55 protein-coding genes (2 of these 55 only partly in view) are annotated in these 57,671 nt (G+C 44.2%); 33 read left to right on the top strand and 22 right to left on the bottom strand.

Annotated elements, in window-relative coordinates; translation table 11 throughout:
- Positions 1 to 124, bottom strand: the beginning of a protein-coding gene (locus tag R8G66_33030; protein MDW3197249.1) for a hypothetical protein. It extends 1,853 nt beyond the left edge of the window; 124 of the gene's 1,977 nt are visible here — the first part of the coding sequence; it begins with the start codon at positions 122 to 124; its stop codon lies beyond the left edge, outside the window.
- A 167-nt stretch (positions 125 to 291) separates the two neighbouring features.
- Here R8G66_33030 and R8G66_33025 point away from each other — a divergent pair, with 167 nt between their 5' ends.
- A complete protein-coding gene (locus R8G66_33025; protein ID MDW3197248.1) occupies positions 292 to 1,815 on the top strand; it encodes a M20/M25/M40 family metallo-hydrolase in 1,524 nt (507 codons plus the stop codon).
- Between the two features lie 51 nt (positions 1,816 to 1,866).
- Here the strand turns inward: R8G66_33025 and R8G66_33020 are convergent, their stop codons facing one another.
- A complete protein-coding gene (locus tag R8G66_33020; protein MDW3197247.1) occupies positions 1,867 to 2,052 on the bottom strand; it encodes a hypothetical protein in 186 nt (61 codons plus the stop codon).
- On the opposite strand from R8G66_33020, the gene R8G66_33015 reads away from it, so the two are divergent.
- The 6 genes from R8G66_33015 to R8G66_32990 all read left to right on the top strand — a co-directional run bounded on the left by R8G66_33015 (position 2,051) and on the right by R8G66_32990 (position 6,569).
- Positions 2,051 to 3,034 carry a hypothetical protein gene (locus R8G66_33015; protein MDW3197246.1) on the top strand — a complete coding sequence of 328 codons (984 nt, stop codon included), beginning with the start codon at positions 2,051 to 2,053 and terminating at the stop codon, positions 3,032 to 3,034. The two genes, R8G66_33020 and R8G66_33015, sit on opposite strands and share 2 nt — an antisense overlap.
- Positions 3,035 to 3,222: 188 nt before the next feature.
- Positions 3,223 to 3,780 carry a sigma-70 family RNA polymerase sigma factor gene (locus R8G66_33010; GenBank protein ID MDW3197245.1) on the top strand — a complete coding sequence of 186 codons (558 nt, stop codon included), beginning with the start codon at positions 3,223 to 3,225 and terminating at the stop codon, positions 3,778 to 3,780.
- Positions 3,773 to 4,276, top strand: coding sequence for a hypothetical protein (locus R8G66_33005; GenBank protein MDW3197244.1), 504 nt, complete (start codon positions 3,773 to 3,775; stop codon positions 4,274 to 4,276). The genes R8G66_33010 and R8G66_33005 overlap by 8 nt, the downstream gene beginning before the upstream one ends.
- A complete protein-coding gene (locus R8G66_33000; protein MDW3197243.1) occupies positions 4,248 to 5,372 on the top strand; it encodes a hypothetical protein in 1,125 nt (374 codons plus the stop codon). Before R8G66_33005 ends, R8G66_33000 begins: the two co-directional genes overlap by 29 nt.
- Before the next feature lie 33 nt (positions 5,373 to 5,405).
- Positions 5,406 to 5,888, top strand: a complete 483-nt coding sequence (locus R8G66_32995) for a hypothetical protein (GenBank protein ID MDW3197242.1) — start codon at positions 5,406 to 5,408, stop codon at positions 5,886 to 5,888.
- A 33-nt stretch (positions 5,889 to 5,921) separates the two neighbouring features.
- Positions 5,922 to 6,569 (top strand): hypothetical protein, encoded by a 648-nt coding sequence (locus R8G66_32990; GenBank protein MDW3197241.1) that lies wholly within the window; start codon positions 5,922 to 5,924, stop codon positions 6,567 to 6,569.
- Positions 6,570 to 6,677: 108 nt separating this feature from the next.
- On the opposite strand, the gene R8G66_32985 is transcribed toward R8G66_32990, so the two are convergent.
- Positions 6,678 to 7,901 carry a class I SAM-dependent methyltransferase gene (locus R8G66_32985; GenBank protein MDW3197240.1) on the bottom strand — a complete coding sequence of 408 codons (1,224 nt, stop codon included), beginning with the start codon at positions 7,899 to 7,901 and terminating at the stop codon, positions 6,678 to 6,680.
- Between the two features lie 353 nt (positions 7,902 to 8,254).
- Here R8G66_32985 and R8G66_32980 point away from each other — a divergent pair, with 353 nt between their 5' ends.
- The 8 genes from R8G66_32980 (at position 8,255) to R8G66_32945 (ending at position 18,988) form a co-directional block, all read left to right on the top strand.
- Positions 8,255 to 8,593, top strand: coding sequence for a helix-turn-helix transcriptional regulator (locus R8G66_32980; GenBank protein MDW3197239.1), 339 nt, complete (start codon positions 8,255 to 8,257; stop codon positions 8,591 to 8,593).
- On the top strand, positions 8,529 to 11,294 hold the full coding sequence (locus R8G66_32975) for an FtsX-like permease family protein (GenBank protein ID MDW3197238.1): 2,766 nt from the start codon (positions 8,529 to 8,531) through the stop codon (positions 11,292 to 11,294). The genes R8G66_32980 and R8G66_32975 overlap by 65 nt, the downstream gene beginning before the upstream one ends.
- 455 nt (positions 11,295 to 11,749) lie before the next feature.
- Complete coding sequence (locus tag R8G66_32970; GenBank protein MDW3197237.1) at positions 11,750 to 13,867, top strand: BatD family protein; 2,118 nt, start codon at positions 11,750 to 11,752, stop codon at positions 13,865 to 13,867.
- Complete coding sequence (gene aroC / locus R8G66_32965; GenBank protein MDW3197236.1) at positions 13,857 to 14,939, top strand: chorismate synthase; 1,083 nt, start codon at positions 13,857 to 13,859, stop codon at positions 14,937 to 14,939. The genes R8G66_32970 and aroC overlap by 11 nt, the downstream gene beginning before the upstream one ends.
- Before the next feature lie 12 nt (positions 14,940 to 14,951).
- The gene (locus R8G66_32960) at positions 14,952 to 16,361 is read left to right on the top strand and encodes a dicarboxylate/amino acid:cation symporter (protein ID MDW3197235.1); all 1,410 of its coding nucleotides are present in this window, start codon (positions 14,952 to 14,954) and stop codon (positions 16,359 to 16,361) included.
- A 75-nt stretch (positions 16,362 to 16,436) separates the two neighbouring features.
- Positions 16,437 to 17,033, top strand: a complete 597-nt coding sequence (locus R8G66_32955; GenBank protein MDW3197234.1) for a NifU family protein — start codon at positions 16,437 to 16,439, stop codon at positions 17,031 to 17,033.
- Between the two features lie 49 nt (positions 17,034 to 17,082).
- The gene (locus tag R8G66_32950) at positions 17,083 to 17,385 is read left to right on the top strand and encodes a hypothetical protein (GenBank protein ID MDW3197233.1); all 303 of its coding nucleotides are present in this window, start codon (positions 17,083 to 17,085) and stop codon (positions 17,383 to 17,385) included.
- A gap of 37 nt (positions 17,386 to 17,422) precedes the next feature.
- Positions 17,423 to 18,988: an FAD-binding protein gene (locus tag R8G66_32945; protein MDW3197232.1), complete on the top strand. Its 1,566-nt coding sequence runs from the start codon at positions 17,423 to 17,425 to the stop codon at positions 18,986 to 18,988.
- Between the two features lies 1 nt (position 18,989).
- Here the strand turns inward: R8G66_32945 and R8G66_32940 are convergent, their stop codons facing one another.
- From R8G66_32940 to R8G66_32900, 9 genes are all read right to left on the bottom strand, one after another.
- Positions 18,990 to 19,379 carry an SRPBCC domain-containing protein gene (locus R8G66_32940; GenBank protein MDW3197231.1) on the bottom strand — a complete coding sequence of 130 codons (390 nt, stop codon included), beginning with the start codon at positions 19,377 to 19,379 and terminating at the stop codon, positions 18,990 to 18,992.
- Positions 19,380 to 19,419: 40 nt separating this feature from the next.
- Entirely contained in the window at positions 19,420 to 20,076 is a 657-nt protein-coding gene (locus tag R8G66_32935; GenBank protein MDW3197230.1) for a hypothetical protein, read from the bottom strand.
- A 154-nt stretch (positions 20,077 to 20,230) separates the two neighbouring features.
- Positions 20,231 to 23,221 carry a protein translocase subunit SecDF gene (gene secDF, locus R8G66_32930; protein MDW3197229.1) on the bottom strand — a complete coding sequence of 997 codons (2,991 nt, stop codon included), beginning with the start codon at positions 23,219 to 23,221 and terminating at the stop codon, positions 20,231 to 20,233.
- Positions 23,222 to 23,299: 78 nt separating this feature from the next.
- The gene (locus tag R8G66_32925) at positions 23,300 to 23,626 is read right to left on the bottom strand and encodes a hypothetical protein (GenBank protein ID MDW3197228.1); all 327 of its coding nucleotides are present in this window, start codon (positions 23,624 to 23,626) and stop codon (positions 23,300 to 23,302) included.
- 99 nt (positions 23,627 to 23,725) lie between these two features.
- Positions 23,726 to 24,349 (bottom strand): uridine kinase, encoded by a 624-nt coding sequence (locus tag R8G66_32920; GenBank protein MDW3197227.1) that lies wholly within the window; start codon positions 24,347 to 24,349, stop codon positions 23,726 to 23,728.
- 31 nt (positions 24,350 to 24,380) lie between these two features.
- Positions 24,381 to 24,962 (bottom strand): RdgB/HAM1 family non-canonical purine NTP pyrophosphatase, encoded by a 582-nt coding sequence (rdgB, locus tag R8G66_32915; GenBank protein ID MDW3197226.1) that lies wholly within the window; start codon positions 24,960 to 24,962, stop codon positions 24,381 to 24,383.
- A gap of 8 nt (positions 24,963 to 24,970) precedes the next feature.
- Positions 24,971 to 25,576, bottom strand: coding sequence for a hypothetical protein (locus R8G66_32910; GenBank protein MDW3197225.1), 606 nt, complete (start codon positions 25,574 to 25,576; stop codon positions 24,971 to 24,973).
- Positions 25,577 to 25,584: 8 nt separating this feature from the next.
- Entirely contained in the window at positions 25,585 to 26,433 is an 849-nt protein-coding gene (locus R8G66_32905) for an FKBP-type peptidyl-prolyl cis-trans isomerase (protein MDW3197224.1), read from the bottom strand.
- A gap of 57 nt (positions 26,434 to 26,490) precedes the next feature.
- Positions 26,491 to 27,513 (bottom strand): bifunctional oligoribonuclease/PAP phosphatase NrnA, encoded by a 1,023-nt coding sequence (locus R8G66_32900; GenBank protein ID MDW3197223.1) that lies wholly within the window; start codon positions 27,511 to 27,513, stop codon positions 26,491 to 26,493.
- Positions 27,514 to 27,676: 163 nt separating this feature from the next.
- Between R8G66_32900 and R8G66_32895 the strand changes: the two genes are divergently transcribed.
- Complete coding sequence (locus R8G66_32895; protein ID MDW3197222.1) at positions 27,677 to 28,096, top strand: nucleoside-diphosphate kinase; 420 nt, start codon at positions 27,677 to 27,679, stop codon at positions 28,094 to 28,096.
- Positions 28,097 to 28,149: 53 nt separating this feature from the next.
- Here R8G66_32895 and R8G66_32890 read toward each other — a convergent pair whose 3' ends face one another.
- On the bottom strand, positions 28,150 to 28,929 hold the full coding sequence (locus tag R8G66_32890) for a segregation/condensation protein A (protein ID MDW3197221.1): 780 nt from the start codon (positions 28,927 to 28,929) through the stop codon (positions 28,150 to 28,152).
- A gap of 146 nt (positions 28,930 to 29,075) precedes the next feature.
- On the opposite strand from R8G66_32890, the gene dxs reads away from it, so the two are divergent.
- Both dxs and R8G66_32880 read left to right on the top strand, forming a co-directional pair.
- Complete coding sequence (dxs, locus tag R8G66_32885) at positions 29,076 to 30,983, top strand: 1-deoxy-D-xylulose-5-phosphate synthase (protein MDW3197220.1); 1,908 nt, start codon at positions 29,076 to 29,078, stop codon at positions 30,981 to 30,983.
- A 54-nt stretch (positions 30,984 to 31,037) separates the two neighbouring features.
- Positions 31,038 to 32,531 carry a transporter substrate-binding domain-containing protein gene (locus R8G66_32880; protein ID MDW3197219.1) on the top strand — a complete coding sequence of 498 codons (1,494 nt, stop codon included), beginning with the start codon at positions 31,038 to 31,040 and terminating at the stop codon, positions 32,529 to 32,531.
- Here the strand turns inward: R8G66_32880 and crtD are convergent.
- Positions 32,503 to 33,963: a 1-hydroxycarotenoid 3,4-desaturase CrtD gene (gene crtD / locus R8G66_32875; GenBank protein ID MDW3197218.1), complete on the bottom strand. Its 1,461-nt coding sequence runs from the start codon at positions 33,961 to 33,963 to the stop codon at positions 32,503 to 32,505. The genes R8G66_32880 and crtD overlap by 29 nt on opposite strands.
- A gap of 122 nt (positions 33,964 to 34,085) precedes the next feature.
- Here crtD and R8G66_32870 point away from each other — a divergent pair, with 122 nt between their 5' ends.
- Positions 34,086 to 34,523 (top strand): hypothetical protein, encoded by a 438-nt coding sequence (locus R8G66_32870; protein ID MDW3197217.1) that lies wholly within the window; start codon positions 34,086 to 34,088, stop codon positions 34,521 to 34,523.
- Here the strand turns inward: R8G66_32870 and R8G66_32865 are convergent.
- From R8G66_32865 to R8G66_32850, 4 genes are all read right to left on the bottom strand, one after another.
- The gene (locus tag R8G66_32865) at positions 34,483 to 35,829 is read right to left on the bottom strand and encodes an NAD(P)/FAD-dependent oxidoreductase (GenBank protein ID MDW3197216.1); all 1,347 of its coding nucleotides are present in this window, start codon (positions 35,827 to 35,829) and stop codon (positions 34,483 to 34,485) included. The two genes, R8G66_32870 and R8G66_32865, sit on opposite strands and share 41 nt — an antisense overlap.
- Entirely contained in the window at positions 35,826 to 37,058 is a 1,233-nt protein-coding gene (gene kynU, locus R8G66_32860) for a kynureninase (protein MDW3197215.1), read from the bottom strand. The genes R8G66_32865 and kynU overlap by 4 nt, the downstream gene beginning before the upstream one ends.
- Before the next feature lie 53 nt (positions 37,059 to 37,111).
- Positions 37,112 to 37,639: a 3-hydroxyanthranilate 3,4-dioxygenase gene (locus R8G66_32855; GenBank protein ID MDW3197214.1), complete on the bottom strand. Its 528-nt coding sequence runs from the start codon at positions 37,637 to 37,639 to the stop codon at positions 37,112 to 37,114.
- Between the two features lie 207 nt (positions 37,640 to 37,846).
- Positions 37,847 to 38,020, bottom strand: coding sequence for a GIY-YIG nuclease family protein (locus tag R8G66_32850; GenBank protein MDW3197213.1), 174 nt, complete (start codon positions 38,018 to 38,020; stop codon positions 37,847 to 37,849).
- A 298-nt stretch (positions 38,021 to 38,318) separates the two neighbouring features.
- Between R8G66_32850 and R8G66_32845 the strand changes: the two genes are divergently transcribed.
- Complete coding sequence (locus R8G66_32845; GenBank protein ID MDW3197212.1) at positions 38,319 to 39,092, top strand: SDR family oxidoreductase; 774 nt, start codon at positions 38,319 to 38,321, stop codon at positions 39,090 to 39,092.
- Positions 39,093 to 39,339: 247 nt separating this feature from the next.
- Here R8G66_32845 and R8G66_32840 read toward each other — a convergent pair whose 3' ends face one another.
- A complete protein-coding gene (locus tag R8G66_32840; GenBank protein ID MDW3197211.1) occupies positions 39,340 to 40,074 on the bottom strand; it encodes a hypothetical protein in 735 nt (244 codons plus the stop codon).
- Positions 40,075 to 40,577: 503 nt separating this feature from the next.
- Here R8G66_32840 and trxA point away from each other — a divergent pair.
- Together trxA and R8G66_32830 are read left to right on the top strand one after the other, a co-directional pair.
- The gene (gene trxA, locus R8G66_32835) at positions 40,578 to 40,886 is read left to right on the top strand and encodes a thioredoxin (GenBank protein MDW3197210.1); all 309 of its coding nucleotides are present in this window, start codon (positions 40,578 to 40,580) and stop codon (positions 40,884 to 40,886) included.
- Positions 40,887 to 40,908: 22 nt separating this feature from the next.
- Entirely contained in the window at positions 40,909 to 41,865 is a 957-nt protein-coding gene (locus tag R8G66_32830; GenBank protein MDW3197209.1) for a hypothetical protein, read from the top strand.
- Positions 41,866 to 42,056: 191 nt separating this feature from the next.
- Here R8G66_32830 and R8G66_32825 read toward each other — a convergent pair whose 3' ends face one another.
- Positions 42,057 to 43,595, bottom strand: coding sequence for a hypothetical protein (locus R8G66_32825; GenBank protein ID MDW3197208.1), 1,539 nt, complete (start codon positions 43,593 to 43,595; stop codon positions 42,057 to 42,059).
- A 408-nt stretch (positions 43,596 to 44,003) separates the two neighbouring features.
- Here R8G66_32825 and leuC point away from each other — a divergent pair, with 408 nt between their 5' ends.
- From leuC to R8G66_32795, 6 genes are all read left to right on the top strand, one after another.
- Entirely contained in the window at positions 44,004 to 45,389 is a 1,386-nt protein-coding gene (gene leuC / locus R8G66_32820; protein MDW3197207.1) for a 3-isopropylmalate dehydratase large subunit, read from the top strand.
- Entirely contained in the window at positions 45,390 to 45,977 is a 588-nt protein-coding gene (gene leuD / locus R8G66_32815; GenBank protein MDW3197206.1) for a 3-isopropylmalate dehydratase small subunit, read from the top strand.
- A gap of 4 nt (positions 45,978 to 45,981) precedes the next feature.
- Positions 45,982 to 47,076 carry a 3-isopropylmalate dehydrogenase gene (leuB, locus tag R8G66_32810; protein MDW3197205.1) on the top strand — a complete coding sequence of 365 codons (1,095 nt, stop codon included), beginning with the start codon at positions 45,982 to 45,984 and terminating at the stop codon, positions 47,074 to 47,076.
- A gap of 20 nt (positions 47,077 to 47,096) precedes the next feature.
- The gene (locus R8G66_32805; protein ID MDW3197204.1) at positions 47,097 to 48,614 is read left to right on the top strand and encodes a 2-isopropylmalate synthase; all 1,518 of its coding nucleotides are present in this window, start codon (positions 47,097 to 47,099) and stop codon (positions 48,612 to 48,614) included.
- Positions 48,615 to 48,744: 130 nt separating this feature from the next.
- Positions 48,745 to 49,323, top strand: coding sequence for a methyltransferase domain-containing protein (locus R8G66_32800; protein MDW3197203.1), 579 nt, complete (start codon positions 48,745 to 48,747; stop codon positions 49,321 to 49,323).
- Complete coding sequence (locus tag R8G66_32795; protein MDW3197202.1) at positions 49,320 to 49,793, top strand: GNAT family N-acetyltransferase; 474 nt, start codon at positions 49,320 to 49,322, stop codon at positions 49,791 to 49,793. The genes R8G66_32800 and R8G66_32795 overlap by 4 nt, the downstream gene beginning before the upstream one ends.
- Positions 49,794 to 49,833: 40 nt before the next feature.
- Here the strand turns inward: R8G66_32795 and R8G66_32790 are convergent, their stop codons facing one another.
- Positions 49,834 to 51,228 (bottom strand): hypothetical protein, encoded by a 1,395-nt coding sequence (locus R8G66_32790; GenBank protein MDW3197201.1) that lies wholly within the window; start codon positions 51,226 to 51,228, stop codon positions 49,834 to 49,836.
- A gap of 8 nt (positions 51,229 to 51,236) precedes the next feature.
- Positions 51,237 to 51,863 (bottom strand): hypothetical protein, encoded by a 627-nt coding sequence (locus R8G66_32785; GenBank protein ID MDW3197200.1) that lies wholly within the window; start codon positions 51,861 to 51,863, stop codon positions 51,237 to 51,239.
- Positions 51,864 to 51,995: 132 nt separating this feature from the next.
- On the opposite strand from R8G66_32785, the gene R8G66_32780 reads away from it, so the two are divergent.
- From R8G66_32780 to R8G66_32760, 5 genes are all read left to right on the top strand, one after another.
- On the top strand, positions 51,996 to 52,130 hold the full coding sequence (locus R8G66_32780) for a hypothetical protein (protein MDW3197199.1): 135 nt from the start codon (positions 51,996 to 51,998) through the stop codon (positions 52,128 to 52,130).
- A gap of 786 nt (positions 52,131 to 52,916) precedes the next feature.
- A complete protein-coding gene (locus R8G66_32775; GenBank protein ID MDW3197198.1) occupies positions 52,917 to 54,803 on the top strand; it encodes a sensor histidine kinase in 1,887 nt (628 codons plus the stop codon).
- Between the two features lie 6 nt (positions 54,804 to 54,809).
- Positions 54,810 to 55,619 carry a response regulator transcription factor gene (locus R8G66_32770; protein ID MDW3197197.1) on the top strand — a complete coding sequence of 270 codons (810 nt, stop codon included), beginning with the start codon at positions 54,810 to 54,812 and terminating at the stop codon, positions 55,617 to 55,619.
- Positions 55,620 to 55,799: 180 nt separating this feature from the next.
- Positions 55,800 to 56,504 (top strand): hypothetical protein, encoded by a 705-nt coding sequence (locus R8G66_32765; GenBank protein ID MDW3197196.1) that lies wholly within the window; start codon positions 55,800 to 55,802, stop codon positions 56,502 to 56,504.
- Between the two features lie 6 nt (positions 56,505 to 56,510).
- Positions 56,511 to 57,671 carry the 5' portion of a caspase family protein gene (locus R8G66_32760; GenBank protein MDW3197195.1) on the top strand. 69 nt of this gene lie beyond the right edge of the window, so only the first 1,161 of its 1,230 coding nucleotides appear in the window; its start codon is at positions 56,511 to 56,513; the stop codon falls past the right edge of the window.

Below are 57,671 nucleotides of genomic sequence, written 5' to 3'. Positions count from 1 at the left end.
AAATGTAGCATGGACCTTGTAACAGTTGATCCGATGCATGATCGGAATAGGGTACTTTTTGCGCCAATAGTTGTAGGTTCATTAGCATCAATAACCCTACGCTGTAAAGTAGTTTGTTTTTCATGTTGTGTCATTTTTAGGTTATGGAGAAAGATAGATGTTTTTACACCAAAAGCGGGCACCGTTGTTATTTAGAAAAACAGAATATAGTTTGGACGACAGATTTCACTTTCTCTACCTCTCCAAGTCCTTGCAACTATTTATCTTGACAGCTATTAACCTGGTTTATTCATGAAAAGACATCATAAGGTCGTCTTGATCACATTCTTGCTTTCCACAGTAGCAACAACGCTTTCTATTGGCCAAACCAATCCATTCAAAACACATATTCAGGAAAATGGCCATCAGATCGTTGCAGATTTTGCTAAACTCTTAGCGATTCCCAATGTGGCCTATGATCTGCCAAACATCAATAAGAATGCAACTTTCATTGTCCAACAGCTGGAAGCAAGAGGCATAGAAGCCAAGCTTTTGCGCACCGTGAGTACACCTCCGATTGTATTCGGTTATCTACCGGTAAAAGGAGCCACCAGAACATTAGCTTTTTATGTGCATTATGACGGGCAGCCTGTCAACAAGGCAAACTGGACCAATGATCCGTGGGAGCCGATTTTGTATGATAAGGCCCTTTTTGATGATGGAAAACCCATTCCCTTTCCTAAAAAAGGTGACAAGATTGACCCGGAAAACCGAATTTATGCCCGATCCGCAGGTGATGACAAAGGGCCGATCATCTCGATTCTGAATGCCCTGGATGTGATCCGAAAAGAAGAGATGAACATCACTTCCAACCTGATTTTCTTCTTTGAAGGCCAGGAAGAAGCAGGATCTAAAAATTTACGCAGATACCTGGAAGACAACCGCGAACTCATCGATGAAATTGATCTGTGGATGTTTTGCGATGGTCCGGTTCATCAATCACGAAGGCCACAGTTAGTCTTTGGGGTGCGGGGCGTTACCGGACTGGAAGTTACCGTGTACGGACCCAACAGATCGTTGCACAGCGGTCACTATGGCAACTGGGCGCCAGTCCCCGGCCAAATGATCTCGTCATTGATCTCCAGCATGAAAGATGCTGATGGCAATGTGATCATAGAAGGATTTTATGATGATGTGGCTCCATTGACTTCAAGAGAAATAGAGGCGCTGGCCAGTGCCCCGGATGTGGATGCCGCCTTGAAAATGGAACTGGGCATCAATGATACCGAAGGCAGTGAATCCTTGTATGAAAGGTTACTATATCCTTCCCTGACCATCAAAGGCATCAGCACAGGAAATGTAGGCCAGGAGGCCAGAAATGTCATTCCTTCAACAGCAACAGCCTCTTTAGGCATTCGGCTGGTGAAAGGTTGCGATCCTGAAAAAATGGTGGATCTGGTAGAGGCACATATCAAAAAACAAGGGTATCACATCGTGACCGAAGACCCGGATCAGGAAACTCGCCTAAAATATCCGAAAATTGCCAAAGTCACGCGTGGAGGTGGTTATCCCGCAGCACGTACTTCGATGGACGTACCTATCACACAAGAAATAGTAGCTGCCACCCAAAATGTTGCCGGAGATGATTTGGTCTTGCTCCCCACTTTGGGAGGGTCCTTGCCCCTTTATCTTTTTACAGATGTGCTGAAAAAACCTGCAATCATCGTCCCCATTGCCAATCATGATAATAACCAGCATGCTGCAGATGAAAATCTTCGGCTGGCCAATCTTTGGTACGGAATTGAATTGATGGGTGCAATTATGACGATGGAGTGATCTAAGTACTTACTTCCATTTGGCATTTCAGATACCATTCTTAAACCATAATCATAGATAAATCATGTCTAATTCTATTTCTTTGGCTCCGACAAGTACGTTGACGACCAACACCAACCAGTTTGTTCTATTTACTGAAGATTGGTTAAGTATCCAGGCTTTGGCAGTGAAGGTCCAAAAACTACCTGCTACCAACTCTGATTTCACCGCTAAGTATGGCACTTTTAATACGGACATGGAAACGGAAATCACTAATTGCGTATCTGGATTTTCAAGTTTGCAACAGGCAGCAGTTACCCTGGGCAGTCCTGATCAAATGCAGGATGCACTCCGCAATTTCCCAGGAGGAACAGAACCCACCGAATTATTACCAATAATGGTTTGGATTGCAAATCACATAAAAGTAAATGCCTCGAAGGTTGCTGCAGCGATTTCTCATACGGCAGAGATTTACAGTACCTTACAAACGACCCAGGATAAAGCAAATGCTCTGCAGAAGCTCCTGCACGGAGATCCGGGAATTGTGGCACTGGCCTCGGCCATCAATTTAAAAATTGCTTCTCTTATTTCCTCACTTGAAGGCTGGCATACCGATCAATTGAGCCCGGCAATTGATAAAACCCTTCCGTACGTGAGTGACAAGTCAAAGATCATGGCTCACTTAAATAAGGATATGAATCTATTGCAAACATTGCAAATCGAAGTAAACCAGGCTCATAATTTATGGAGCCAATATACCGCTGCGGCAACTTCATCATCAATATTAGTGACTGTTATTTCTTTCGGCATTTTGTTGCCTGTCAGTGCTGTGTTAGGAGGTGCTCTTGGAGCTCAAGCAGTAAAGTACAGGAAGGCTTATGATTCATATATAACGCAATACAATAGTGAAGAAAAGGATTTTCAGAAAAAATCGAAACTTAAAATCGACCTTATAGCATTGAATTCGGAACTTACCGGATATAGCCAGATGGTTACTAATATCCATTCTGCATTGCAGGAGATTCAACAAACCTGGGGTGATTTTGAGGCAACGCTTAGTCCGCTTGTTAATATGAGTGTATCTCAATTGGAGAATGAAGCTAGCCATATAGTTGCAAAAGATCTGCACCACGCGGCAAAAAGCTGGAACGACATAAGTACAAGTGCCTCAGAATTTCTAGTCCAAAGCATGCCAACCTGGGATACTTCTTTATCGCTGGGAGACCCGTTGCCTTCCTGAGAGTGTCCATCCAACGCTGGCTTGGTTCCCGCTGAGTAAGGAATATTTCAGAGACTGCAACATCAGGAGAGCTGTCTTCCATTAATCTGATTACTGGAGTAACCAGATTACTACTATCTTCGAAAAACTTTTTTTCAAATTCCGGGAAACCTTCCGTTTTTTCTCCTGTCTTTGTTGTGTTTACTGAGGTGAAAAGCGAATACCAACATATCCACCGACACCTAATTGTGCTGAGTCAGCAGGGCGATCAGACCGCCCAGGCGGAGCTGTATAAGCTCTATGCTAAGGCCATGTACAATATTTGTCGACGTATGCTTGGGGATGACGAGGAAGCGCGGGACATCCTGCAGGAATCGTTCATTGATGCTTTTCAAAAACTGCCTTCCTTGCGGGAGGTGAATACTTTTAGTCTGTGGATCAAGCGCATTGTGACCAATAATTGCATCAATGCTATCCGGAAACGCCGGATTATGACCACTGAACTGAAGGAGGGTATCGACCCGATGGACGATGATGACGATAATTTTGATTACACCGAATTCAAAGCGGGTAGAATAATGGAGGCCGTGGACACGTTACCAGATGGGTGCCGCACGGTCCTCAATCTCTATTTGTTTGAGGGGTATGATCACAAAGAGATCGCTCAGATCTTGTCCATTACCGAATCAGCGAGCAAGGCGCAATATTGCAAAGCCAAAGCTCGCATCAGGAATCAATTAGCAGATCAACAGCAACAATATGTCTGATCCATTAAAAAGACACGTCGACGCCAATCGCTCTGAATTCGAGGTATTTCCTTTCGATGAAGAAGCAGCTTGGGATGAGATCGCTTCCAAAATTCAACCGATCAAAACGAAATCACAGCGGCTGAAGCCATGGCTTTATGTCGCCGCTTCTGTTTTGCTGGTGGCGATGTTTGGAGTATCAGTGATCCAACCCAATCAAGTGGAGACGGCTTACTCTTCCGAGATCATGGAAGCCAAAAACTACTACCAGCAAATGGTAGATGGCAAGATCTCTTTGGTGAAGTCTTTGGTAGATGACGAGGAGTTGTTTGCTGACCTGGAAGCCATGGATGTGGCCTTCGAAGAGTTAGAAAAGGATCTGAAGGACGATGTGGACAATGAAGAAGTGGTAGCAGCGATGATCGACAACTATCGCCTGAAATTGAAGATCCTGGAAAAAATATTGGAAGAATTAGATCAAGATGAGCATGAGCAAGTGGAGCCGACAAATCTATAGTACGATCATTCTGGTACTCGTTGCTTTCTGCGCAACCTGCCAGGTGCGTGTAGACAAGGAATATGACCAGTTGTTTGCCTTGAATCCGGGTGACAAAGTAGAAGTGACCAATAAATATGGTGAAGTGATCATCCAAACCTGGTACAAGGACTCAGTTCGCATCAAAGTAAATGTTGAGGCCCGCGGCAAGAACGAATATGCGGTGAATAAGGCCATGCGGCGCGTAGATATTGACCTCCGAAAAATCGGCAATCTGGTTGCTGCGGAAACGGAAATTGAGAAAAAAGGCGGCATGCTAAGTGAATTAGTTGGGGAAGTAAGTGACGTGTCTAATTCTCTTTTCAGCAATCAGAAATTCACGGTGGATTATGAGATCTGGATGCCGGCAGATGTGGCCCTTTCCATTGATAACCGTTATGGAAATGTGTACCTGGCACAAATGGAAGGTGTGGTAGATCTGACGCTGGCCCATGGTGACATCAGAGGCAATCGCATCAACAATCAAATTGACTTGAAACACAGCTTTGGCAAAGTGACCTTTGACTACATCAAAGAAGGTGAGATCAGCTTAAGAGGATCAGAATTCAAGCTCGATGAAGCGGATGAATTGTTTTTCGAATCGAGCTCGTCTGAGATTTCCGTCAAAAAAGGCAACACCTTGAAGTTCAATTCCCGCAACGATAAATTCTATCTGGATAAGGTGAAAAATATCCATGGGGATGGCTCCTTTACGGACCTCAACCTGGCTACCCTGGCCATCACCGCTCGGCTGGACTTCAGCTACGGGGATATTTATCTCAATGGTATTGCTAATGATTTTGACGAAGTGACGATCACTGGAAAATCAACAGACATTAATTTGGTGATTGATCAATCTTCTTATATCCAGGCGAAAATTTCGGGTCCTGAAGAAAGCATGTTTTTACCCAATAGCATGCTGACATTGCAACGAGAAGAACTGGAAGATGAGCAAGTAACGCTCAGTGGAACCGTAGGAAATACCAACACAGACATCAGTACCATGAATGTGAAAGCCAACAATGGCAAAATTATTGTAGCCATTAGTGAGGTACCCATATTCACCAGCCGCGATTAAAGGATGCTAGCCCGTATTTGCCTTATTTCATTGATGCTGTGGTCGTCAACGGCCATGGCACAGTCCATGTATGAACAGTCTGCCGGTGTTCGGTTAGGACATACCGCCGGATTAACCTTCAAAAAATTCATGATTGAAGAGGAAGCCATCGAGGTGATGTTGAGTGGTCGAAAAGATGGATTACAGCTGACTACCCTCTACACCTTCCATAAGCCCATGGAGTTTTCTTTCAATGAAAATTTCTTCGTGTATTACGGTGTAGGAGCGCACGTGGGCTATGAAAATTACGATCGATTCAGCAAGGCATTGGTTTCATTCGATCCGCCAGAATTTGTCTTTAGGGAACGGACCTTCTTTGTCATGGGCGCAGATGCGCTGTTAGGAATCGAGTACCGTTGGTTAAGTGTACCAATCACTATTTCCTTTGATTTGAAACCTTATTTCAGTTTTATCGGTATGCGATATACAAATGGCAGGTTCTGGGATTCTGCTATTTCGTTTAAATACATTTTTTAGACCAGATCATCCCAACGCATCAAACCAATCTAAATGAGACAAATAATTACGGGAATTGTCTGCTTCTTGGCTGTGGCGCATGTACAGGCCCAACGCTACGAAGACGTCAATGATCCAAAGGAGGTCAAATCCCTGCTTAGTAAAAACAATCAAATCGAAGGTTTTGGTGGGATCGACCTAAAAGTTGCTGACATCATCAGCGAACGTACCTTACTCGTAGGCGGATCTGGCGGGGTGATCATCAACCGTTCTTATTTCCTGGGCATTGCTGCCTACGGACTTGCCACGCAGCCTTCTATGGACGGCATTGTTCCCGGACCTAATACGGAAAAACGTCTGACTTTGTATGGAGGCTATGGCGGTGTAGTGGTAGGTGGGACCATTCTGGGAAAAGAAGTGGTGCACATCAGTCTGCCCATCACTTTTGGAGCAGGAAATCTGGATGTCTCTGACGATGACTTTTTTGATCAGGGCCTGAACGACAATCAGTTTACCGTGGAGAGTTCCACCTTCTTTGTCATCGAACCCGCAGCTCAATTGGAATTTAACATTACCTCTTACTTGCGCGTGGCTACTGGAGTCAGCTATCGTTGGGTAACAGGATTGGAATTGGTGAATGTCTCCAATGATGACATGACAGGATTGACCGGCGTGCTCTCGATCAGGGTAGGAAGGTTCTGAAATACAAAAAAAAACATCCTTAGCGCTTTAAGCTAAATCACATAAATCCATTACTCACAAGCGCTGCGAGATTCCCAATAAAATGCTCTTCGTTAATAAACTTAAAGTTCATTTTTCGAGAATGACGTTTTTTTCAATTTGCTTACAAAGAAGAAGCAAAGGTTTGCCTAACGATCGCATACCAATCACGAAGTACTCACCACCATCTTTCAGTTTATATTTCTTCTTGAGCTGATCCGGAGTTAACGGATAATTACGTGTGATGATATTCGCTTTTTGATCCGGCAATAGCTTTTTCAAATTGCTTTTCGTCATTTCCTCAATCACTTCAAATATTCTTCCCGGAAATCCTGGAACCAGTTCCTTAGAAGTGTAGAGATGACTATTGACGTCCAGCTTTGTCAATCCAAATTGCTGTCCAATCAACTTATAAGCACCAGCTTTCATGACGGCCACATTTGGTTCATAAAGCCAATTTTGGACTGATCCTATGGTTGAATCAGCATTCGCTTCCTCCGACTTCCGAAAATTGAATTCTTGCTTATCCCTTGCCAGATTTACAGCTATCATGCTTGGCTCCTCCTCCCAATCTGGTTGGATCAAATAGAGCACTTCTTTCAACTCATTTTTGACTGCCACCAAATGCACTTCCTTCACGTTGGTAAGTTCAGACAATGCCAGGTCCACATCCAACATGGGTGAAGTTTTGATCAACGATGTAGCTCCTTTCTCTAGGATTCTCGGGACCAGTTGTGAAGCATCTGGTTCACAATCGGTCAGTTTGAATACTTTGCTGTTGTTCTCTCCTCTTCTTGCAGGATCGAAGTAAAAACAAGTGCCTGCTTGAGCTTTCCTTCGAGCAAGGAAGTCCGATGCTTCTGTATGATTAACATGAATGGCTTCTTTTCCCAATTGTTTAGCATTGTGGATAAACACTGCACAGAGATCAGGATTCTTTTCTACATAATGAGTTTCCTCAAAATTCTCAGAAAGCGCCATGCAATCAATCCCCATACCTCCGGTCAAGTCGACCAGGGTTTTCCCCCGGATCAGTTCCTTTTTGTACGTAGCAGTTTCCTCAGATGAGGATTGCTCTAACGAAAGTGGTGGCGGATAAACAAGTCCGGGAGTAGCCTTCCAGGAAGGTAATTTCTTGACCGCCTTTTTTTGACTGATCAATTGATCAACAAAGAGCCGGATATTTTTCGAAACCTCTGGATAATCTTTTTTAGGTGGGTTTAGGACCAGTTGATTGGGGTCAGAATGCTCATGGGCTTGTAGAAATGCCTGGCCTTCTTCGGAAGTGATCAACTCAAAATCGCTGGTGTCCATAAGTGCAAGTTTAGTGCACACTGCAATCTTACATCAAAGAAAGAGCTGACCAATTAAGCCAATCGTCATCCCTACAGTTCCCCAATGCCATTAAACTAAGATTCGTCATTGCGAAGAATTGAAGCAGTCTATTTCGTGCTGCTGCTTTGAAACCGTATCTGAGATTGCTTCACATGCACGCAATGACGGTCCTTTTTTTAGTATAATGGCCTTTGGGCACCAATCCGGGTACGACGGGATTGACGGCTCCGATTGGAGATTTTGTGTAGTTGAAAAGCGAGCACCCTAGTCATAATATTTACATTTAGGTTTTTTATATTAAATTTACATTTAGGTATTTAATAGTAGTGGTTATGAAACCTTACCAATTAGGTGAATTTGAAGAGATCGTTTTGCTGACCGTAGCTATCCTTCAGGATGACGCATACGGAGTGACGATCCGGCATGAAATAGAGCAGCGAGCACAACGAAAAGTAAGCGTGAGTGCACTCCAAACGGCTTTGCGACGCATGGAGAAAAAGGGCTATCTGGAGTCCGCATTTGGAGAGGCTACGGCTGTCCGGGGTGGAAAGCGCAAGCGATATTTCAAAGTAACGCGCATGGGTGTAAAAGCACTGGAACATACGCGTGATATTCGCTCAGAATTATGGAGTGCGGTTCCAAAAATGTCCTTCGACTTTTCCTGGACTTAAACATCGAGTGCTGAAACCCTCAAGGTCAAATACACCAAAATATACCACACGCTTTTTGAAGTGGTTTCTTCATCCGGATTACCTGGAAGACATCCAGGGCGATCTCGCGGAGGAATTCGAATTACAGAAAAATCAAAGGTCAATCACATGGGCGAACCAATGGTATCGGTATCAGGTGCTGCGGCTATTCAGGCCGGCAATGATGAAAAAACCCGATCCGGTAAAGCCCGTCGAAAACTCAACTACCATGTTTAGAAACTATCTCAAAATCGGTCTGAGAAACTTGTGGAAATACAAGTCAAGCACGGCCATCAATGTCATCGGTCTCACTACGGGCCTAACGGCATTCCTGCTCATTAGCATTTTTGTCAAAGACGAATTCTCTTATGATCGCAATCATGAGAAAGGCGAGCAGATCTATCGGGTCACGGTAAAAAACTTTGATAACAGTGGCTCGATTTCACGGCACTGGGCCTTCGCATCTGCAGGACATGCGGAACGATTGAAAGAAGACTATGCCGCCATTACTCACGCTACCAGATTCTATTGCTGGGCATTTCCGGATCTCACCATTGATAATCGTAAGCTGCCTTCACAACAGGTCGTTTTCGCGGATGATGATGTATTCGACATGTTCACTTTCCCATTCATTATCGGTGATCCCAACACCGCTTTTGAGGACATCTTTTCTCTGGTCCTTAGCGAAGAAATGGCCATAAAAATGTTTGGTAGCGACTGGCGGGATCAGGACATCCTGGGGAAAACCATCGAATTATCAGGCAGGGGCCAAAAAGCACCTTTTACCATCACGGGGGTCATGGAGACCATGCCAGAGCAACAGCATTTTCATTTCGACTATCTGGCGCCTCTTCGCTTCCTGGAACAAATGTTCGGACAAGATGCGATGAACAATGTCGGGGGAAATTATAACTGGCTGACTTATGTTTTGCTCGACCCTAACGTCCAACTTCCTGAGATGGAAAGCCTGACCGTGGAATTTTTTGATAAATACATTGGAAAGATGAGCAACGGCCGGGAGGCTCGTGACTTTTTCGCCTTTGAATTCCAGCCGCTGTTCGATATCCACTTACATTCCAATTTGGAAGGAGAGTATGAAACCAACGGAGACATTCAGCAAGTTTTTATCTTCTCTGTGGTGGGCATCTTATTGTTACTGGTCGCTTGCATCAATTATATGAACCTGGCTACTTCACATTATTCCAGACGCATGAAGGAAGTTGGCGTTCGAAAAGCCATTGGAGCCCGTAAGGCAACTTTAATCAAGCAATTTCTAACCGAGTCTTCTTTGATCACTTTGATCTCATTGCCTATCGCCTTAGCCCTTGCTTACTTGTGCCTGCCGTATGTCAATGACTTTCTGGTGAAAAAGATGTCATTTGATCTGCTATTTGAGGGAGAATTGCTACTCATAGTTGTAGCTGTAGTCATCGGTATTGGATTCATCGCTGGTTCTTATCCTGCAGCCTTTCTGGCAAAGATCAACCTCATCCAGGCATTGAAAGGAGAACAATCACTCAATGCAAAAAAATGGAATTTCCGTTCCTGGCTGGTGACCTTTCAATTTGCTGTGACCATTTCTTTGATCTTCGCCATACTGGTAATTGAATCTCAGATGCGATTCATCAACAGCAATGATCCTGGTTTTCGTCGGGAACAAATCCTTGAAGTTTTCTTATCCAGGAACATCAATGATCTGGAGGTCTTCAAAAATGAATTGCTGCGTTTACCTGCAGTGGAGAGTGCCACATATTCGTCTAGAATCCCTACAGGTCGACTTTCCGATAGTATGGGTGCACGAGTCTTCAAAGGTGATTCTGCTGTAAGCACAGGCTTTAGATTGCCATTCATCAGAGTAGATGAAGACTTCAATAAGACATTTGAAATCGACCTGATTGCCGGAGAAGACTTTCGAAAAGACCAAAGCATGGACCGTGATAGCATCGGCTACTACATCATTAATCGAACTGCCGCAGAAAGACTAGGATACCTGAAACCAGAAGAAGCAATAGGTAAACGACTTAGTTATGGGCCATACAATGGACAAAGATTCAAGGTCGGTCGTATCCAGGGAGTGGTCGAAGATTTCAATTTTGAATCGATCAAAAGCCCGATTGTTCCCATGGTGATGCTGAAAGCCGCCAATCCAAGAAGAATTTCACTCAAAATGAATACGCAGGACTTACAAAGTACGCTTAGATCCATTGAAGACATCTGGACACAATTTGAGCCGGAGAGATCCGTGAGATATCAATTTGTAGATGAATCTTTCAAAGATCAATACGAACAAGAACAGAAATTGAGCAACATGCTGAAGGTCTTTACCTTTATCGCGATTCTGATTGCCTGTCTGGGTCTCATTGGTATGGTGGGATTCATTATCGAGACGAAAATAAAGGAAATCGGGATCAGAAAAGTATTGGGTGCCGATACAGGAAAGATCATGTATCTGATCGGCAATCGATTCATTGTCTTGATTCTGTTAGCCTTTGTTATTTCTTTACCAATCGCGTATTTTCTGATGTCAGATTGGCTCGAAGTGTTTGCTTATCGGATCAATATCTCGGTTTGGGTCATCGTGGCACCTTTGTTCCTTACGTTGCTGCTTACTTTAGTTGCGATTTCTTACCAGACATTTAAGGCTTCCACGGTTAATCCTGTGCTTTGTTTGAAGGATGAGTAGGAATTATTTGATTTAAGAATTGATGGGTTGTAAATCCCCCGGTCTTCGACCACCCCCTTAAAAGGGGGATTTTGCCAAAAATGATTGAGAGTTAAAAAAGGAAAGGCCCTATTCAGGGCCTTATTCTTTTAGTTTTAGAGTAAAACATTGATTTAAAATACCTTGGTACAAGTGCCCGAAAGTTTCGTAGCACCAGTCTCTCAATTCAGTGATATCATCTGCAACCAATGAGCGAATTGCTTTCTTCAATTCTTTCTCAAAAAGGTTCACATCAAAACTCACCTTTGAGAGGATAGTTTTAAAGTACTCCAACATTCAAGTGAAATTTTGTTAACTCATTATCTCATACCGTAAATTTGGCGTTCATTTGTGTTAGAATCGTATCCTAAAAGTTAAGGAATTTTACCATTCCACACAAGTTCGGTTACGGTTATTGTTTATTCAAACCTATAACGATGAAGTCAATATTAAGTTGCCTGTGGTTCATTTCAATCGTTATCACTGCTTCCGCGCAGGAAGTTTCTGTGAAATACGGAGGCGACGAAGTAGCAGTTAATCAGGTGTTTACAATAACACTTACAATTGAGAATGAGCGACTAAAAAATTACAGCCCTTTTCCCGAGATTGACGGTTTTTTGAAGCGAGGTACCTCTTCCAGTACCTCTACCAGCTTCATCAACGGGAAAATGACCTCCTCTCAGAGTATCATCCAAAACTATCAGCCTACGAAAGAAGGCACCTTCAACATTCCGGACTTTACTATCGCTGTGAATGGGAAAAATTATGAGGTTCAAGGGACCACCGTTACCGTAGGCCCCGCAGCGCAACGATCTCAACGTAACAACTCCGACGCTTTTGACCCCTTTGACTTCTTTAATCGACGTAGGCAGCCCAGTCAACAACAAGAATTTGTAGATGTGCAGGCGGAAGCCTTCCTCGCCCTGACAACTGATAAAAAAGAAGTGTACGTCGGTGAAGGTTTCACCACCACACTTGCCTTTTACGTAGCCGAGTCCAATCGTGCAGACATGCGGTTCTATGAATTGGGCAAACAAATCACGGAAATCGTCAAGCAGATCAAACCTGAGAACTGCTGGGAAGAAAATTTTAACATTGATAACATTAATGGGCAGCCAGTCACGTTGAATGGCAAACCATACACGCAGTACAAAATCTTTCAGGCGGCTTACTATCCTCTTAACGAAGAACCCATCGAATTTGAATCTGTTGGTTTGAAATTGATCAAATACAAAGTGGCCAAGAACCCAAGCTTCTTTGGCAGAAATCGACAAGAGGACTTTGAAACGTTCTATTCCAAGCCAAAGACAGTTGAAGTAGTTCCATTGCCTCCACACCCGTTAAGAGAAAGCGTTTCAGTTGGAACGTTTGACCTGACCGAGAACATTTCGAACAAAGCGCTAAAAACAGGAGAAAGCTTCAATTATCAATTCAAGGTCCGAGGGATAGGCAACATCAGTTCAGTAGAAGCGCCACGCATTCCGGAAGATGGCCAATTTGATTTTTATGAGCCCAACATCCAACAAGATGTTCGAAGGGCCCAGAACCTGGTTTCCGGAACAAAAGCCTTTAATTTTTATGGCATTCCTAATGAACCAGGGACCTATAACCTGGGAGACTACATGCAATGGATCTACTTTGATCCGGACAAAGAACAATACGATACACTACGTTCAGAACTGGTGGTGAATGTAAGTGGAGAAAGTCGCAAAAATGAATATATCTCTTCCAGCGACCTGGGCAGCTTTTATGACCAGATCCAGTATGAGGAGAATGCACTCGCCAGTGTTTCGGGAGATGAGTTGATGAAATATTTAACCAACGCGTTGATCATAGTCGTCCTGGTGATTTTAACCGTTTTTCGAAGAAACGAAATTAGAGATGGATTTGCTCAATTCGTCGAGTCAAATAACATTCAAATAGTCAAAGCGCTGGCTTTATTGATTGGCATTCATGTGGTGATTAATTCCGCACTACTGGTATTACCGTTCGATGTTGAACTCTTACAGTTCTTTTTGATGATCCTCATGGCTGTGGCAACAATCATTGTTTTAGGTAGATTGCTGTTCAGAAGTAAGCGTTACATCGTCGCCGGAGACATGTTCTTTTACAACTTCATCTCGATTTTTATAGCCACACTGATCAATGGACTCATTACCGGAAGCATGACACAATATGACTGGTCCAACACTTTTATTTTCACCTTTATCGGTCATCTGTTATTTGCTTTCATACTGATTCAGATCCATGCCCTGGGGCATTTTTTTGTAAGACAAGGTTATTCCAAATGGGATGCAATCATCCCTTTTAAAAACCTTTACATTTTATGTAAAATCACCGATAAGCACTTTATCACAGAATTACTGTTGGCGTTCATCCCTATAGTCAACATTTATTACACTTATCTCCTGTTTTCAAAAGTTTGTCAACTTCAGAAAATCGATGACAAACATGCTATTTTCGCTACGATTTTTCCTTTCGTAGCACAATCAAAAATTTTCTACGACAACAAGGAGAATTACGCTCGCATTTACAAGTTTGGATATGGGAAATAGCTTTGGTAATCTCTTTCGGATTACCACTTTTGGCGAATCGCACGGAAAAGGCATTGGCGTCATTTTAGACGGATGTCCCGCTGGCGTTTCAGTAGATGAGGATTTCATTCAAAATGAATTGGCCCGGCGAAAGCCAGGCCAGTCTAAGATCACCACGCAACGAAAAGAGGAGGATGAGGTAGAGATCCTTTCCGGTGTTTTCGAAGGTAAAACCACGGGAACACCTATTTCAATGGTCATCCGCAACAAAGACCAGAAAAGCAAAGACTATTCGCATATTGCTGAAAAGTTTCGGCCTTCACATGCTGATTATACTTATCAGGAAAAGTACGGCATTCGTGACTACCGTGGAGGCGGGCGTAGTTCAGCCCGGGAAACAGCGGCGCGAGTTGCTGCAGGAGCCATCGCCAAGCTCATGTTGAAAGAACTTGGCGTAGTAAGCCATTCTTTCGTGTCACAAGTTGGGGATTTGAAATTGGAGAAGTCTTATCAGGACCTGGACCTGTCTTTGATCGATTCGAATGCCGTGAGATGTCCCGATCCGGAAACTGCAGATCAAATGTTTGAATACATTGATGAAGTCCGAAAAAGCCGGGACACAGTTGGCGGGATCATTACTGGTGTCATACGAGGAGTTCCTGTAGGACTAGGGGAGCCAGTTTTTGATAAGCTGCACGCAGAATTGGGCAAGGCCATGTTGAGCATCAACGCGGTGAAAGGCTTTGAATATGGCAGTGGTTTCGAGGGCGTCAAAAAAAGAGGTTCCGAACATAACGATGAATTCTACAAAGACGGAGACCACATCCGTACCCGCACGAATTACTCAGGCGGGGTACAAGGCGGTATCTCCAATGGCGAGGATATCTATTTTAATGTGGCTTTCAAGCCTGTAGCTACCCTGATGCAAGACCAAAGCAGTGTAGATCAGGAAGGCAATGAGGTTACCGTAAGTGGAAAAGGCAGACACGATCCTTGTGTTGTCCCACGTGCTGTCCCGATCGTGGAAGCCATGGCGGCATTGGTCATTGCTGATTTCTATTTAATCAGCAGAACGAATAAATTACACGACTAAACAAAAATCAGAATGAAGAAACTTCCATTGCACATCAAGGTGATCATTGGTCTTTTGCTGGGGACCGTTTACGCGTTTCTCTCAGTAAAATTCGGCTGGAACCAGTTCACCCTCGATTACGTCAAACCTTTGGGGGACATCTTCATCAATATTCTGAAAATGATCGCAGTACCGCTGGTGTTGTTTTCCATCATCTCGGGCGTTGCTTCGCTTAAAGACATCAGAAAGCTAGGTCGAATCGGTGCCAAAACACTGGGACTGTACCTGACCACTACCATGATTGCTGTGGTTGTCGGGCTCTTAATCGTGAATGTGTACAAGCCAGGGACTCGCGTCGATGAAGACACACGCAAAGAGTTTCGTGTAAGCTATGAGCTGTGGCAAAAAAGCACGCCTGGTGTTCCCAAACTGGATGATATCTGCCTTTCGTGTGAACCGGAAAATAAAGACCTTGTTGCGAGAGTGGTAGAGAAAGAAGGCCGAGTTGCAAAAAACGAATGGGTTGAAGATAAGCTCAATAAGGCGGAAAATGCGAAAGATCAGGGACCACTACAACCGGTAGTGGATCTGGTGCCATCTAACATATTTGCTTCTCTGGTCGACATGTCCATGTTACAGATCATCTTTTTCGCCGTATTCTTCGGTATAGTGCTTGTGGCCATGCCGGAAGAAAAAAGTAAACCAGTTTTTTCAGTCATTGACGGCTTGAATGAAGCCTTTGTGAAAATGGTGATGATGGTGATGCAAGCCATGCCGATTTTCGTATTTGCCCTCATGGCTGGTCAAATTGTGAAAGCTGCGGGTACGGATCCTGATAAGTTCTTCGAATTACTTTCCTTCCTGTTACAATACTCATTGGTACTGGTCTTTGGGTTAGCCATCATGGCATTCATCTTCTATCCTACGGTTATTTCCACTTTGATCAAGAAAGTCAAGTATTTGAAATTTCTGAAAGGTATCCGAGATGCACAGATCACTGCCTTTTCTACCTCTTCTTCTGTAGCAACATTGCCTGTGACCATGGATTGTATGCACAACAACGTAAAAGTCCCGGAGAAAGTAACGAGTTTCGTGCTTCCTATCGGTGCTACGGTTAACATGGATGGAACCAGCCTTTATCAGGCAGTTGCGGTGATTTCCATGGCCCAGCTACATATGGTGGACCTTACCATCGCGCAACAACTGGTCATCATCTTCACCGCTACATTGGCCTCTATTGGTGCTGCAGCGATTCCAAGCGCCGGACTGGTTTTGATGATCATCGTTCTGGAATCTGTAGGCCTGAATCCTGCCTGGATTGCGATCATATTCCCGGTTGATCGAATTCTGGACATGTGTAGAACCGTAGTAAACGTAACTGGCGATGCAACCGTATCTACTTTGGTTGCTAGCAGCGAAGGTGAATTAGGAGACATGGAATAGCCATTTTTTGCAGGCTTTTTCATTTTTTAGAACTATTCTCCGAGTTTTGCATTTATTCTAACAAAAGGAAGAACTATGGAATCGTCTACCCCTCAAATGGTCAATATATATACGGAATCAAATCCTAACCCCAATTCGCTGAAGTTTGTAGCGAATTACATGTTGATGCCAGAAGGCACCAGCGAGGATTTCCGAACCAAAGAAACAACTGAAAATGCACCATTGGCAGCCAAGTTGTTTGAATTCCCCTATGTCCAGGGGGTATTTTATATGAGCAACTTCATCACAGTTACCAAGGACGAAGAAACAGATTGGTATGAGGTGAAAGGAGAGATCCAAAGCTTTATAAAATCTTATTTGGAATCGGGTGAACCTTTGTTGACCAAAGCTTCGGAAGCTAAAAAGGAGCAGCCAGCAATGCCTCCTATTGGTGGTGAAGAAGATCTGGAAACTAAAATCATCAACATTCTTGACGAGTACATCAAACCTGCTGTTGAGATGGATGGCGGAGCCATTTCCTTCCATTCTTTCAATGACGGCAAAGTGAAAGTACAGTTGCAAGGTTCTTGCTCAGGATGCCCTTCTTCTACGGTTACTCTGAAAGCCGGAATCGAAAACCTTCTGAAAAGAATGGTTCCCGAAGTACAGGAAGTAGAGGCTGAAGGAGTGTGATATTTTAATTAGATTTATCATCCGTAACAAAACTTCTAAATGAATTACTATGGATGAGAATCAATTCAGAGCAGAAATAGCAGAGATATTCAGAGAGCAAGATCGAAGATTCGAACGTGCGCAAAAGCGTATGGACCGAATGGAGACTGCAAGCGAAAAAAGAATAGCGGCAAGTGAAAAAAGGCTTGACCGGATTGAAAAATTGCAGAATAAGAATTCTAATGCTATTTCACGCCTTCAGCAGGTAGTATCTGACTTGATGGATGTCTATCAAGTCAAAGATCAGATTGCTGATCAAAAGTTTGAAAATCTCAATACCCGTGTTCGGGCATTAGAAAAAGGATTAAAATAATCCACAATTTTACAGAACTGGTCATTCTTCAATAAATATGAAGCGACACCAATTTGTACTCAAGCCTGAGCTCGGGTTTGATGAAGCCAATTTACAATCCTGGCTAATAAGAGCCGGACATCTTTCCAAAGGACAATACCATCGCATCACGCGGCGAAGTGTTGATGCACGTCGGAAACAAGTCAAGGTAAATCTGGAAGTAGAGATCAGCGAACAGCCGTTTACCGTTGATTTCGTAGAATACCGACCTCCTCAACGATCTGTAGTAAGCGAATATCCCATCATCATCGTGGGAGCTGGTCCTGCCGGCTTATTTGCTGCCCTAAAGGCCATCGAACTGGGCATGAAGCCTATTGTGCTGGAGAGGGGAAAAGACGTGCAAGCACGACGGAGGGATTTGGCCGCTATCAACAAACACCATGTCGTAAACTCCGAATCTAATTATTGCTTTGGTGAAGGCGGCGCTGGTACCTATTCAGACGGTAAACTTTACACGCGTTCAAAGAAACGAGGCAGCATTCGAAGGGTATTCGAAATTTTGGTGGCCCATGGCGCTACGGAAGAGATCCTTTTCGAAGCACATCCGCACATTGGTACCAATAAACTCCCAAAGATCGTCACCGCGCTGCGTGAAGCCATTCTGGAATGGGGCGGTGAGGTACATTTCGATTCAAAAGTGACCGATTTCCTCGTAGAGAATGACGAGATCAAAGGAGTACGTGTAAACGATCAATACGACCTGACAGGCAAGGGAGTAATTCTTGCTACTGGCCATTCAGCCCGAGATATCTTCGAGCTGCTGCAGCTGAAACAAATCTCAATTGAAGCCAAGCCTTTCGCCCTTGGTGTGCGTGTAGAGCATCCACAACCGCTGATCGATAGCATCCAATACCATTGTGATCTTCGAGGTGATTATCTCCCAGCTGCGGCCTATTCGCTGGTCAATCAGACGCAATTCAAAGGAATAGAACGAGGTGTCTTCTCATTTTGTATGTGCCCCGGGGGATTCATCGTTCCTGCAGCTACGGCTCCAGGAGAAGTAGTGGTCAATGGCATGAGTCCTTCTCGTAGGGATAGTAAATATGCCAATTCTGGAATCGTAGCGGCGGTTGAATTGGAAGATGTCCCTGAATTTCATAATCATGGTGAGTTGGCCATGTTGAAATTTCAACAATCTATTGAGCAAACGGCCTGGGAATTTGGAGGAAAGACCCAAACTGCACCCGCCCAGCGACTGGCGGATTTTGTTCAAAAGTCCACCTCCACTTCGTTGAACGATACTTCTTACCAACCCGGATTGCAATCGGTCGACATACATGAGGTACTACCTCCGTTTATTGCTAGTCGATTGAGACAGGGATTTAAAGCATTTGGCAAGAAAATGCACGGCTATCTGACCAACGAAGCCCAAATAGTTGGGGTAGAAAGTAGAAGCTCCTCCCCAATTCGAATTCCAAGGGATAAAGAAACCCTGGAGCACCCACAGATCAAAGGGTTGTTTCCATGTGGTGAAGGTGCAGGATATGCAGGTGGAATCGTCAGCGCAGCAATGGATGGTGAACGATGTGCCGAAGCTCTACACAATCTCAGAAATAGTATATAGGCTATATACTAGAAAAATATTCATGCATGGGCGTGAAATAATGATCCTCCCAACCTTGCTTGTATTTGATGTCCTCCTCGGTGAGTTGAGAATGGTGGATCTTCAATAGCGTGGTGCCTTCATCATCCTCTTCAAAGTAGATCTCTACAATGGAATGGGGCTGATCATCTGCAAACTCACTGGTTCGCCAGGTCTGTTTGATGTATTCTCCGGGCTTGAGTTCCATGTTGGTTCCCCAGATATATCCGTCCCAGGTCGAAAATTTATCTCCCTCATCTTCGGTGATCAAGGCGCTACCTCCGGTCATTGAACTATGCTGGTCACTGTCCAACCAAGCTAAGTATACTTTTCCGGGAGGAGCGGGAATGGTCGTTTCTATCGTGAATTCCATAGGCCTGACTTAATACAATAAAGATACAGAGAAATGTGATTTACTCTCCGTTAGCCTTCCTGAAGTTTTGAATGTCATCCAGTTGCAATACGGATTGCTGCTCGGCGCTGGGCTCAGAACCTATTTCGATCGAGTTTGCTTTCCAATCATCGTGAAAGCGAGACATTTTAATCTGGCGGATCTTAACACCACGATTGATCAATTCATATGCTACCATTTGGATGTCTGCCAGGGGCACATTGTCACCATAAAACAAGGCATTAGTAGGTTGCTCTAATTGATTGATCTCTGTCGGTCTTTCATGGAGATAAAAGCCCAGGTCACTCAAAGAATAGACAATCTTTCCGTCAGGTAAATGTGGATAATACCGCAGGATCACATCTGTCCTTCGTTTCCCGTCAGACAAACTCGCCCGAATGCTATCCGCACGTCGTTGCAGCATGGTTTCAAATGAAATCGGCGAGGATGCTGTTTTAATCGCAGTATCTTCAAAATCCAGGGCATCGGCATCACCAGGATCATTTCCCGAGTTTGGGGCTTCTTCCTGATCCTCTACAGGAACTTCCTTTGCAAGCGTTTGGGTTTCCTTTGGCTTTTCCTTCGATTGCTTGGAAGAATTAAATTGACCTGCAACTTTCTTCTCCTTGAATACAGTGATCGTTAGAACAAAGGCCAACAGAAAAATGAAAGCCAACATTCCAGAATAATATAAGCCGCGGTTAGGTTGTTCGTCCATACGAATGCTCCACAAAAAATGCCTCTTACAGGTGAGACCAAGTTAACATAAATTTTGTGAGGCATAAAAAAAGCCGTGTCGAAAAACACGGCTTTCTTGATATTAATGGATCGTCTTATGATATTCCTTTTTTCACACTCAAATCCATAGCTATCGGAGTAGCAATGTAAATAGATGAGTAGGTACCGATCAGGATACCGATGATCATTGCAAAGGAGAATGAAGCCAGAGCAGCACCTCCGAAAATAAACAAAATGATCACCACGATCAACGTGGTTACAGACGTGATCAAGGTACGTGAAATCGTATTGTTCAAGGACTCATTGAAAACCGCCTGAAGCTCTGAACCTGTCTTAGTGGCCAGGTTTTCACGAATACGGTCAAACACTACCACCGTATCGTTGATCGAATAACCGATGATGGTCAGGATCGCCGCGACAAATACCTGATCTGCTTCGAAAGAGATACCCAACACATTCGCGATTGCAAAAGCCGAAAGGACAAACATGGTATCGTGGAAAAGGGCGATGATTGCACCCACGCCAAACTGCCACTTGCGGAATCGAACGAAAATGTAAAGGAATATACAGATCAAGGCGAAAAGCCCGGATTTATAAGATGAATTCTTGATGTCATCCGCAATGGTCGCACTCACCTTAGAAGAACTTGAAATGGTAAAGTGCGTATCGTCTACACCATCATCTTTCGAACTATATTGTTGACCGGTGAATGACTCAATTCCGCTGATCAAGGCCGCTCTTACTTGCTCATCAGCAGCATCGGATTCATCATCGATCTGATAGGTTGTAGTTACTTTTAGTACGTTGTTCGCTCCGAAAGTCTTGACTTCCGTTCCCTGGTTATCGAATGCACTCTGAAGTCCCACTTTCAATTCTGAAGGCACCACTGGCTGATTGAAAGAAACTACATAAGAACGTCCTCCCTGGAAATCTACACCTAAAGTCAATCCTTTAGTCAGCATGGCAACGATACCGATTCCGATGAAGATCATACTAAACAGGTAAGCAAACTTTCTCTTGCCCAGGAAGTTGAAGTTCAATTGGGTCAGTGCATTTCTCGAGAAAGCATTGGCAAATGAGATGGTGCTCTTATCTCCTTTCTTAGAGAATGCTTCTACAATTACACGGGTAATGAATACCGCACTAAAGAATGAACATACGATACCGATCATCAATGTGATTGCAAAACCTTTCACCGGACCTTGTCCCAAAACATAAAGCAGGAGACCTGTAATGAATGTCGTTACGTTCGCATCGAAAATAGACCAATATGCCTTTTTGTATCCAGAGCTGATGGCTTGTTTCCAGCCTGCACTATTTCTACGCTCTTCTTTGATCCTTTCAAAGATCAGTACGTTGGCATCAATCGCCATACCAATAGTCAGTACAATACCTGCTGCACCAGGCAGCGTAAAGGATGCACTCAACTGGGCCAAAATTCCAAGAATGAAGAAGATGTTGAAGAACAAGGCCACATTGGCAATCAATCCTCCTTTGGCATAATAGATCACCATGAAGATGATCACAACAATAAGTCCGGCAACAATGGAATTAATTCCTTGCTTTTGGGCCACTTTACCCAGTGTAGGTCCGATCACTGCATCTTCTACGATGGTGGTTGGAGCTGGAAGCGCACCAGCCTTCAAAATGTTGGCCAAGTCTTGTGCTTCTTCGATGGTGAAGTTTCCGGAGATAGAAGAGTTTCCATTAGGGATTTCACCTTGTACGCCTGGAGCGGAATACACATAATCATCCAATACAATTGCGATTCTTCTACCAATGTTGGCAGCAGTCAATCGCTTCCAGGTTCTGGCCCCATTGGCATTCATTTGCATTGAAATAGCAGGTCTGGAATACTCATCCAGGTCTTGTCTCGCATCTGTGACGGTTTCACCAGTAAGGGGTGCTCGACCGGAACGAGATTGCTTGATCACATAAAGCTCCAGTACTTTATCATCATTGAAATCATCTCCCAAGCGCTTGGCTTTCACTTCCCAAAGGAATTTCATCGTTGGAGGGATCAAGGCCTTCACGTCATCACGTTGCAAAATACGGTTGATCTTAGCCGTATCCTTTTGGAAGTAGGTCAGCGCGCCATACTGACTCTGCATCAGGCTGAAAATTTCAGAAGTCTGATTAGCCAGGTTCAAAGAATCCTCATTGATGGTAGAAGAATCACCATCTGCCAGTGCTGAAGAATCACTATCTCCCTCGTCCGTAAGCAAGGCAGAAAGATCATCATTGGCACTTGCCGCATCCTCTGTATCCAGATCGCTACCACTAATGCCAGCAGCCTGACGTTCCGCAACAATGAGTGAATTGATTCTTGACAGCACATCGGTGATCTCATTGAACTCGTATACTTCCCAAAACTCAAGCTTTGCTACACCTTGCAACAGTTTTCTAACTCGCTCCGGGTTATCTACACCAGGTAGCTCAATCTGGATACGGTTGGTTCCCTGCAATCTCTGGATAGAAGGCTGTGAAGTACCGAAACGGTCAACCCTGGTTCTCAGGATCTCGAATGAACGATCAATAGCGCCATCAACCTCAGTATTGATGATCTCCAGAATTTCGCCATCAGAACTGTTGCCACTGATTCTACCTCGGTTAGCGGCTGTAGAGAACATACTTGAAAGGCTCGTCCCAGGAGAAAGCTCCTGAAATACCCGGTAAAATTCATCTACGTAATTGATTTGAGTTCCGCGAATGTTTCTTTTCGCATCGGTCAATGCTTGTTGGAACGTAGCATCTGGATTGTTTCCACTCAACCCTTTGAGGATATCGACCGGAGAAACTTCCAGTACCACATACATCCCACCCTGAAGGTCAAGACCGAGGTTAAGTTCGGTTTCTTTGATGTCTTCATAGGTATATTCAATATTCAGGAGATTGTATACGGGCTCGTTCCATACAGAATCGAGGTAGCGTTGTTTTTCGGCAAATGCTACATTGCCGTTATTATCAGTAGCACTCGCAGTTGCATCCTTTTGGATGGACTGTGCCACAAAAGTGAACGACAAATAATACACGCATAAAAGCGAGATCAATATGGTCAAAAAGACCACAAAACCTTTATTTTTCATTGGTAATGTTTTTCTTAAATAAATTGAAAGTGGTGAATTGAATCGTGTTCACCGCCACGTCCGGCAGTAGATAGCAGCCTAGGGTGCGTTCGGGGATATGATCAACCTAAACAGGACCCTGATCTGTTTAGCATTTACCAAAGGCAGCCCATTGGAAGCGCCTTCCTCGAATTTTACTTCATTTAATTCAGGAAGAACAACAATCAAAAAGCTTTGAAAAGCTACAGAGACCTGAACGGTATGGGTTACCGCCTGATGGATAGAAAACTTCAATCCATCGTCAGACTCTTCCTCTCCATCTGTCCCTTGTTCTGTTTTGGTTATTGCTTGTGTCTCGTGCGCATAAGTTGATCCTGCGATCATCAATACACCACAAGCGATGAGCAAAACAAAAACCTTAATCAAGGGATTTGAGGTGATATGTGAAGGAGCACTCTTCATTTTGGAAACGCAAAGATAACGCAATGCCAGAAACTCTAAAAACCTGAGGATCACTATTCGTCTTTAGCGGATCTTATGTTTCAAAAATGACTCGAGCACATTGAGGGCGCGATCGAAGTGATTGAAGTTCGGGACCACTAAATCCGCCTGATACCTCAAGGGTTCAATGTAGTGTTCAAACGCTGGTGCGACGTGATTTTGATAACGTTCGAGGGTCTCTTCCAGATTGCCATAGCCACGTTCCACCTCATCGCGTTGAATCCTCCTCTTAAGCATCAGCCAAAGTGGCGCATCTACATAAACTTTCAGATCGATCAGATCAGTCAATTCTTCGAAATAACAAGAGAAAATTCCTTCAAACAATATGATAGGTGCCGCACGTACGGTAACCATTGGCTTTGCAGCCCCACGATCAATGTTGTATTCATATTTCTCTACCTCCACATTTTCTCCTGATCTGATTTGAGCCAAATCCTGCTTGAGCTGTTTCAAATCAAAGGATTTCGGGGTATCGAAATTCGCATCTCCATTATCGTCCTTCGGTTGTTCTTCATAAGGAAGATAATAATTGTCAAGTGCGAAAATATCAATGGATTCCGTAGGAAAACGGTCCTTTAAATGGCTGCAGAAAAGACTTTTTCCAGATCCTGATCCGCCGGATACGCCAATGATGTAAGGTTGATTCACGATGAATTGAGAAAGGTTGGACTAGCTTCTTCTATTGATTGGCAAGGTATGAAATCAAATGGTTAATCGCGATACCCCGATGGGATATTCGATTCTTTTCGTCCTTGCTCATTTGTGCAAATGTGCGGGTTTCTCCTTCGGGAAGGAACAATGGGTCATAACCAAAACCCTGATCTCCGGTAAGCGATGTAAGCAATGAGCCCCTTGCAATACCGGTAAAGAATTGTTCTTTTCCACCTCCATCGATATACGCGATGACCGTTCTGAACTGGGCGTGTCGATCACTATTACCTTCCAGCTTTTCAAGCAAGAGCTGATTATTGGCCGTATCATCGGAAGGTTCACCGGCAAATCGAGCCGAATATACGCCAGGAGCCCCATCGAGGGCATCTACTTCCAGACCCGAATCATCTGCAAAACAAGGCTTCCCAAACTTTTCGAAAATGGTTCGTGCTTTGATCAGTGCATTGGCCTTGAAGCTGTCTCCATCTTCCACGATCTCTTCATGATAACCAAGATCCTTAAGCGACTTCACCTCATACTTGCCCTCGAGCAACCTATTGATCTCAGCAGCTTTGCCCGCATTATGTGTGGCAATGATCAACGTTTCCACTTAGAAAATTATTCTCGTATATTTTGTACAAAGAATTCATAAATCAGTACGGCGCTAGGGAAGCCAGAGACCGCAGATGGGAATCCACTTGGAGAAGTGTTGACAATTTCCTGGCTTGGAATGGCGATCAATCCATGTCCACCCACTCGCAACCTGGGATCTTCCTGATTTAGCAAGGCAGTAATACCATCCCGAAGCCCATCGAACCCGATGACTGGGGTTTGCGAAAATGCCCAACCTGATTCAGTGTGGGTAAATCGTAAAATGGGAGAAGCAGTACTCACATTTGCCGCAGTATCTACCACGTTTTGAACACTACTGACAATGGCTGAACCTGTTGTGAAAGTGGCGAAATAGTCAATCTCAACGAAATCATTTAAACGCACCGTATCCCCGTCTCCAGAGTCAAGCACGACAAATCGCACGCTCGTTTCAGTGGTGTCATATTCGGTAATTCCCCGGCCTGCCAGGTAATCAGCAATTTCTTCCAGGTCCTCCGTAAATCGCATATCCGGATCTACAGGCTCAACAAAATCGTCACCAATGTTACACGAGCCCAACGCCATGAGCCCAGCGCCTATGGCAAAAAGAAAAAATGATTTAACGCTTCTCATCTGTCAATTTATTCGACAATCTCCAATAACTCCACTTCAAACACCAATGGCTCATTTGGACCAATAGGCCTACGCCCTGAAGGCCCATAAGCCAACTCACTTGGAATGTACAATACGCCTTTAGATCCTACAGGAAAATAGGTGAACCCTTCATCCCAACCAGGTATTACATTCCTTTGTCCTAAAGGAAACGTATATTCTCCCTGATCAAATACATTTTCCATGTTATTAAAATACATGCCTTTGTATTTCGCCGTGATGCGCTGACCAACCTCAGGTATAGGCCCATTTCCTCTTTCGGTAATCACGTATTGCAAACCAGACTCTGTTTTTACTGTATTTATGTTCTCTGAAGCAAAATATGCTTCGAATGCAGCAGTTTCCTCAGCTAAAAGTTTATTGGCTGCTTCACTTGCTTTTTGTCGGGCAACCACTTCATACTCTTCTAGCGTAAATTGCTCTTCAACACTCAATGCCCACTCAATGCCCTTGTCAGCAGCAATAGTATCCGGCAATGGTTGCCGGAAAGTTTTCTCGAACAGGTCCTTTGCTGGAACAGTAAACCGGACACTATCCCCTACGGAAAGTAATTCAAGCACACTGGCAAATTCTCCATTGATATTGAGCGTATCCTCATAATATTGATAGGGCAAGGTATTTCCATTGGATTCTCGAATGGTTTCACCATCTATACCATACCACATAGTCATCGTAATGATTTGTCCGCTGATCAGTTTATCGCCTTCACCACGAGTCACGAAAGTCACCTCTGTCCCCAGATCAGATTTGTCTCCACTTTGTGAACAGGCACCCAGGATGATTGTAAGGGCGACAGCTAAGAATAAGAATCGTTTCATGTTTTTTATCGGGTGTTGGTGAATATTTTTAGTGATTGAATGCTAAAAGGTACCTGCTCATACCGGATTTGGAGCGAATAAATAGGATTTTGTGAAAGTCTCAATCAGTCCCTCAAATTTTTTAACGGTTTTTTGCAAACCAATGTGTGATATGCCTCCGGAAGCGTTCTTGTGCCCGCCGCCACTAAAGTGTTCACTGGCGAAAGAATTGACCGCATAATCTCCGGTGGACCTGAAAGAAAGTTTTACTTCTTCCTGATATTCAATAATGATCGTGGCCATCACAATGCCATCAATGGATAAAGCGTAATTGACGAGCCCTTCGGTATCTCCGGATTTCAACTCAAATCGCTTGTACTCCTCCGCACTGATCACGAAATATGCGACTTCCAGTTCTGGTCTAACAACTAGTTTTTCAAGGAAAGCATAGCCCATAAAGCGCAGGCGGTTGGTAGAATTTGTATCGTAGATACTACGATTGACTTTATTCACATCTGCGCCTTTGTCGATGAGTTGCGCTACCGTTCTATGAACTTTTGCAGTGGTAGAGGGGTGCTTGAATGAACCCGTGTCGGTCATAATGCCCGCATAGATCACCTCGGCCATGTCTTTGGTGATTTTATCCTTCATGTCTAGCATCAGGATCAGATCATAGATGAGCTCAGCAGTTGCCGCAGCGCCCGTATCCCACAATGAAAAGTCAGCGAAATCTTCGGGATCAAGGTGGTGATCGATCAGTACTTTCGACGCATCAGATGATCTGACAATCGATTCCATCTTCTTAATGCGATTCAAAGACGAAAAATCGAGACAAAAAATGATTTCAGCCTGATTGATTATATCGTCAGCACCCTGTATATCCTTTTCGTATATAGTCACGTCTTCTTGTCCTGGCATCCAATTTAGGAATTGAGGATAAGCAGTAGGCGTAATCACCCTAACCTCATGACCCAATTCCTGGAGTAAATGATACAATCCAAGAGAAGACCCTAATGCATCCGCATCTGGATTGGCATGGGTGGTGATGATAATACGCTTGGGGGATTTGATGAGTTCCTTGAAACCTGGGATGTCAAACATAACCAGCTGTTGCATCCGAATCGACGGATGCGGTTTTTTTATTGAGCGTGCAAAAGTCTTAATAAATCGATAAAATACAAAATGCCGCCTGATAGATGACGTATCACTTAATCTACTATTTTTGCAGCCATTTTACGGAATCATAAATATTCAGATAACAGAAATGGCAGGTACTACCACCTTTACAATGATCAAGCCGGACGCTTTTGGAGCAGGGAACTCAGGAGCGATCTTGAAAATGATTGAAGAAGCAGGTTTCTCCATCAAAGCGATGAAACTTACCCAGTTAACAACTGCAACTGCTGGTGCTTTCTACGCAGTACACAAAGAGCGACCTTTCTACAATGATTTGGTAAGCTACATGTCTTCAGGTCCAATCATCGCGATTGTACTTGATAAAGCAAATGCAGTGGAAGACTTCAGAAAGTTGATCGGAGCTACCAATCCTGCAGACGCAGAAGAAGGAACCATCAGAAAGATCTTTGCTAAGTCTATCGAAGCAAATGCGATCCACGGTTCTGATTCAGATGAAAACGCTCAAATCGAAGCGTCTTTCTTCTTTTCCAGCCTCGAAAGAGTCTAAAAAAGAAAGTAAGAAAAAGAAATTAAGGTCCGTTTATCGGGCCTTTTTTCGTCTCAAGAACTTACTTCTTGTTCTTTACTTGCGGATCCTTCTACCCAGAAGTTATTGAATCCTTCACCAATCACAAGTAGAACTTTTCCTAATTGTATCAGTTCGAGTATCGCGAGGAAACTAAAGATCACGTAGATCTTTTCTGGCTTTTCCTGAATCAAATCCACGAAGCTCAGTTTCTGACCTACCTTGACTCTACCCAATACAAATTCCTTTTGTGAAGCAATCGTATAAGGATACTGGACTATCTTATGCGTAGGCTTATTTTTCTCGATCTCATATTGTGCCATCACCTTCTGGAAGACACGCATCATCTTATATAGATCCAGGTCCTGAAGTTCAGACTCTACATTGGTCAACTGAGAAAGCGAATTGATTTCTTTCATCAGGTTTCCTCTGGACTCCATATTGATCCGGTCGGATTCCATTTTTGATAGCTCGGCTACTACTGACTTGTACTTCTTGTATTCCAGCAGGTTTTTCACCAGCTCTTCCCGCGGATCTACTTCATTGCCATCTTCATCCAGTACCGGCCTGGGAAGTAGCATTTTTGACTTTATACGCATCAAGGTGGCCGCCACAAGAATGAACTCACTCGCCACTTCTACGTTCATTTCCTCCAATCTATGGATATAAGCCAGAAAATCATCTGTGATCTTCGATATTGGAATGTCATAAATATCCAACTCATCCCTTTCGATGAAAAAGAGCAACAAGTCGAAGGGGCCTTCAAATAAAGGCAGCTTAATTTCAAATTTTTCTTGTTCGTCTGTATTACTCATATCGGATAGGAAGTAACACAAAGATCATTACTTCGAGTGAATTTCAAAAAGAAGTAATTTTGCGTTTACTTTTGGAATGACCGGATTTGATTAAACTTTTCAAAGAGTTAATCGTTCCTCTATCATCTCTTTCTATTTTTAAGCGTATGTTGATTCAACCCGGACCATTGTTGTCGAATGTTCAAAATCCATCGGAACTTAAACAACTCGAACAACACCAACTCACTCAACTTAGTGCCGAGCTACGAGAATACATCACCGATCATGTGTCTGTATTTGGAGGGCATTTTGGTGCCAGCCTGGGTGTAGTAGAACTGACGGTTGCCTTACATTATGCCTTCAACACTCCCTCGGATCAGTTGATTTGGGACGTAGGGCACCAGGCTTATGGTCATAAGATCCTGACCGGTAGAAGAGAGCAATTCCATACGAATCGACTGTATGGAGGGTTATCGGGCTTCCCCAAAAGAAAAGAAAGTGAATATGATGCCTTTGGTGTAGGACACTCCTCCACCTCCATTTCTGCTGCATTGGGAATGGCCATGGCTAATCAATATAAAGAAGAAGACAGACATCACATCGCCGTGATCGGTGATGGTGCCATGACCGGAGGATTGGCTTTTGAAGCCATGAATCATGCGGGTGTTTCAAACTCTAATTTGCTCATTGTCTTGAATGACAATTGCATGTCCATCGACCCGAATGTCGGCGCGCTTAAAGATTATCTGACCGATATCACCACTTCTCACACTTACAATAAGTTCAGGGATGAGGTATGGAATATTCTTGGGAAGATCAGCAAATTTGGCCCCAATGCGCAGGACATTGCCGCGAAAGTAGAAAACAGTGTCAAGTCCTTCTTATTGAAGCAGAGCAACCTGTTTGAATCACTGAACTTAAGATATTTTGGACCTGTCGATGGCCATGATGTGAACCATTTGGTAGACGTCTTCAATCACCTGAAAGACATCAAAGGGCCAAAAATCCTGCATTGTGTCACCGTAAAAGGGAAAGGATACAAAGCTGCGGAGCTCAACCAAACCAAGTGGCATGCACCAGGAAAGTTTGACAAGATCACTGGTGAGATCAAGAAAAAAGTTCACACCACGCCCCAGGCACCTAAGTATCAGGACGTATTTGGTAAGACGATCGTAGAACTTGCTAAACAGGATGAAAAGATCATGGGGGTTACACCCGCCATGCCGTCAGGTTCTTCCATGAACATCATGATGAAAGAAATGCCTGACCGTGCTTTCGATGTGGGGATAGCCGAGCAACATGCCGTTACGTTTTCGGCAGGATTGGCTACACAAGGCCTTATTCCTTTCTGCAATGTCTATAGTACATTCATGCAACGGGCCTACGATCAGGTGATCCATGATGTTTGTATTCAAAACTTGCAGGTGGTTTTCTGCATGGACCGGGCTGGATTTGCCGGAGCAGACGGCCCCACGCACCATGGAGCCTACGATATTGCCTACATGCGATGCGTTCCGAACCTGGTGGTTTCCGCACCTATGAATGAAGCGGAGTTACGTAACCTCATGTACACAGCCACCAAATTTGATGGTCCCTTCTCTATCCGCTACCCCAGAGGTCAGGGGGTGATGCCTGAATGGCAGACTCCTATGAAAGAAATTCAAATCGGACAGGGACGCGTGGTTCAGGAAGGAGAAGATTTGGCCTATTTGACCATCGGACACATTGGGAACTACGCAACAGAGGCCATAGAGCGACTGAAAGAAGTGGGTGTTTCCGCCGGACATTACGACATGCGATTTGTCAAGCCTCTGGACGAAGAACTACTTCATAAGATCTTCAAACGTCACAATCGTATCATTACGGTGGAAGATGGCTGTGTCATGGGAGGATTTGGTTCTGCTATTCTGGAATTCATGGCTGATCATGGCTATCAGGCCAAAGTAACTCGTCTGGGAATCCCTGATCGAATTGTCGAGCATGGAGAGCAGTTGGAGTTACATCGCGAATGTGGCTTTGATCCTGAAGGCTTGTATCAGGAAGCATTAAAGGTTGTCGATTTTCAGACAGCCTAGTTCACTGTGCTATGCACAAAACTTCTAAATGATTTTCACGATATTACATGATACATGCATGTTGATCGTACGATAAAACTTTTGCTATTTGCTACGTTGGTACTGCTCATTGTGGGCTGTCGCAACAATCCGGATGTGCGTAGAGAGGCCAACCGGCCTGCGGAAGAATTCATTATCGAGCAGGATTTGGATAAAATCCTGGAACGCGGTTACATGGTCGCGATCATGGATAATAGTTCCACCGGTGTTTTTCAATACAAGGGCCATACCATGGGCTATGAGTACGAGTTACTCAAAATGTTTGCGGACTCCATTGGTGTAGATCTGAGAATTACCATTCAACCTAATCTGGAAGCCGCTTTTGAACTCCTGAACAATGGAGAAGGAGACGTCCTGGCCTACAACCTGACGGTTACCAAGGAGCGCAAGAAAAAGATCAAGTTTTCTGACTATCACAATCTGGTGAAGCAGGTTTTGGTTCAACGCAAACCAGAAAACTGGCGAAAGATGAAGCTGCACGAAATTGAAAAGCAGCTGATCAGAAACCCGGTAGATCTGATTGGCAAAGAGGTTCATGTTCGGTACCATTCTGCTTTTCATTCCAGGTTACAGAATCTATCCGATGAGATAGGAGGCGATATTCTGATTGTAGAAGACTTCCCTAATGTAATGACCGAAGGCCTGCTCGAAAAAGTAGCCAATGGTGAAATTGAATACACGGTAGCGGAGGAGGATGTAGCACTGGTCAATGCAGCTTACTATCCGATCCTCGACATCAAAACCGCGGTGAGCTTTCCGCAACAGATCGCATGGGGTATGCGAAAAAATGCAGATAGCTTACAGCTGACCATGAACAACTGGATCAGGAAAATGAAGAAAACGCCTGAATATCATACCGTGTACAATCGCTATTTCAGAAGCTCACGTCAAAGTCGAAGAAGAAACTACAGCCAATACTCCTCCATGGGTGGCGGCAAACTATCTCCGTACGATTCACTGATCAAAGCAAGTGCAGCCGAATTAGGTTGGGACTGGCGCCTTTTTGCCTCTCAAGTGTTTAAGGAATCAAAATTTGACCCTAAGGCAGTTTCGTGGGCTGGTGCCATCGGCTTGATGCAAGTACTCCCAAGAACCGGAGAATCCTATGGAGCAACTGACCTCAAGAATCCTGAACAAAACCTGAGCGCCGCTTTACAGCACCTGAAGTGGCTGCAACGCATGTGGGACAAAGAAATCGAAGATCCCGAAGAACGCGTAAGATTTTTGTTGGCCTCCTACAATGTGGGCCACGGTCACGTTTTTGATGCCATACGGCTAGCTGATAAACATGGAGAAATCCCAAATCGATGGGATACCGTAAAGAAGTATCTGATCTTAAAAGAACAGCCCGAATATTATAATGATCCGGATGTAGAATTCGGCTATTGCCGTGGCTCAGAGCCCGTCAATTACGTGAAGGTCATCTACACCACTTACGAAAACTACAAGCAGCTATTCCCTGAAGAAAAAGAAGTTGTTGCTACTGAAAGTACCGATCAACAATCTTAGCGGAAGAGAGGGCCATCGGGATACCCCCTCCCGGATGAACACTTCCCCCACAGAAGAATAAGCCTTTGACTTGACGACTTACATTATTGTGACGAAGAAACGCCGCAAACTTGTTATTGGAGCTATTGCCATAGAGTGCTCCCTGGCTTGAACTTGTTTTTGATTCAATGGTTCTTGGCTCCAACAAGCTTTCTTCTTCTATGAGCGATTCAACCGGACGACCAAAAACCCGACTCAGCTTCTTCAGAATATTTTCACGCGCCTGCCCAATCAATGCATCCCAATCCTGTCCATCATTATTGGGCACATTGATCATTGTAAACCAATTTTCACTACCCTCAGGCGCATCGTTTTGATTCAACTTGGAGGTAATATTGATATAAACCGTGGGGTCTTCATCGATCGTTTTTTCCTGAAAGATCTTCCCAAACTCTTGCTGATAATCTCGACTAAAGATGATGTTGTGTAATCCTAATTCCGGAAATTGCTCCTTGATTCCCCAATAAAAAATAAGCGCCGAACTGGACTTTGGTTGTGTCAGTAAATTTTTTGGTGCACGAATTTCTGTAAGTAGTTTCTTGTAAGTTCCTACTACATCCATATTGGAAATCACGCGATCAAAATCCACTTGATTACCGGCCAATTGTATCCCAACAACGTGTTTATTTTTAGTCAGGATTTTATCCACTGGGGAATTCAAATGAAATGTCACGCCTTTTCGTTCCGCTAGTTTCACCAGTGACTTTGTGATCTGATGCATCCCGCCTTTCGGAAAATAGGCTCCTTTGCCATATTCCAGATGGGAAATTATGTTCATCGTGGCAGGCGTTTGATAGGGATCTGACCCATTGTAGGTCGCATAGCGATTGAATAGTTGGGTCATTCTGGGGTCATCGAATTGATCTTTATTCGCCTGATCCATGGTTCTGAAAAAGTCCAGCTTATGCAAATTCCGGTAAGATCGGAAAGCACTCTTTGAAAAATAGGTTTTCGGGTCATGCAAAGACCGGAACATGAACATTTCTCCCAGGTATTCATACAGCGTGGCATTGCGCTCCAATGCTTTTCTGATGTTGTGTGGAGCTTCCCCAATGGAAGCCAGTTCTTCGATCAGTTTTTCCTGATCTGCAAAGGCTGTCAGACGTGTTCCGTCTTCATAAAAGTATTCGCAGACTTCCTTCAATTGTTGGTATTGAAAAAAATCATCAGGGTTTTCTCCCGCCAAAGCAAATAATTCATCCACCAACTCGGGCATTGTGAATAGCGATGGACCCGCATCAAAACGGAAATCACCCAGCCGTACTTCAGACAATTTACCTCCAGGATAGTCGTTCTGCTCAAATACATGGACTTCATGTCCACGAATGGCCATTCGGATCGCACTTGCAATGCCCCCGATACCGGAACCAATCACGGCAATTTTCAAAGGCATATATGGTGTCGTTGATGAAAACTTTGTGCGATGTTTTTCATAGTTTTTGAATTACGTCGGCTCGATGTATCAAGTCCTTGCTATATTCGTATTAAATCATATAATGATTATATCCGCGCTCTATGAAACAGCAAGTTGAGCTACTTTTTGAGGAATATCTTAAAATTCGTCGAATCGATATCACCATCGATCATTTTATTTATCTAATTAACCTCTATCCATCGCTGCTTGTTTGCATGAGTGACGGAGTTTTGGACAAAGAAGAATGGGATGGCGTTCTTCGAATTGCAGACGGTCTCGCAGATGCCTATGCTGAACCCGAAGAAAAGGACCATATGGCACAACTTTTCCGCACGGAATTCCGCTATTTGTTGGAAAACATTGATCGTTGGAAGAAAAAATTCCTGAATGCCCTAAAAAGCCGATTGGAAGAGCACACCGAGGACAAAGAATTTGTCATGGAGGCCATGTACCTATTTGCTAACGCAGCCGATGGCATTTCCGATATCGAGCAGAGTATTATTGAGGAATTGTCTGAGCGGCTGTCTTTAGAGCATTAAATTCTTCTAAAATTCGCTCGAGGTTATCCTCATAACCTTCATTTATCGCATTTTGATAGGCTTTATCCTGAAGTTTCCCTAGTCGCTGAGCTTCCGAATAAGGGAGGTGCGAAAATGTAACCATCGTGTAAAGGGGCAGCCATTCCTCAGGAAATTGTGCGTGTAGTTTGGCTTCGGTCTGTTTGCGTTGCAGGAATTTCTTATCTGCCACTTTGCTACGCATTTCTTTAAAATTCTTCAAGGCCAATTTCGCAATGGCATCGGTATCTACCTTGCGGGTAGATTCAAATTCTTCGAACACACGATCCCAATCATAATCATGGGCTTCGGCTATCTCCATCAGTATCCTGCAATCCTCAAAACCGGAGTTCATGCCCTGACCATAGAATGGAACAATGGCGTGGCTCGCGTCTCCAATCACCAGTGTCCTATTGGAATGCCAAGGGAAAGACTTAATGGTTACCAGTGATGACGTAGGATTCCGATTGAATTCTTTCGAGAGTGAAGGCATTTTTTCGAGTACATCTGGAAAATACTTCCCAAAAAAAGTTTCAACCTCTCCATCATCAGCCAACGATTCGAAGGAATCCTCACCTTCATAGGGCAGGAATAACGTGCAAGTAAACGTCTTGTCCGGATTGGGTAAAGCAATTAACATGAATTGCTTACGTGGCCAAATGTGTAAGTAATTTGGTTCCAATTGGAAGTCCCCGGATGCAGAAGCAGGAATAGACAGTTCCTTGTATCCGTAATCCAGGAATTGCTTGTCAAACTCTCGTTTCTCTGTCTCCAGAATACTTTTACGCACCTCTGAAAAAGCGCCATCCGCCCCGATGAGCAGATCTGGTTCAATTCGGATTTCTGAATCCTCTCTGGCAAAATATACGGTGGTTGGGTCGGTATTTACATCGACACAGCGATGATTAAAGTAATAATGTATGCCTGCTTCTTCCCCGATTGTGATGAGCTTCTTGTTAAGGTTCAGTCGCGACACAGAGTTGATGAATTGACTGTCCGTTCCGTAGGCCTGAAAGGTGGTTTCACCTTTCAAGTCGTGCATCATACGACCCTTCATCGGAACCAGTTCTGACTTCAACTGCTCATAGATACCCGTCTCCTGTAACGCCCTAATGCCCCGATCACTCAATGCCAGATTGATGGACCGGCCATTTTTGACCTGTGCGGTGCGAAGGTCTCCCCGCTTTTCATATATACTGACCTCAAAGCCTCGTTTGCGGAATAAAATTCCTACCAACGATCCGACAAGTCCTGCTCCTATGATTGCGACATGCTCTTTCTTCGTCATGCGTTCTTTTCAAAAGCGTCCTCAAGGATATTGACAAATTCCCATACTTCCTCAAAGCTGTTGTACATAGGAACAGGAGCAGCTCGAATAACGTTCGGTTCACGCCAATCCAGTACCACTCCATGATCAATCAAATGATCAAAAATTTCCTTCCCATGATTGTTGAGAAATATGGATATCTGGCAACCGCGTTCTTCTTTTGTTTTTGGAGTGAGTAAAGTCACCTGGTTACGGATAATGCTCGATTGTCGGAGCAGATGCTCCAAAAACCCGGTTAATTCCAAACTCTTGGCACGCAGGTTTTCTATGCCTGCCTGATCAAATAGAGAAAGTGAAGCATGATGAATGGCCGTCGGTAAAATATTCATGTTGCTCAATTGCCATCCGTCAGCTCCGGTCATTGGCTGAAAAACATTCTCCATTTTGAATCGGATGGCTTCATCTTGTCCCCACCAGCCACCAAGCCGCGGAAAAGTAGTGTCCTTGCTATGTCGCTCATGCACAAAAACTCCGGACACATTGCCGGGCCCTGAATTCAGGTACTTGTAGCTGCACCACACGGCAAAATCTGCTTCATCTTCATGAAGGGACAAAGGCAAGTTCCCGATGGCATGTGCCAAATCAAAACCTGCATACGCACCCACTTCATGACATGCTTTTGTGATCGCTGCTAATTCAAAGAATTGCCCCGTGTAGTACTGGATACCAGGCAACAGGGCCAGCGCCAATTCTTCACCAATCGATGCGATCTGATCAGTGATGGTTTGAGTAGCTACATATCCATCTTCTGGGATAACCAGCTCAACCAGATCTTCTTTGGGGTCCACACCCATGAGTCCCATGAAAGTAGTGGCTGCAAAATGATCAGAGGGGAATGCGCCTTTCTCAATCAGCAATTTCTTTCGATTCCCTTTTGGGCGATAAAAAGAGGCCAGCATCAGATGAAGGTTGGTCGTGAGATTGTTCATACAAACAACTTCATGTGGCTTGGCTCCTACCAGTTTAGAGAGCGATTCCTTTGATAACTTATGATAGTACATCCAGGGATGCTCTCCCTCAAAATGTCCTTCCACAGCATATTCACGCCACTTTTTCATTTCTTTTTCCAGAAACTCAGCGGCAAGTTTCGGCTGCAGGCCCAGTGAATTTCCACAGAAGTAGATCACGGGCTTCCCGTTTTTCATGGGACAGTGAAATTCGTTTTTGAACCGCGCGAGAGGATCTTCCATATCTCTCTTTTTCGCGATCTGAAGTTCTTGTTCGTTGGTCAATTTAAGTTGGGTTAATCAACAAATCGGGGATCCACTTCCATCTGTGTCCCACAGTTTTTACAAGTTCTTAACTCTTCCGAACCATAAAAGGCCCGAAATCGGGGTAAAAAATCTTTTTCAATATTGGTCAAAGGGAAATACGTCTCATGCAGCAAGTGATTGCAATTGTCACAATACCATTGCAAACCGTCCTTTTCCTCACCTTTTCTCTTCATTTCCACTACCAGACCAACAGATCCTTCCGATCGAACCGGAGAGTGCGGCACTTTGGCTGGAAGCAAAAACATTTCTCCTTCTCGAATTGGCACCTCCACAGACTTCCCTTCTTCCTGAATGATCACTTTGATGTCACCTTCCAGTTGGTAGAAGAGTTCTTCGGTTTCATTGTAGTGATAATCTTTTCGGGCATTGGGTCCACCCACGATCATGACAATATAGTCTCCGGCATCCTGGTACAGGTTCTTATTTCCAACTGGCGGCTTAAGGATATCTCGATTGGTATCGATCCACTCACGCAAATTGAAGGGCCTTCTGATCATGTTTCCAAGAATTAATAAAAAGTTAACCTGAGCTGCATAGTTAAGGTTTTTTCAGGAAAAATTATTGGTTTAAGGTTTACTCAAACTTGTCTTGTAGCATGACATCTCGCTACCATTCCTTAATCTCTTCCCACAAGTCCTTCCATTCAGGATTCATCTCGGTGATTAAATCTAATTTCTTCTTTCTGGAACCGCCTTTAGTTGTTTCTATCGTCCTATTGCCTCCTCTATCGAATGAAATAGTTCGTAATAAACCAATTTGTGAAGCTTATACCGAGCAGTAAAACTTTTCGAGTATTTGTTTGTCCTGTGTTCAAATATCCTATTGATCAGATCAGAGGTTACACCGATATATAATGTCGTATTAGAATAATTGGTCATTATGTAAACCGCACCTCCACGTTCCATAGATCTACACTTTATTAAATATTGACCTTCATTTACAAAGTAGCTATTAGTCAAATGTTGTATTTCTTAAGTATTCTATCCGTCATTGCGATGGCACCGGCCACCGGTTTACGAAGCATTCTCATATATACTTTCGTTGTAGATTTAACTTATCCAGACTGCCGCTTCGGCGTTCCGATTCAATTCTTCGCAGAGACGGACTTTAACAAAACGACATTTGACTTTAAGTTGAATGTTTTTTATTGAATGAACTAAAGTTAACTTAGAATACATGGAATTGAACCTCAATGGAAAAACGGCACTGGTCTTTGGGAGCACCCAGGGAATCGGGCATGCAATTGCCAGCAAGTTTGCGGCAGAAGGCGCCAGGGTAATATTGGTAGGGAGAAGCGCAGATAAGCTTGAAAATACGCTCAAAACGTTAAAGAATGACGGGCATGACATACTCGTCGTTAACCAGGAGGACGTGGCTTCCATTGAAGCGGGTGCCGAAAAACTCAAAAACCAGCCCATAGATATTTTGGTGAACAATACCGGCGGCCCAAATCCCGGTTTGGTCTCTGAAGAATCGTGGCAAAATTTTGAAATGGCCATTACCAAACAACTACGGTGTAGTCAAACATTTGCGACCGCTCTGTTGCCGGGAATGCGTGAAAGAAAATTTGGGCGGATCGTAAATATCATCTCTACTTCCGTGAAGGTGCCTATACCCGGTCTTGGGGTCAGCAATACGGTGCGGGGGGCAGTAGCCTCCTGGGCCAAAACCTTGTCTATGGAAGTGGCCGCAGATGGTGTCACCGTCAACAACCTGCTGCCTGGATTCATCAAAACCGGAAGGCTACAGCAGATCATTGAAAGCAATGCTCAAAAATCCGGACGTCCTGTAAACGAGGTAAGTTCAGACATGCAAAAGTCGATTCCTGCCGGAAGATTCGGCGAACCTGAAGAAATGGCCAACATGGCTTTGTTCCTATGCTCAGAGGCAGCAGCCTATGTCAATGGCACCAGTATTCGCATAGATGGAGGTAGAACGGGGAGTATATAAGACTTTACCGTCATTCCGGCCGAAGTGCCGGAATCTCAAAGTTATTTGTAGTTCTAATACGTAGTTTTACTATTTCAACACTAATCCTTCAAAAGCACGTAAATGAGATACCCTACGCGGGCCGCCGGTATTTTTAGACTTCCTACGGAATTTAAGTCGCTAATAACCCTAGCCGGGCGCCCGGCATGACGTGCTTTAACATAAAAAAACCCCGCCGAGGCGGGGTTCATGGTATAGGTCAGGTTTATTAAGCCGTAGCGTCTTCGCGCTGCCTTGCGATGGTGAAAGATTTTCTTTCCTTGTAGCCACAATAGCCGCAAGTGAAATACTTCATCAATTCTCCTTCTTCCGTATCGGTAGCAGGCTGGATCACTTCTTCACGATCTACGCGTAGTGTCTGATAGTTACAATCAGGACATTGCAGTGCGTGAAGGCGTCCGTTATATTTTTCAATTTTTGTAAATCCACTTTCTTCGTCGATCCATACATCATAGTCTACAGAGAAAGCATCTTCCTCCGCCTGCATACCTTCATCCAGGTAAACGTCTTCCTCTTCCTCACTGAGCAGTTTCATTTTTCTGCCATCGGGAGAAGTACGAGGCGTGTATCGCAGACGCTTCAATCTTTTTTCGATGTAAAATGGATAATAGAATTTCAAGACATTTTGCACGACTACTCCAACGATCATTGCAAGCATAACGCTCACAAACAAACGAATAGAGAGCCAGAGCCAGGTAGTTGTACCAGCAATGGTGTTACCAAATAAAGCCATACCAATGATGATCAACAAGATGCCATACCACATGAGATTGATCTCATGCATGTTGATATAGTCATATCGGGTCTTATAATCTTTGGTTGTTATCAGCTTGATAAGGTGTCCTAAAAGGATCAGTACTCCAGCACCTGCAACAGCATAGGCCAAATACCTGCCATACAGGTTTAGCGCATTTAGCAATTCAGACGAGATAGGCTGAGTCATAGCAGTGTATTTTAGATTAACCGGTTAGGGACTTTGGTCACAAAAATGTTATAATTTTTTCTAAATCGGCAATGCATCTTTCCATAAATATAGAGTGAAAAACCGATTAGCCTGTAAAATAAGAAAATTATACCATCGATTCAATGCTAGAATAAAGGAGAAAAGTCCAAAAAATATGGCCGAATTGGATTTTAAGAAATTAAAAATCGTCCTTTTAGGCCTGGAAAGATTATTTAGTTAAAAAAATTGTGACCTGAAAACCTTACTACACAATATCCGTATTACGTGCGAGGAAGATTGGTCAAGATGATTGGTATTTTTATCGTAATTGCGATCCCGATCATCGAATAAAAGGTGTAATGTTTGTGAATTGCTAGTGGCTCTTTTAATCTTTGCATCAAAATCAGAAAAGAAAGAACTTTTCTAAGAAGAACACCATTTTCCCAGAACACAAGCTAATTTTACAGTCCCGTTAATCGGTAAGTAATCAGCTGCATTAAAATATGAAGAAACCGCCATTCAATCAACTGATTAAGAAATCAGAGGTGCCCGTATTAGTGGACTTCTATGCCGATTGGTGTGGCCCATGCCGAACGTTGAGTCCCATCGTTCAGGATGTGGCCAAGTCAATGTCGGGAAAAGTGAAGGTGATCAAAATAAACGTAGATAAAAACAATGCTTTGGCCGCGCAATTCAATATTCGCAGCATTCCTACGTTGATCCTATTTAAAAATGGAGTTCCGGCCTGGCGAAAGGCAGGTCTTCTAACCAAAAAGGAATTGATTAAATCTATAAATAGCTCAATCAATTAAATTTCTAAACTTTATCGTAATTATGAAAAAACTATTCAAGAACTTTTTGATGCTCACGGCCGTGGGGGCCATGGCGTTCCTATACAGCTGTTCAGAGGAAGATGAGCCAACAGCGGCTGCACCTTCTATTAGCGTAAGTGCTGCATTGGCAGACGGTACAGTCCTTGCTGACGGTGGTTCTGTCATCACTGGAAACGATATCTCTGTTACTGTAACAGCTACTACTCCTGGTGGATTCAACGTGATCCGTGCTACTGCTGGTGGTGCGACAACTGAAGTAACCAGAAACGACCTTCAATTGGACGCTGGTGCTACTTCCGGTACTGCTGTTTTGACGGTAGAAACTCCTGAAGAGCAGGTAGGAAGCACCATCGACTGGACATTCACCATTGTTGATGATTTGAACCAAACGGGTGAAACTACTTTCTCTTATACGGTTGCAGAAGTTCCTTCTCCTGATGCTAATACAGGAATGAACACTTTGTATGGTCAATTGAATGCGCAAGGTGGAAGTTTCTATGACTTGATGAATGACGCGGTATATGGCTACGCTGCTACCCGCGACGAGCAAACTGCTAACGTTGATTTTGCTTTCTTCTACGGCAGCACAAGTGGTTATGCGATTGCTGCTTTGGCTGATGAGTCATTACAAACTGCTTTCGAAGCTGCTGATATTCCGATCGACGGTATTTTCGACGCAGGTGAGTTCAATGAAACTCTTTTCAAAGCATTGGAAGCTACTGCGGAAGATTTCGACGGAGTTGTATCTGAAGCGGATCTTACCAATCTATTTGGTGAAGTAGCTGCTGATGCTACCGTAGCTAACAACCTGGAAGTAGGAAGCGTATTCGGCTTCTCTCTGGATGGTGAGAAAAGACAAGGACTTTCTGGATTGATGAAAGTAACTGAGACTGGTGGAGATTCTGGTGCTTCTCGTACCATCTCTTTCGAGATCAAATACACTTCTCCTGTGCAATAAGTACAGTTGAAATAACAAAAAAAAAGAGGGTGTCTTAGTAGGCATCCTCTTTTTTTATCTCAGATAACTAACGGCTATTTATAATATTAATCTTCTCGCACCATATGTCTGAAACATCTGTGGTGTCAGTCTGAGTCTATCGCCCGCCTGCCGAACGAGGCAGGAAGACCTGCGCTGAGGCACTCGAAGCGCTACACCACACTAAACTCGATCTCATATTCGACCTCAAACGCGATCGGCGGAAGTTTGGATTTCGCCTTGATGATTTCTTCAATGGATTTTTGCTCGATCTTACTCTCCAGCCAGGAAATGATATCGAAGTAGACAAAGGCTCTGCGATCGAAACGACTATTGGAGATCGGGAGCAGCTTTTCTCGCAGCATTTTGAATCTCGAGATCAACTCGGGTTCCGTCAAACTCCAGGACAAGTCTTTGATAAATTCCAGGATCTCTTTTTGGAAATGGTGCAGGTCGTCTTTTTTACGCAGAAAGCGATACGTAGACCGTACCGCATATTCCAATACTTCCCGATTCCCCAATTCATAATGCGTAATAAGATTGATGATCCTCGCAAAAGAATGGACGTCTTCCCGGATGTCCAGGTCTTCTGAATTGATGATCCGGTTGAGCCACTTGAGTGCTGCCCGATAGTTTTCGTTCCCAAAGTGCAGACAGGCGATCTTATAGAAGAGGACCAGCTCCGAATGCTTATCAATCATGCCAATGTAGCTCTCCAGTCGGGATTCGATCTTGCCTAGCAATTGGCAGCCTTTCCCAAAATCCCCAGACATGAAATACATGTTGAACTGGTGGGCGTAGCTGTATTTGAAGAGTCGGATCTGAATGTTTTCATTCAACTTCACCACCTTGTGATTTGCCAATGACCGTAAGTGCCGATGCGTTTTGGAAAACTCTTTGCGCAATCCAAGTCGAGACTGTGCATTGAGGAGATGATTCAGTCCACGCAAATACATCTCGAAGAGAAGGGAAGACTTGGGCACTTCAGGAAACAAACGCACCCACTTTTCTGCATGCACGTAAGTGTTTTCCAGGTTCTGGATATGGCTGTAGTAGCCCAGTTGAATTTCATGCCAAAGCAATTTTTCGCGAAACGAAAGCGATTCTTCCGGCCAGTCCGGAAGTTGCGTATGGAAGGTATTTTTTATTTCTTCAAAATCCTGCTGATTACGAATATACCCCCTTCGTAAATAGATAGAATTGAGTTCTACACTCAGACTGGTGAGCTGATTGATGCGTGAGATCCGTAAACTGATCTCATTGGCCTCCTTGACTATTTGCTGTACCCGCTCCTGATTGTTTTTACCAATGGTAAAAGGCAACAGGATCATTTCCCATTTCAGGACTTCCAACCGCATTTCCAGGTTTTCGCTCCCACTGAGTGACTTCTTCACTTTTTCCAATAGCTGCGAACTCTGCGCATACAAGCTGCGGTCAAAGAGTAGCTGTACATAGTCGATTTTTTCCCGCGTGGCAATTTCCTCATTCGTCGCAGCATTGTAGCTCTTCAAACTTTGCAGGATCTTCTGATACAGATGCGCCTTTAAATTGCTAAACTGTGCGGGCTTGATCCAACTGTACTTCGCCAGCAGCTTCTCCTCTTCAAAATTTTCCAGCTTATCGAGTGCTTCAAAGAGTTTCAGGTATTTTAGGTCACTCTCACCGCTCTTCTGGTTTTGCAATTTGAAGTAACGTTTTTCGCTCGTCCGCATGGACTTAATCAGTTGGAAAAGGACGTCAGATCTTACCTTAGACATTGTAGATTACATTACAAGAATCTGTGGTAAATGTACATGATATTGATTTTATATATGATAAATTCTCATTTCAAATCAATTAAGAATCATGGCATCAGGATAAATTCCAAATCATTATAAAAGTCCTCAATTTACATGAAATCAAAGATTTTACAGTATTTAGAAATTTACCCCATCCCTAAAGGGAGTAATGGAAACTTTCTCATTAGGGAATGTAAGGGTTATTTTTTGAGCTTCTACCATATTGAAAAATCTTCCAGAAATTACTTTTTAGAAGTCGTAATTAAATCCAAATTCGGTTTTCCCCTCCATGGGAGGATAAAATACTTTTGAAAAATCCGATAGATACTATTGAGTTTTTGAATGGCAGGGAAAACATTATTTGAGAAGGTTTGGGAAGCTCATGTTGTCACATCCAAGGACAGCTATCCCGACCTATTATACATCGACAGACATTACATTCACGAGGTTACTTCACCACAAGCATTCGATGGCCTACGGAAGCGGGGCTTACCCGTTTTCAGACCCGATCAAACCACCGCAACGGCCGATCACAATGTACCTACAATTGACCAGCACTTGCCCATAAGGGAAGAATTGTCAAGGTTTCAGGTGCAGAAACTGATCGAGAATTGTGAGGAGTTCGGCGTTGAGCTTTTTGGCCTCGGGCACGAAAAACAAGGCATTGTTCACGTCATCGGACCTGAGCTTGGCCTGACTAAGCCCGGTATGACCATGGTTTGTGGCGATAGTCACACCTCGACACACGGTGCATTCGGAAGCATTGCTTTCGGCATTGGTACGTCGCAGGTAGAGCAAGTATTGGCTACCCAATGCATCCTGCAGTACCGACCAAAAACCATGCTCATCGAGGTGAATGGTGAAGTCGGCAAAGGAGTGACGGCCAAAGACATTGTGCTGTACATCATTTCCAAATTGACGGCCGCGGGCGGCACAGGATATTTTGTGGAGTTTGGAGGCAGTGCCATCCGATCTCTGTCCATGGAAGGCCGAATGACAGTTTGTAACATGAGCATCGAGATGGGCGCCCGTGGAGGGATGATTGCTCCGGACGAAACCACTTTCGAATACCTCAAAGGGCGCGAACATGCACCTAAGGCTGAAGCCTGGGACGAGGCAGTGGCCCACTGGAATTCCCTAAAATCAGACGGGAATGCTACATATGATCGAGTAGAGCGATTCGATGCGGCAGATATCGCACCGATGATCACCTACGGAACTAACCCGGGAATGGGCATCAAAGTAAGTGACAACCTTCCTGAAGAAGGAACGGTACCTGACCTCACCAAAGCCCTGGCGTACATGGGGCTTGAGGGCAAAGATTCTTTGTTGGGACAGGCCATAGATTATGTTTTTATCGGGAGTTGTACCAATTCACGGATCGAAGACCTGCGCGAAGTAGCCGATTTCGTGAAAGACAAGAAAAAAGCGGATGGGGTAAACGTCTGGATCGTGCCCGGATCGAAAAAAGTGGAGGCACAAGCCATAGAAGAAGGCCTGGACAAAGTTTTCCAAGGCGCCGGATTCGAATTACGTCAGCCTGGTTGTAGTGCCTGCCTGGGCATGAATGAAGACAAAGTGCCTGCTGGCAAATACTGTGTGTCGACATCCAACAGAAACTTTGAAGGTCGTCAGGGACCAGGAGCTCGCACCTTCCTGGTGAGTCCGATCATGGCCGCAGCGGCTGCAGTAACAGGTAAAATCACAGATATAAGAGAATTGATATAGATGGGATTCAAAACATTGACATCAACAGGAGTTCCGCTGAAGGTGGAAAACATCGATACCGATCAGATCATCCCTGCCCGGTTCCTGAAAGCCACGACCCGAGAAGGGTTTGGTGAGAACCTGTTTCGGGATTGGCGGTTCAAAGGCGAAAAAGTAGTCGAGGATTTTGTATTGAACGACAGTACCTACAGTGGAGAGATCCTGGTGGCTGGCAAAAATTTCGGAATGGGTTCCAGTCGTGAGCATGCCGCCTGGGCCATCAAAGACCATGGCTTTAAAGTGGTGGTTTCTAGTTTCTTCGCAGACATTTTCAAAGGCAATTCCCTGAACAATGGTTTGTTGCCCGTTCAGGTGTCTGATGATTTCCTGGGAGAAATGTTCACCAGCATCGAAAATGATCCTGATGCTGCTTTCACGGTAAACCTGGAAGCGCAAACCATCACCAATGAAACCCGCGGGACTTCAGCATCATTTGAAATCAACGCTTATAAAAAATTGTGCCTGATCAATGGTTATGATGATATCGATTATATCCTCAGCCTGACAGGCGATATCGAAAATTACGAATCACAAAAAGTGACTTATTAACCGCATGGCAGATAAACACATTGTTGTATTAGCAGGAGATGGCATCGGGCCGGAAGTAACCGCATGGGCGAAGAAAGCCCTGGAAATCGTCGGCGAGCAATTCGGGCATCAGTTCACATTCGAAGACCAGCTCATCGGTCATACGGCCATCGAGGCAACTGGTAATCCACTTCCGGATGAGACGCTGGATGCTTGTAAAAAAGCTGATGCCATTTTATTGGGAGCCGTTGGCCACCCAAAATACGATAACGATCCTTCTGCAAAAGTTCGCCCTGAACAGGGATTGCTGAAGATCAGAAAAGAACTAGGGTTGTACACCAACATCCGTCCCATTCAGATTTTCGAAGAGTTGGCGCATGCCAGTAGCATCAAGCCGGAGTTGTTGAAAGATGTCAACATCATGTTCTTCCGAGAATTGACTGGTGGCATCTATTTCGGTCAGCCAAGAGAGCGTCAGGATGAAGGCTCCGTAGCCATTGATACCATGCGCTACAGCAAAATGGAAGTGCGACGAATCGCTGAGAAAGCGTTTAAGTCGGCGCAAACCCGTCGAAAAATCGTTCACTCCATCGACAAGGCCAATGTGCTCGAATCCTCGAGATTATGGAGAGAAACGGTCAATGAAGTGGCCAAAGAGTATCCGGATGTGAAACTTGAGCACATGTTCATCGACAATGCAGCCATGCAGTTGATCCGCTATCCACGCCAATTCGATGTGGTGGTTACTGGAAATATGTTCGGAGACATCCTTACCGATGAAGCTTCGCAAATCACCGGTTCGCTCGGCATGTTGCCTTCAGCATCTATTGGTGATAGTGTAGGCATTTACGAACCTATCCACGGATCCGCACCGGATATTGCCGGGCAGAACAAAGCCAATCCACTGGCGACTATATTGTCAGCGGCGCTATTGCTCGACATTTCTTTCGGCATGCAACAAGAAGCTCAGGTCATCATCGATGCGGTGGATCAGGTGCTGAAAGCAGGCCTTCGTACGGTGGACATCAAAGATGACAGTACGGCACAAGAAAATATTTTATCAACCGAGGAAATGGGGACACAGGTGGTCCACCACATGACACAGGTCGTCCCCTCATAAATTAACCCAATCGAAAAGCCATGAGTGATCAAGTACAAATATTCGATACGACATTAAGAGACGGAGAGCAGGTTCCGGGTTGTCAGCTTTCTACGCCAGAAAAAGTAGAGATCGCGAAAGAACTCGAAATTCTTGGGGTAGATATCATCGAGGCGGGTTTCCCTATTTCAAGTCCCATGGATTTCAATTCCGTGGTTGAAATTTCCAGGGCGGTTACTCATCCGACCATTTGTGCCTTGACGCGCTCGGTTCAAAAAGACATAGACATTGCAGCAGATGCACTGAAATACGCCAAGAAAAAGCGGATCCATACGGGTATCGGCACATCACCTGAGCACATCAAATTCAAGTTCAAAAGTACACCGGACGAGATCGTCGAGCGTGCCGTTGCAGCTACCAAGTATGCAAAGAAGTACGTCGAGGACATTGAGTTCTACTGCGAAGATGCTGGCCGTACCGGCAATGAGTACCTGGCTCGTGTGGTTGAAGCAGTGATCGCCGCAGGCGCCACGGTAGTCAACATTCCGGATACGACTGGATACTGTACCCCTGAAGAGTATGGCGCCAAGATCAAGTACCTCAAGGATCACGTAAAGGACATTGACAAGGCCATCATTTCTTGCCACTGTCACAATGACCTGGGCATGGCCACCGCCAACACGCTAAGTGGCGTTTTGAATGGTGCTCGTCAGGTTGAGGTGACCATCAATGGAATCGGTGAAAGAGCAGGTAATACTTCCCTGGAGGAGATTGCCATGATACTTAAGACACGCAAAGACATACCTATGTACTCCAACATCAAGTCGGAGCACATTTATCCATTGAGTCTGTTGGTGAGCAAAATGATGCGGATGCCTGTACAGCCTAATAAGGCGATCGTCGGCCGAAACGCTTTTGCGCACTCTAGTGGCATCCATCAGGATGGGGTCATCAAACACCGCGAAAACTATGAAATCCTGGACCCGGAGGATGTCGGGATCCCACAATCGTCCATCATCCTTACCGCACGAAGTGGCAAAGCGGCGCTCAAGTATCACCTCGAACGATTGGGCTACAACCTCAATAATGAGCGCGTAGAAGAGATCTACGAAGAATTCCTGAAGATGGCCGATGAGAAAAAAGACATTGTCGATGATGACTTGATCTTATTGGTCGATGGCAAGCTTCCTGAAGGAGGTATCGAGTTGAAGAATGTTCAGATCATGTGTGGCGAAAACGTCATGCCATCAGCTACGGTGCATTTGGAGATCAATGGGGAAGAATTACATGCCTCAGCCTTAGGTGAAGGTTCTTTGGATGCGGCTTATCGCGCTGTGGATCAGCTATTAGGTGATGAGTTCGAGATGGACGAGTACCTGGTACAGTCCATGGGAGATCGCAAGGACAAAGGAAAAGTGCACATCCGTTTGAAGCACAAAGGTCAGCACTACATTGGTTTTGGTGTGCATCAGGATGTCATTGTCGCTTCAGTTAAGGCTTATGTAGACGCCATCAACAAGATCTCAGCCATCAAACGCAGAGAGAAGAAAAGCGCATAATTCTTGGGTGTGACCATGGCCATTGTTCCATGATTGGCGGCCATGGTCGGGCTGTCCAGGGGTCCATTTTGTCCGTGCTGCGCACCAGGCCCTTACCATCCCTCACACGAGTCCAATTGACAGTTGATCAATGAAAGAGTATACGCCTATACGATTCCAAAAGCTACTGAAGAAGTCCAATGAAATTGGCTTTACCATGCCATCAGACGAATTGGCGGGTTCGTTGCTACGGACGTTGGTTGCAGCCAAGCCAGGCGGACGGTTTTTGGAATTAGGCACAGGTATGGGGCTGTCTTTGTCCTGGATGGTTGACGGCATGGATCATGCTGCTCATTTAGTGAGCGTGGACAATGATCAGGAACTAATTGATTTGGTCAGTCCCGAATTTGAGGAAGACCTCAATGTATCCATCACTTGTACCGATGGGGCCGAGTGGATCAAAGACTACTCAGGTCCTGCTTTTGACCTGATTTTTGCGGATGCCTGGCCGGGTAAATACGAGTTACTGGAAGAAACGTTTGACTTACTCAAGCCTGGGGGTTTGTACATCATTGACGACATGCTGGAGCAGCCCAATTGGCCCGAAGGGCATGCGGAAAAAGCAGCCCAACTATCCGAACACATCATGTCCCGATCGGATTTCTCCACCACCCAATTGGATTGGTCCACCGGAATTTTCATTTGCACCAAAACCTCCACTACGCCATGAGTCCGATGCTGCAGAAAATAGAGATCCGACACGACTATAAGGCAGGTGACCTGGGGCACATCATTCGCATGCATGGCGAAATGTACAATTATGGCAAGGAGTTTGAATTCTATGTTGGAGAATCGCTGAGCGACTTCTTCAAACACCAGAATCCGGAGAAAGAGCGTTTTTGGATCGCAGAGCTCAATGGCTGGATCGTAGGTTCCATTTGCCTGAAAAAAGCCGACGACTGGGCACAACTCCGATATTTATTGTTGGATGAGCGAGTTCGAGGCATCGGTCTTGGGAAAAGAATGATCGATCTTTTCATGACCTTCATGAAGGAGTGTGGTTACCAAAAGTCCTTTCTCCTTACAGAAAAACAACTCAACACCGCGGCCAACCTCTACGAGAAATTAGGCTATCAATACGTGTCTTCCACATTCACGGATTTCGGTCTGGAAGAACGGAGGTATGAGCTGGTGTTATAATGCACCTCCCTTGCGGCACCATTCCGGTAAGAGAAAACATTTAGCGAATAGCTATTGCTACCGGATCTTTCAATTCCACAAGTTTATTCCTGGCCTTGCTGTCTTTCACATTCTGTACCGTGAACCCGATCATCAACGGAACCACCTGATGGCCGATCTTGGGAGTAACGCAGCTCTCTGAGAGTATTAACTTTAATGAACACACCGTTTCTTGTTGCGGAATGAGTACACTTCGGGAACCATTGACGATCGCTCTGTATTGTACAGCATCTTTAATACAAGCTAGGGTAATCTCCTCCAGATGAGCATTATTGCGTGGGACTCCCTGAGCAAGGAGATGGCCCTCTACTTTATAATTCTGAAGTGTAGTGATTTGAAGCCCTTCAAATACATAACCACTTCGCTGGCTCGTATTTTGAATCAGTATCTCTAATTCTATGGCCTGGACAGGAATCTCTATTTCGCCAGACAGCACCTCCTCAGACTCAATTTGTTTCACTTGAAGCACCAGTGAATCTCTGGGAGTCACCGTTGTGGTAATGGGAGAAAAAGGACTGAAGATTTTGGAGCTTTGTAGCGGCTTATCAACGACATTGAACACTTCGGGCAATTCTTCCGGCTTCAGATCCTCTGCTCGCGAATTAAATCCAAGCTGTGATAACCCAATTACAGTGGCAACCGTGATCAAGATCAAGGTTAGCGCTTTCAACCAGGACGGCAGGTCATATATTTTCTGATAAAAAGCTGAACCAGGAGTTACCGATGCAGGTGGTGCTCCCTCCGGGGAGAGTTCATTTGTTTGCGTCTTTGTAGATTGGTCCAGAAAGGTGTTTTCTTCCTCTAAAAAAGTCCTGAATAGCTCCACATCGATTCCTAAAACAATAAAGAGTAATGGAAGCTCCTGGCGCCATCTGGACTTTGTCTTGTGTTCCAGCTGAGCAGGATCTTTAAGATATCCTTCTAAATTTTTATAAGGGTTGATATCTTCCAGAAAGGTGATGATTTTCGGCGTTTTCAGCAGATCCACGTCCATCGAACCCGCTTCTATCGCTGCCCTTAACTGATCAATGATCCGATACTCCAGGTTTGCGATTTTCACATCTTTCTTATCGGCACGATTGGACAGATGCTCCAACAGAAAATAAGCCTGATCCAACGTTGAACCCAGGAGTTCCTTGCTTGCGATCCGTTTCCAAATGGTATGGTAAACATATACCTGGCTATCCGTCGCCGATAACACAGATTTCGTACTGCGGCCTTCGCTGATTTTCTTATCCCGGATCTTTTTGAATTGATCCAGGTCCGAGATAATTTTTGGATCACCGATGTACTTTCCCTGATGGATATAAGTAAGCAACGACTGTACTTTTACATAATACTTCGAATCAACCGAAGAATCATTTAAAAGCGTATTGACCGTATCGAGGTATCCCATTCGTTTGATTAGCCAGAGGCCAGTAAATATGCTTTGTCAGACTGAATGGTTATTTTTCTACCATCGGTTTTGGAAACGAGGGTACAACGCAAAAGAAACCTGGAGATCATTCCCCCTTTGTCCGTACCAGAAAAGTCTACTTTGATCCAAAATCGGTTGTCGGAGTAGCCAGCCGATGGGCCCATCACCAGATTTTTAGGATGATCTACGAGCTCATCCGCAATGATGAAATAAGGGATATAAGCCGCAGTTTTGATCCTGCTGGAAGACCAGGCACCCTCACGAAACTTGTAGCGACTGAGTTCATATTCTCCCTGAATTTCCAGTTCGATCATATCAATCTCCCAGTATTCATCAAAAGGATTTTCAATCTCAGCATTGATGAATAATTGTTCTCTGGCCAGTGTAGGCGGTTCGATCAATACATCTGATCCTTCTTCTCTGGCAGGATACGTAAGGCCGTATTGCTTGCTATTGGCATCTTCTCCGTTAGCATCTACCGGAAGATTTCCCCAGTCACTGGCCTCCAAAAATCGAAGGTTGGATAAGGCGACCGTACGAAACGATAATTCCTGCGCCTGAAGTTTGACAGTCATCAATAAGATGACTGTAAAGCATAGTTGTCGCGTCAGCATGGTAAGTTTTTCAGGTTAGCTGAAACAAAAATAACCCGTCCGTCGGAATGACATAGAATCATCAGCTGACTAAGAACGTGTCGGTAATTGCCGTATCTTAGAAAAGACCAAGTAAATCAAAACTTCAATACCATGAAAAACACACTAAAAACCCTATTCGAACTTGCTGTTTTACTTACTGCCTGTACCGACCCTTTTAATGAAATTCAGAAAGACGATATTGCTTTCAAAAAAGGCGAAGGGAATTATCGCAAAGGAGATGAATGAGAATCATAAACAATAGTGGTGAAAGCTCCTTTATCAAGCTTTTCCTATCTCAAAGACTCAGCATTAAATAAATAAGAACAACTTTCAGCATTTTCCGGGAATCTCGAACGCACTTCGATGGATATTCTGCGATCAGAAATGCTCTATCACTATATTTCAAAAGCCTTCAAAACACGATTATTCCCTCTTTTAAATGAGGGTGAAGGGAGATTTCATGTTAAAAATCGTTTTGAAGGATTTTCACATTGAGGTACTTCAAATCTGATGCTCAAATAACCTTTTTGAACACGCTTACCTGACTTATTTCTTTATAACCCATGGAAAGTTACCTGCTTTCTATGGCCCCTATTGACTCCAATCCACTTTCCAGTGGATCGCACTACTTTCCACGTGTGGAGTTCACTTTTTCATCACCCATTGCCGTGTATTTGTACCAGAAACGAGATCAAAAAAGGATCTCAGGCTGATCCAGGAAAACGCTAGCCACTTCCGAAAATCAGCAGGACAAATGGCAACGCCACGAGCGTTTAGCGAAGCTTCTTGTAGGGCCAGGAAGCAAGCTGCCCTTACGGAGTAATTCAGTCAATTTTTAAACAAACATGTGATGAAAACTATTTGGAAAGTGCTCTTTCTAGCAGCAATTATTTTATCCTCTTGCGAGGATCCTAACTCCGACATTTTAGAAGAGGACAATGTTGTTCTGAATAGCGGAGAGCCTAACGGCTGTAAGGATAATGAATGTGAATAATAAACTACTGGGGCGTATGCCCCAGTTTTACTATTTTCATGACAGTGTTAGGACTCTTAATATTTGCAGCAACTTTTTTACAAGGCATTGTAGATCAACCCACTTCCAATGCAGATACCATTTATGCTACTGGTGATCAATATTATTATCAGGGAAACTATCTAACAGCAGCTAAATATTATCTTTTAGCATACGAGCGTTTTCTTGAAGATGAAAATTCGATTGGCCAGTCAAAATCCCTCAATGATGCAGGTTTTTCATACATGCAAGTAGGAAAACTAGATTCTTCATTGTTTTATTTTCTTCGAGCGTATGATTTAGATCAAGTGACGAATGACACTACAAAAATGGCCTCAAGATTGATCAATATTGGAAATACCTATAAGGCTCTTGGGAAGAGTATAGAGGGTGTTGAGTCATTTCTAGTTGCAGCCAAATTAGCATCTGTAGTTTCCGCTCATAAAATTGAGGCAAGGGCTTATAATGGCATGGGAAATTTATTTATTGATCAACAAGAGCCTAGAAAAGCTTTAATCAATTATTGGAAAGCCTATGACCTTCATACTGAACACAATCATACTGAAATTTCAAAAGCAATTGCATTAGGAAATATTGGGTCCGCATATTTTGAATTAGGAATCCTCGACAGTGCCTTTTCCTACACACACAAAGCTTTAAAAATCAAACAAGAGAGCAAAAGGCCACTATCCCTCGCCCACACACTTGAAGAACTGGGACGTTTTCAATTGGAGGCTTCCAATTTGGATTCAGCTGATCACTACCTTTCAGCAAGTCTAAAACTCAGAACTGAAGGGGCTGATCAACAAGGAGTGGCTTCTGTCTCGTTGCTTCAGGCGAGGTATATGCTTGAAATCAGGAAGTATAGTAAAGTAATGCCTAAACTTAATATTGCACTGGGCTATGCGCGGCAATATGAAGACCGTGAATTGCTGTTGGAATGCTACGACATATTGGTAGACTATCACCGCTCCATCCAAAATTGGGAAAGTGCCTTTCGCTTCAAAACGAATTGGGCTACCTTACGGGATTCTCTTTTCAACGCAGAAAAACTACAGGTCCAACAGATCATTTCGGAACAGCAGCTTCAGGAAAAAGAACAAGAACGTTTACTGGCCGATCAACAAGCTAGGATTGCAGAGGCTGAGTCTCAGCAACAACAACAAAATGCACGAAACACTCAGATCATTGCAAGTGTATTGGCCATTTTCCTACTGTCTTCCGGGGTAGGCATGTTCATTATCAACCGGCAGCGACGAAAAGTCCGTGGACTCAATGTGGAATTGCAGCAGCGTAATGAAAAGGTCAAAATACTTGGTGAACAAAGCATGCATTTCACAAAAAACGCTTTGTCAGAAATAACTGCCTTGCTCAACTTTCAATCGGGCAAACTAGAGGGCGTTGCCAAAGACCTGATGCAAGGTGCTCGCCTGAGACTTGATACCATCAATATTCTTTACAACCGGCTTTTTGCAAACAAGGACCAAGAAGAGAATCAGGTAGACCTTGGGTATCTGATTTCCAGTATTTTGGGCAATACCCTGGATGCCCTTTTGGAGGAAAAATTCAAACCACAGCGTGAGTTTGATATACAATCTGTTATGGTTTCCAGTGAGGTGGCTTTAAGTATGGGATTGATTACCAATGAACTTTGCATCAATGCTTGTAAATATGCATTTACTCAACCTAACAAAAGATTAACAGTACGTCTAAATTCCACAGAAGATAGACTTTACTTTCTCTTTGAAGAGAATGGCCCTGGTTTGCCTCCGGAATTGAATTGGGAAAGCGCAAAATCATTTGGCTTACAGCTGATTACGCTTCTTGCCGATGATTTAAATGCGGATTTAAATATGGAAAATTGTTCTCCAGGGCTTAAAATTGAACTCACAATCGCTAACCACTGACCAAGCATGCCAACTAAGATCCTGATCGCTGAAGACAAAAAATTACTTGCCCAAGACCTTGAAGACCGCATCGCATCGATGAATTTGGGTCAGGTGATCGGTTCCTTTCCAACCGGAGAAGCAGCCCTCAAATTTTCGAAGAAAAACCCGCCGGATATCGCTTTATTGGATATTTCACTCAAAGGTGAGATGGACGGTATCATGCTCGCCGAAGGGCTGAATGATATCCGCTACATTCCGATCATATACCTGACACACCTCGATGATGAAAAGACCCTTTCACGCACACTTCCAACAGTTCCGGTTGCTTATTTGAACAAGCCTTTTACGAACAATGAACTGAAAGTAGCCATTCTCAATGCGACCCATGCCCTGAATGATGAAGATCATGAAAACGGGTCAGAACCTGTTCCTGTCAATGAAACCAATAATGGCGTGCAAGTGCTGGAAGATCGGGTTTTTGTACGAAATGGGCGTGGAAAGTATTCTGTATCCTTAGAAGACATTGTATACATCCAGTCCGGAGGTGGAGAAAAGTCCACCATTGTCACTGCTCCTTTTTTGAATGACAAAACACGAACAAGACCTACTGTCGGTTACAGCTTAAGTAAGTTAGAACCGAAATTGGCCTTCTATCCTTATCTGGTCCGGTGTAGTCGATTTTATATCATCAACTTGAAATTTGTAGAGCGGATCATCGACGTAGATACCGATTACAAAAACAAAGGGAAGAAAACCCTGATCGTGCACGGAGAAGAAATTAAAGTTGGGGACAAATACCGGAAAGATATTTTAGCAAAGTTGCACGTCTTGTGACCCCTGTTCAGCCCTTTTGTACGAAGACAATGATTAGTGATTGATAAGGGTTTAGGTGCTTTATCAGAAAAAACCCCACCTTAAACAGCAGAATTACCCACCTCATCATACGGTATGGTTCCTCTTGTGATCCCTTGATATTTCGATCTTCATTTGCTAATGAAATCAAAATGTCACCGCATGAAATCGAGTGCCTATCTCCCAAGCTTCTTGTCTCTTGTATTGATCCTGTGCTTTTCATCAAACGCCCTGGCTCAAAATGAATTGAAGGAACTCAAACAAAAACAAAAGCTTCAAAAGAAGCTGGATAAAATCTACAAAGATAAGGTCCAGTCTTTGGAAAAAGGCGGCTACACCGTCTATGCCTCAACCAAAACAATGGGTGAAGCCCTTTACGATCACGATAAGAAAATTGAAAGTGGGCTGTATGAACCACAGATCTTTGTAGATCAGCGTGATTGCTTCTCTGCCAACTCTTGCTACCGAAAATCTTCCAATGATGCCGCCACTTCTTATGCCTCAAGAACAAACGCCTATGTAAGGGGTGAGATCTATAGGGAACTCCGCGATAGTAGAACGGGACTCGGAAAAGAACAGGTCCAGGAAGCGGTAGACAAGTTTGGTGAAATCTTTAAGACAGAAGTCAGCGCCAATGTTTCCAATCAGCTGGAGTTAAGCTATGCGTTGATCTCGGAGAAAAAAGGCAATGTGAATATGCAGTTGTATTTTCTGGTCTTGAAAGAAGAAGCCAAAGCCGCTCGCAAGCAAGCGCTTACTGCTGCCATGAGCCAATACAGTCAGGCGGCAACAGAAGCCAATCTGAATTGGATGCAAAGCATCTCTGATTTCGTTGATGATGTTCCTTCAGAAGATTCTCCAAACTAGAGGTGTATGTGGCGATATACAGGTATAGTTATCTCCCTTTCTTTCTTTTCCATTGGACTATTTGCTCAGGAGAATTTCAATAATTACAAGCAAAGTCTGAACAGCCAGTACGAAAAGTGGAGTGATCGGCAAGACTGGAAGCACAACTACATCGACTGGAAAAAGGAGGCCGATGCTGCTTATGAGCAATGGGAAAAGCAAAATGGTAATGGCATAGAAGGAGAGTTTTTCAACGAATTCCGTAATGATTTCAATAGCCCATTTGACGAGGATAAACCAGCCAATGCGGAAGCCGATAGCCTACAGTCGGTCATCCAGAATCTGCAACAGAATAATGCCGCAACAAGCGCCAATAGTGAAGCGAAAATTCAAGAACTAGAGGGACAATTGCAGGCCATTGCTGAAGAACAAAAAATATTAGAGTCGCTAGGCAATTATAAGATCTGGGCAGTCATCGTAGGCGTATCCCATTACCGCCAATCACGGATACGCCTCAACTATTGTGACGATGACGCTTACAAGATCTATGCTTTTCTGAAAAGTCCGGAGGGGGGAGCACTCCCTGATGAGCAAATCCGATTGTTTGTGGATGAGCAAGCCAAAGGTGCAGATATACGCCTCGCTGTGGAACAATTTACCGGAAAGGTGGGGCCTAATGATGTATTTCTGTTTTATTTCTCCGGACACGGCACAGTGACCAACCTGTTGGCAGAAGATTATGGCGTTACCCAGAGCGGTGAGATCTCACACCGGTTTTTGAGCAGCCAGATCCGCAAGTCCAAGGCAAAGCTGAATCTCTGCATGATTGATGCCTGCCACTCCGGAAGCCTGGCCATCAGGGTAGAAGCAGAAAATAAGATCCTGGGGAATAAGTATGCCGTCATAGAAGATGCACCACCTCCAGGCTATAAAAGCATTGCCTCCCTTGAAAGCACCACTCAGTTCTACCAGGCTTTGCAAAACGCACCAAAAGGCTCTGTTTTTTTCCTCTCCTCCAAAGGGGAAGAAACATCGTTGGAATTCCGTGGCAAGCGGCAGGGCATATTCAGCTATTATTTCATCGAAGGCCTTCGCGGAGCTGCTGATTACAACGGCGATCAAATAATTTCCGTGACCGAATCCTTCGATTACACCAGCAAAAAAGTAAAGGAATTCACTAACAACCAT

The sequence above is a fragment of the Cytophagales bacterium genome (assembly GCA_033344775.1).
In the GTDB taxonomy this organism is placed as follows: domain Bacteria; phylum Bacteroidota; class Bacteroidia; order Cytophagales; family Cyclobacteriaceae; genus JAWPMT01.
This window is presented reverse-complemented; position numbering and strand designations above follow the sequence as displayed.

Coding starts and splice junctions, on each gene's coding strand:
- leuD (MDW3197206.1), top strand. CDS start 45,390: ATGGGATTCAAAACATTGACATCAACAGGAGTTCCGCTGAAGGTGGAA.
- R8G66_32775 (MDW3197198.1), top strand. CDS start 52,917: ATGACAGTGTTAGGACTCTTAATATTTGCAGCAACTTTTTTACAAGGC.
- R8G66_32935 (MDW3197230.1), bottom strand. CDS start 20,076: ATGTTGGCTTTCATTTTTCTGTTGGCCTTTGTTCTAACGATCACTGTA.
- R8G66_32850 (MDW3197213.1), bottom strand. CDS start 38,020: ATGACCAATTATTCTAATACGACATTATATATCGGTGTAACCTCTGAT.
- R8G66_32770 (MDW3197197.1), top strand. CDS start 54,810: ATGCCAACTAAGATCCTGATCGCTGAAGACAAAAAATTACTTGCCCAA.
- R8G66_32830 (MDW3197209.1), top strand. CDS start 40,909: ATGAAAAAACTATTCAAGAACTTTTTGATGCTCACGGCCGTGGGGGCC.
- R8G66_32900 (MDW3197223.1), bottom strand. CDS start 27,513: ATGTTTGACATCCCAGGTTTCAAGGAACTCATCAAATCCCCCAAGCGT.
- R8G66_32950 (MDW3197233.1), top strand. CDS start 17,083: ATGGATGAGAATCAATTCAGAGCAGAAATAGCAGAGATATTCAGAGAG.
- R8G66_32825 (MDW3197208.1), bottom strand. CDS start 43,595: ATGCGGACGAGCGAAAAACGTTACTTCAAATTGCAAAACCAGAAGAGC.
- R8G66_32990 (MDW3197241.1), top strand. CDS start 5,922: ATGAGACAAATAATTACGGGAATTGTCTGCTTCTTGGCTGTGGCGCAT.
- R8G66_32845 (MDW3197212.1), top strand. CDS start 38,319: ATGGAATTGAACCTCAATGGAAAAACGGCACTGGTCTTTGGGAGCACC.
- R8G66_32855 (MDW3197214.1), bottom strand. CDS start 37,639: ATGATCAGAAGGCCCTTCAATTTGCGTGAGTGGATCGATACCAATCGA.
- R8G66_32840 (MDW3197211.1), bottom strand. CDS start 40,074: ATGACTCAGCCTATCTCGTCTGAATTGCTAAATGCGCTAAACCTGTAT.
- R8G66_32905 (MDW3197224.1), bottom strand. CDS start 26,433: ATGAAACGATTCTTATTCTTAGCTGTCGCCCTTACAATCATCCTGGGT.
- dxs (MDW3197220.1), top strand. CDS start 29,076: ATGTTGATTCAACCCGGACCATTGTTGTCGAATGTTCAAAATCCATCG.
- R8G66_32880 (MDW3197219.1), top strand. CDS start 31,038: ATGCATGTTGATCGTACGATAAAACTTTTGCTATTTGCTACGTTGGTA.
- R8G66_32765 (MDW3197196.1), top strand. CDS start 55,800: ATGAAATCGAGTGCCTATCTCCCAAGCTTCTTGTCTCTTGTATTGATC.
- R8G66_33005 (MDW3197244.1), top strand. CDS start 3,773: ATGTCTGATCCATTAAAAAGACACGTCGACGCCAATCGCTCTGAATTC.
- R8G66_33025 (MDW3197248.1), top strand. CDS start 292: ATGAAAAGACATCATAAGGTCGTCTTGATCACATTCTTGCTTTCCACA.
- R8G66_32940 (MDW3197231.1), bottom strand. CDS start 19,379: ATGGAATTCACGATAGAAACGACCATTCCCGCTCCTCCCGGAAAAGTA.
- R8G66_32970 (MDW3197237.1), top strand. CDS start 11,750: ATGAAGTCAATATTAAGTTGCCTGTGGTTCATTTCAATCGTTATCACT.
- leuC (MDW3197207.1), top strand. CDS start 44,004: ATGGCAGGGAAAACATTATTTGAGAAGGTTTGGGAAGCTCATGTTGTC.
- R8G66_32895 (MDW3197222.1), top strand. CDS start 27,677: ATGGCAGGTACTACCACCTTTACAATGATCAAGCCGGACGCTTTTGGA.
- trxA (MDW3197210.1), top strand. CDS start 40,578: ATGAAGAAACCGCCATTCAATCAACTGATTAAGAAATCAGAGGTGCCC.
- kynU (MDW3197215.1), bottom strand. CDS start 37,058: ATGGAAGATCCTCTCGCGCGGTTCAAAAACGAATTTCACTGTCCCATG.
- secDF (MDW3197229.1), bottom strand. CDS start 23,221: ATGAAAAATAAAGGTTTTGTGGTCTTTTTGACCATATTGATCTCGCTT.
- R8G66_32910 (MDW3197225.1), bottom strand. CDS start 25,576: ATGAGAAGCGTTAAATCATTTTTTCTTTTTGCCATAGGCGCTGGGCTC.
- R8G66_32795 (MDW3197202.1), top strand. CDS start 49,320: ATGAGTCCGATGCTGCAGAAAATAGAGATCCGACACGACTATAAGGCA.
- R8G66_32865 (MDW3197216.1), bottom strand. CDS start 35,829: ATGACGAAGAAAGAGCATGTCGCAATCATAGGAGCAGGACTTGTCGGA.
- R8G66_32955 (MDW3197234.1), top strand. CDS start 16,437: ATGGAATCGTCTACCCCTCAAATGGTCAATATATATACGGAATCAAAT.
- leuB (MDW3197205.1), top strand. CDS start 45,982: ATGGCAGATAAACACATTGTTGTATTAGCAGGAGATGGCATCGGGCCG.
- R8G66_32870 (MDW3197217.1), top strand. CDS start 34,086: ATGAAACAGCAAGTTGAGCTACTTTTTGAGGAATATCTTAAAATTCGT.
- R8G66_32800 (MDW3197203.1), top strand. CDS start 48,745: ATGAAAGAGTATACGCCTATACGATTCCAAAAGCTACTGAAGAAGTCC.
- R8G66_32995 (MDW3197242.1), top strand. CDS start 5,406: ATGCTGTGGTCGTCAACGGCCATGGCACAGTCCATGTATGAACAGTCT.
- R8G66_33020 (MDW3197247.1), bottom strand. CDS start 2,052: ATGTCCGTATTAAAAGTGCCATACTTAGCGGTGAAATCAGAGTTGGTA.
- R8G66_32960 (MDW3197235.1), top strand. CDS start 14,952: ATGAAGAAACTTCCATTGCACATCAAGGTGATCATTGGTCTTTTGCTG.
- R8G66_33000 (MDW3197243.1), top strand. CDS start 4,248: ATGAGCAAGTGGAGCCGACAAATCTATAGTACGATCATTCTGGTACTC.
- crtD (MDW3197218.1), bottom strand. CDS start 33,963: ATGCCTTTGAAAATTGCCGTGATTGGTTCCGGTATCGGGGGCATTGCA.
- R8G66_32890 (MDW3197221.1), bottom strand. CDS start 28,929: ATGAGTAATACAGACGAACAAGAAAAATTTGAAATTAAGCTGCCTTTA.
- R8G66_32945 (MDW3197232.1), top strand. CDS start 17,423: ATGAAGCGACACCAATTTGTACTCAAGCCTGAGCTCGGGTTTGATGAA.
- R8G66_32780 (MDW3197199.1), top strand. CDS start 51,996: ATGAAAAACACACTAAAAACCCTATTCGAACTTGCTGTTTTACTTACT.
- R8G66_32985 (MDW3197240.1), bottom strand. CDS start 7,901: ATGGACACCAGCGATTTTGAGTTGATCACTTCCGAAGAAGGCCAGGCA.
- R8G66_32790 (MDW3197201.1), bottom strand. CDS start 51,228: ATGGGATACCTCGATACGGTCAATACGCTTTTAAATGATTCTTCGGTT.
- R8G66_32980 (MDW3197239.1), top strand. CDS start 8,255: ATGAAACCTTACCAATTAGGTGAATTTGAAGAGATCGTTTTGCTGACC.
- R8G66_32805 (MDW3197204.1), top strand. CDS start 47,097: ATGAGTGATCAAGTACAAATATTCGATACGACATTAAGAGACGGAGAG.
- aroC (MDW3197236.1), top strand. CDS start 13,857: ATGGGAAATAGCTTTGGTAATCTCTTTCGGATTACCACTTTTGGCGAA.
- R8G66_33015 (MDW3197246.1), top strand. CDS start 2,051: ATGGAAACGGAAATCACTAATTGCGTATCTGGATTTTCAAGTTTGCAA.
- R8G66_32785 (MDW3197200.1), bottom strand. CDS start 51,863: ATGCTGACGCGACAACTATGCTTTACAGTCATCTTATTGATGACTGTC.